The organism is Bartonella sp. AU16XJBT, from assembly GCF_028618665.1.
Classification (GTDB): domain Bacteria; phylum Pseudomonadota; class Alphaproteobacteria; order Rhizobiales; family Rhizobiaceae; genus Bartonella.
Map to the genome: position 1 here is coordinate 230,687 of NZ_JAQITF010000001.1, position 57,671 is coordinate 288,357.

The following is a 57,671-nucleotide window of genomic DNA, read 5'->3' on the forward strand; positions in this document are numbered from 1 at the left end:
GGCTGATTTGGACTTTGATGGGAATAAAGTGCATTTATCACTTTTGGCTAATCCCTCGCATCTTGAGATTGTTGATCCGGTTGTTATGGGAAAAGCACGTGCTAAACAAGATCAACTTGTGGGACCTACACACACTGATTCACTCCCATTAAGTGAGCGTTCAAAAGTGTTGCCATTGCTTATTCATGGTGATGCTGCTTTTGCAGGACAAGGCGTTATCCAAGAAACTTTTGGTCTTTCAGGTCTTAAAGGTTATCGTGTTGCAGGCTCACTTCATGTTATTATCAATAATCAGATTGGTTTTACAACAGCGCCACGTTTTTCACGTTCTTCGCCTTATCCATCTGATGTTGCAAAAATGATTGATGCTCCTATTTTCCATGTGAATGGTGATGATCCTGAAGCTGTTGTTTTTATTGCAAAAATAGCAATGGAGTTTCGTCAAATTTTCCATAAACCGGTGGTCATTGATATGTTTTGTTATCGCCGATATGGACATAATGAAGGCGATGAACCTTCCTTTACGCAGCCACTTATGTATAAAGCAATTCGTAGTCATAAAACAACACTTCAGCTTTATAGTGATCAATTGATAGCAGAAGGAATGGTTTCTTTAGAAGAGATTGAGCAACAAAAAAAGCTCTGGCGTGATAAACTTGAAGGTGAGTTTGAAGCAAGTGCTTCTTATAAGCCTAATAAGGCTGATTGGCTTGATGGAAGCTGGACGGGCATTAAAGCTTTTAGTCATACTGACGAGCAACATTCTAGAACAACGGGTGTTGAGTTAAAGACTTTAAAGGAAATTGGTCAGAAACTTGTCGAAGTTCCAGCAAATTTTAATGTTCATAAAACGATACAGCGTTTTTTAAACAATCGTGCTAAAATTTTTGAAACGGGTGAGGGGGTTGATTGGGCAACCGCTGAAGCTTTAGCTTTTGGTTCACTTTGTTTAGAAGGAGCGCCAGTTCGTCTTTCCGGTGAAGATGTTGAACGGGGAACTTTTTCACAACGTCATTCAGTTCTTTATGACCAAGAAAATGAAGCGCGTTATATTCCTTTGAATCATTTACAAAAGGGGCAAGCGCTTTATGAAGTTGTTAATTCTATGCTTTCTGAAGAGGCTGTTCTTGGTTTTGAATATGGATATTCTCTTGCTGAACCACGGGGATTAACACTTTGGGAAGCTCAATTTGGTGACTTCTCTAATGGTGCGCAGGTCATCTTTGATCAATTTATTTCATCCGCAGAGCGTAAATGGCTTCGTATGTCTGGTCTTGTGTGTTTATTGCCTCATGGTTTTGAAGGACAAGGACCGGAACATTCTTCTGCACGTCTAGAGCGGTTTCTTCAACTTTGTGCGGAAGATAATATGCAGGTTGCTAATTGTACAACCCCTGCAAATTATTTTCATATTTTGCGTCGACAAATTAAGCGTGATTTCCGTAAGCCTTTGATTTTAATGACACCAAAATCACTTTTGCGTCATAAGCGGGCTGTTTCTCTTCTCAGCGAAATGGGGCCAGAAACGAGTTTCAGTCGTGTGTTGCTTGATGATGCAGAATGTCTCAAAGATTCTATCGTTAAGTTGCAAAAAGATAATAAAATTCGCCGTGTCGTTCTTTGTACGGGTAAGGTTTATTACGACCTTTATGAAGAACGTGAAAAAAAGGGTATCGATGATGTTTATCTCCTTCGTGTTGAACAATTGTATCCTTTCCCTGCAAAAGTTTTGGTGAATGTGTTGTCGCGCTTTTTGCAGGCAGAAGTTTTTTGGTGCCAAGAAGAGCCAAAAAACATGGGGGCTTGGTCATTTATTGAGCCTTATTTGGAATGGGTTTTGACGCATATTAATGCGCAATATTCACGTGCTCGTTATGCTGGACGTTCGGCGAGTGCGTCACCGGCCTCTGGGTTAATGGTGAAACACCTTGAACAACTGACTGCGTTTCTTAAAGACGCGTTAGGTTCTTAATTTGTTACTACTCTGATGTATGGAAAAATATTATGACTACTGAAATCCGTGTTCCTACTTTGGGCGAATCGGTTACTGAAGCAACGGTTGGCAAATGGTTTAAAAAACTTGGCGAAGCTGTCGCTATGGATGAGCCTTTGGTTGAATTAGAAACTGATAAGGTAACCGTTGAAGTTCCTTCTCCTGTTGCTGGGAAATTATCTGAAATCATCGCAAAGGAAGGCGATACGGTTAAAGTCAATGCTCTTTTAGGAGCGGTGGAAGCTGGCAAAGCTGGTGTCTCCCAATTATTTTCGCCTTCTGCTACACCTGTTCCAGCGGCTTCATCTGAATCGGAGAAGTCTGCTTCGAGCAGTACCATGCCTCCCTCACCCTCAGCCGCAAAATTGATGGCTGAAAATAATGTTGCAAAAAGCGATATTTCAGGTTCTGGAAAACGTGGACAAATTCTTAAAGAAGATGTTCTTGGTGGATTAGAACAAAGGACAAGCACTCCTACACCTTCTTCCTCTGTGACGAGCTCTTCTGTAACTCCTGTTTCAGAAATGCGTGAAGAGCGGGTTCGTATGACGAAATTGCGTCAAACAATTGCGCGCCGTCTTAAAGATGCGCAAAATGTAGCAGCAATGTTAACCACATTTAATGAGGTTGATATGTCAGCGGTGATGGATTTGCGCAAGCGTTATAAGGATCTTTTTGAAAAGAAACATGGTGTTAAACTTGGTTTTATGGGATTTTTTACCAAAGCTGTTTGTCATGCATTAAAAGAACTTCCTGCTGTTAATGCCGAAATTGATGGAACAGATATTGTTTACAAAAACTATGTCAATGTTGGAATTGCTGTTGGAACGGATAAAGGACTTGTCGTTCCAGTGGTGCGTGAAGCAGATCAAATGTCATTGGCAGAGATTGAAAAAGAGATTGGCCGTTTGGGACGTCTTGCACGTGATGGAAAATTAGCCGTTTCTGATATGCAAGGCGGAACTTTTACCATTACCAATGGTGGTGTGTATGGGTCGTTGATGTCAACACCGATTTTGAATGCACCACAATCTGGTATTTTGGGAATGCATGCGATTAAAGAGCGAGCAATGGTTGTTGAGGGCCAAGTGGTAATCCGCCCTATGATGTATTTAGCGCTTTCTTATGATCACCGTATTGTGGATGGGCAAGAAGCTGTAACTTTCCTTGTGCGTGTTAAGGAGAGCTTAGAAGATCCAGAACGCCTTGTTCTTGATTTGTAAAATACAGTTTTCAGGATGAAAGGAGAAACGGATGTCTTATGATGTGGCTGTGATCGGAGCGGGTCCAGGTGGTTATGTAGCAGCAATAAAGGCGGCACAACTAGGGCTTAAAGTAGCGATTATTGAAAAGCGTACAACATTAGGGGGAACATGTCTCAATGTTGGTTGTATACCTTCTAAAGCGTTGTTGCACGCTTCAGAAGTGTTTGCTGAAACCCAGCATGGTTTTGAAACGCTTGGTATTTCTGTTGGCAAATCTAAGCTTAATCTTGAACAAATGATGGTTCATAAGAAAGCTGTGGTGACAGCCAATACAAGTGGCGTTTCTTTTTTGATGAAAAAAAATAAAGTTGATACTTTTTTGGGGACAGCCAAAATTTTGAGTGCGGGTCATGTGGAAGTTGTTGCCAGAGATGGTAGTCAGCAAACAATTGAAACAAAAAATATTATTATTGCTACGGGTTCAGAGAGTTCGGGCATTCCAGGGGTAAATGTTGAAATTGATGAAAAGACGATTGTTTCTTCGACGGGAGCCCTTTCACTTGAAAAAGTACCAGCGCGTATGATTGTGGTTGGTGCTGGTGTCATTGGTTCAGAACTTGGATCGGTTTGGAGCCGTTTAGGGGCTAAAGTGACCATTATTGAGTATCTTAATAAAGTTTTGGGCTCAATGGATGGTGAAGTTTCACGTCAATTTCAGAAATTAATGGAAAAACAAGGGATTCAATATAAAACGGGTGCAAAGGTAACAGCTGTCACAAAATCTGATTCAACAGCTCAGGTGAGCTTTGAATCTGTCAAAGGTGGCGAATCTGAAACCTTAGAGGCTGATGTTGTGCTTATTGCGACTGGGCGTTCTCCTTATACGCAAGGGCTTGGCTTAAGTGAGGCTGGTGTTCAGTTAGATGAACGCGGATTTATTGGAATTGATGCCCATTGGCAGACGAATATTCCAGGAATTTATGCGATTGGTGATGTCGTAAAAGGGCCAATGTTAGCACATAAAGCAGAAGAAGAAGGCGTTGCTGTGGCAGAAATTTTGGCAGGTCAAAAAGGGCATGTTAATTTTGATGTTATTCCTAGTGTTGTTTATACGCAGCCGGAAATTGCGAGTGTAGGAAAGACAGAAGAAGAACTGAAAGCAGCCGGTATTGAATATAATGTTGGCAAATTTCCTTTTATGGCTAATGGTCGTGCACGTGCGATGCAAAGGAGTGATGGGTTCGTTAAAATTCTTGCTGATAAAAAAACAGATCGGGTTTTGGGGGGGCATATTCTTGGATTTGCTGCTGGTGAAATGATCCACGAAATTGCAGTTTTAATGGAGTTTGGTGGTTCATCAGAAGATTTAGGCCGCTGTTGTCATGCGCACCCTACCTTATCAGAAGCAGTGCGTGAAGCAGCGTTGGCAACATTTGCTAAACCGCTTCATATTTAAAAATCTTTTAAAAAGTACATTTTAAAAGGCACAAGGCGCAGTAAATATTTGTGAAGCATGCAACCAAAATTTTAGAAAGAATGAAACCAATAGTATGAGGTGTTTCACTTAATTTGTTGTGTGCTTTTCAATAATTGTTGTTTTAGATTTCAGTTGTGCAGTTCTGATTGATTATCTTGTTGTGCACACTCTGTTTAGAGTGATGGTATTTAGTCGCATTTAGTCTATGTAAAGTTTTACATATGAGGTATTTTTATGCTGTTATAAAATATTCAAGATAGGATTTTCAGCCTATTTGCGTGCTTTGTTTTAAGAAAACAGCTCTCAAAACCCTCAAGTCTATTTTGCGAGAGTATGCTTGTGGACGGTATAATCGTAAAGTTTTTCGTGAAGTATATAAAACCCATTATGCACTATTATCTTTATGCTTAATAAAAGGTATAAGTCGGTACCATAAGTTATATTTACGAGCCTTCAATTATACAATTTTTGGTTATTTGAAAGCGTTTATAAGAGGTATTTTTTCTTTTCTTGCTCTTTTATTTACACGGACCTCTTCCGCTTGTGACATGTAAAAGAAATGGTTTTGATTAATTCAATATAAACAGATTTGAAGTGAGAGAATCCTAGGGTATTAGGGCCCTCATTCAACGTGCAAAACAATAAGTTATATTTACAGTTTGTTGGATATTCAGAGCAAAGTTTGCTTATAGCGTTCAATGGAGTGTAAAGCTAAGCGGAAGGTTTTCGATCAGAAGCTGGATTATTTACAGACTATTGTGTTTATAGAAACGATATGTTAATGATTATAAATCAATAGGTTATATATAACATGAATCTCGATGAGAAGAGAAGCCAAGGGGAATTTTCTTAAAGAAATAGGATTGTTTAATGATTGCTGCGGATTGAGGGTCTTTGTCCTTAAAAAGGAAGAAGCCGATCAAATATTTCACAAAATACCACTCTTTTAAAAAAAGAGCGGTATTTTTATATCTTTTGTTGAGACACTCTCTTTTTGATGACAATAGCAGATCATACAATGTGATTAAATCAGTTTTGCTTCTTTGTTCTTCTTGATCATTGTTTGCTGTGTCTTAAAAAGGTGATCTCGATTTCCTTTAAGGTTTTTAAGAAATCCCAATGTTGCCAAAATATAACCTATAGCTGAATTTTTCGGAAAAACATAATTTCATAAGAACATTAAGTTTGTTTTCATTTGACAGTTTTGTGATAATTTAAAAAATCAAACCTAATAAGGATAAATCTAAAATTGTAATTTTTTATCCTCTTCTTGTTCTCTTATAAAGGTGGAAAGCCCCATATGATCAAGATATTTGAGGAAAGGGTGGGGTGGTAATTCTTCTACGTTGACCATCGTTTTAACATCCCATTCGCCTGTGGCAATGAGAAGAGCAGTTGCGGCTGCTGGTACACCAGCTGTATAGGAAATACCTTGTGCTCCTGTTTCATGAAAAGCTTGTTTGTGATCGGCTACGTTATAGATAAAAATTTCTTTTGGTTTTCCATCTTTTTCGCCTTTGATCAGATCTCCGATACAGGTTTTTCCTGTGTAGTCTGGAGCAAGAGAGGAGGGGTCAGGTAAGACAGCTTTTACAACTTTTAAAGGGACGACTTCTTGTCCTTCTGCGGTTTTAATGGGCTGTTCGGATAAGAGACCAAGATTTTTCAAAACGGTAAAAACAGTGATATAACGATCACTAAATCCCATCCAGAAGCGGACATTTTGGACATCAAGATTTTTGGAAAGTGAATGAATTTCATCATGTCCTGTCATATAGGTTTTTTGTTTTCCGACAACGGGAAGATCCCATTCATGGCTGACTTCAAACATTTTATTGGAAGTCCATTTTTTATTTTGCCATGACCATACTTGTCCTGTAAATTCACGGAAATTAATTTCTGGATCAAAATTTGTAGCAAACCAACGCCCATGACTTCCAGCATTAATATCAATAATATCAATATCTGTGATTTTATCAAAATAACATTCATGTGCTAGCGCCGCATAGGCATTTACCACACCTGGATCAAAGCCTGCGCCTAAAATAGCAGTGATACCCGCTTGTTCACATTCTTGACGCCGAGGCCATTCATAATTGCCATACCAAGGGGGTGTTTCACAAATTTTAAGAGGATCTTCATGAATGGCAGTATCGATATAAGCGCATTTTGTTTTTATACAAGCTGAAAGAACAGACATATTAAGAAAAGCTGAACCAACATTAATGACAATTTCGCATTTGGTTTTTTGGATGAGCTTTACAGTTTCTTCTACATTCATGGCATTGAGCGAATGGCCTTTGAGAACACCTTGTTCTTTCATGGTGTTTTTTTCTTTAATAGAAGCAATAATGGCCTCACATTTTTTGAGTGTTCGTGAAGCAATATGAATTTCACCAAGAATATCGTTGTTTTGAGCACATTTGTGCGCAACAACTTGTGCAACACCTCCAGCACCAATAATGAGAACATTTTTTTTCATTGTAGGTTCATCTCCTTTTTAATACTGTTATATGACGTTTTTTGTGGTTATCTTTATGAAAGGCTTGTCCGATAGTCATTGTAGCTAAATTGGCGTTGCAGCGTTAATGTACCATCGCATTCTTTGAGAACAATAGCAGGCATTTTCACACCATTAAACCAGTTTTTCTTGACCATTGTATAACCTGCTGCATCTTGAAAAGACAGTCTATCCCCTATTTTAAGAGGTTTTTGAAATTGAAATGTTCCAAAAATATCGCCAGCAAGACATGATTTTCCGCAGATCATAATTTCGTGTTCTCCTTGATTGGGTTCTAATTTAGCATTTTCACGATAAATGAGAAGATCAAGCATATGGGCTTCAATTGAGCTATCAACGATGGCAAGATTCTTTTCGTTGTACAATGTGTCAAGAACGCTGACTTCTAGAGTGGTGCTTTTGGTGATGGCGGCTTCTCCTGGTTCTAGAAAAAGAGTGACACCATGGGTTTTGGAAAAACGCTTTAAGCGTTCTGCGAAAGCTTCTAGAGGATAATTTTCAGCCGTAAAATGAATTCCACCGCCAAGGCTTATCCAGTCTACAGCAGCAAAAAGCTCTGAAAACTTTTCTTCCATAATCCCAAGCATTTGGTTAAAAAGATTAAAGTCAGCATTTTCACAATTGTTATGGATCATCAAGCCATTGATGAGAGGCAAAACTTCTTTAATAGCACTTTGGTTTGTTTCTCCTAAGCGACTAAAAGGGCGGGAGGGATTAGCGAGATCAAAATTGGATGCACTTATTCTTGGATTTAATCTTAGACCTCGTTGAATGGTTTTTGTTGCATCAGAAAAGCGTTGAAGTTGTTGGATTGAGTTAAAGATAATTTTATCTGCATAACCACAAGCTTCATCAATTTCATGATCGGCCCAAGCAACCGAATAGGCATGGGTTTCTTTGCCAAATTTTTCTCTTCCTAAACGAAGTTCATAAAGGGATGATGAGGTGGTTCCATCCATGAATTCAGACATTAAATCAAAAACACTCCACGTGGCAAAACATTTCAAAGCGAGTAAAACTTTTGCTTCTGACATTTCTCGTAAACGAGAAATTGTTTGCATATTTTTGATGAGTTTCGATTTGTCTATAAGGTAGTAGGGGGTTTTTATCATCATTTATTCATTCTTTTTTGAAGGATCTTATTGCTAAGATTAGCGTTTAGTACAAAGAGTAACAGAATGTCTCAAGAAAAAAGAATCTTAAGAAAAGAATCTGTTTCTGTCTAGCAATAGAAAAGCTTTCTGTAACGGCTGTTGTTTATTGTTTTGAGTTTTGCGTATGAAAAAAAAATTATATTATGCTTTAGCTTTTGTATTTGTGAGTAGTTTTTTCCTTATAACAACTGCTCTTGTTCATTGGGGGCAAAATAGAGGTGATGCTAAAGCAAAACTGGTCTCTCAGACCTCTGTCCAAGAGAGTTTGGTGCCTTTGATTTTTACGGGGCGTAGAGAACTGAATGGTTTTAAGGGTTATCATCATTATCGGCGTGGTTATGTTAAGTATAAAGATAATTGGTGGTATCCTGAAGCGGCTTTTGTTACATCACCGCACTTAAGCACAAAAGGCGCATCATTAAAAGTTGTATCAGATGCTAACAGAGTGTTTTTAACTTCCTTCTCAGAAAAGCCAGAAAAAAAAGAGCCATGGATGCTTAAACAACATATTGAATCTTGTCGTGCCCGTTATCGCTCTTATAATAAAAATGATAATAGTTTTCAGCCTTTTCATGGGCCTCGTAAACAGTGTTTATCGCGCTTTTTTAAAGGATAGAAATGATTAAATAAAATTTCAATTGCTTCTTGTCGTGAGCGTTATTGTTCTTACAATAAAAAGAAAACTTGTGTGGTACGCTGCATTTCCATGCAAGGGTTGTTTTTTGAAAAATTTAAGTGCTTTTAAGTTTTATTAAATCTTATTATCATTAAGTGTAGAATGGGGGGTGAAAATATAAATTTTTGTTTTGTCAATGACAAAATATTAAGGGCAAGATGGAGCTGAAAAAATGACAACACGGGAAGCAATGTTGATATTGCTCATTTTGCTTCCCTTTTGTGGAAGTGCTGTTATTGGCTTTTTTCGTTCGACAGCAAAAAATAATGAAGCTTGGTTTGCTGGGGGGATTGCTCTCTTTAGTCTTCTTTTTACAACCATGCTTTATCCGGCAATTCGTGGCAATCACATTATCCGTTTAAATATTTCTTGGCTTCCAGAATGGGGGGGTGATTTGATCCTCCGGATGGATGGTCTGTCGTGGCTTTTTTGTTTGCTCATTACAGGAATAGGGCTGCTTGTCGTTGTTTATGCTCGTTATTATATGGATCCCGCGGATTCTGTACCACGATTTTTTTCTTTTTTTCTAGCCTTTATGGGCTCAATGACAGGGATTGTTTTATCAGGGAATCTCGTGTTTTTGGTTGTTTTCTGGGAACTCACCAGTATTTTCTCTTTTTTGTTGATTGGTTACTGGTATCATAATACGAGTGCGCGTGAAGGGGCGCGTATGGCTTTAACGATTACAGGCTTTGGTGGTTTTGCCCTTTTTATTGGGGTTTTATTGATTGGGTATATCGTTGGTAGTTTTGATCTGGATAAAATTTTGCAGTCTGGAGATGTGATCCGATCAAATTCGCTTTATTGTCCTGCCCTCATTTGTATTTTATTGGGCGGACTAACAAAAAGCGCACAGTTTCCTTTTCATTTTTGGTTGCCTAATGCGATGGCAGCTCCAACACCGGTATCAGCTTATCTGCATTCGGCAACGATGGTAAAAGCTGGGTTATTTTTGCTGGTTCGTTTATGGCCCGTGCTCTCTGGGACAGAGACTTGGTTTTGGTTGGTTGGCTTTTCAGGACTTTCAACACTTCTTCTTGGCGCTTATTTTTCTATGTTTCAGCAAGATTTAAAGGGATTATTGGCTTACTCAACGATTAGTCATCTTGGATTGATTACCACGCTTTTAAGCCTTGGGAGTCCCCTTGCATGTGTTGCAGCGATTTTTCATATGGCCAATCATGCTACTTTTAAAGCTTCTTTATTTATGGCCGCTGGCATTATTGATCACGAAACGGGAACTCGTGATATGCGTAAGCTGACAGGTCTTTATCGCTCTATGCCGATTACAGCGACTCTTGCTTTAGTCGCAAGTGCGGCGATGGCTGGTGTTCCTTTGCTCAATGGTTTTTTATCGAAAGAAATGTTTTTTGCTGAAGCTGTTGCAACGCATATGGAATCATGGCTTGATTGGATTGCTCCTTATGTAGCAACGCTTGCTAGCTTGTTTAGTGTAACCTATTCTATACGTTTTATTCATGGTGTTTTTTGGGGACCAAAATCTCATACATTACCTAAAATTCCCCATGAACCACCGCATTTTATGCGTTTACCCATGGAGCTTTTGGTGTTTATTTGTTTGGCCGTTGGTATTTTTCCTAATTTAACAATCGGGCCTATTTTAGATAATGCTGTTGTGTCTGTTTTAGGACCGATGACGATTTCTTATAACTTGGCTGTTTGGCATGGGGTTAATACGCCATTAATGATGAGTTTGGTGGCTTTATTAGGAGGCGGCTTGCTCTATGTTGTCGGGCGGCCTTATTTTTTATCTTGCGATGATGGTGCTCCCTTTTTTCGTCATTTGAAAGGACCGCGTATTTTTGAACGTATTCTTGTGATTATTTCTTGGAAATGGGCTCGTGCGGTGGAAGCTGTTTTGTCAACACGTCGTTTGCAAATCCAGTTGCACTGGATTTTTGCTGTTTGTTTTATTTTTGTTGGTCTTTTGCTTTGGCGTGATGGTTTAATTGCACCAGGAGGGTTATCGCTTTTTCCACTTGATATTCCTTTTCTCGCGCTTTGGCTGGTCGGTGGATTGTGCGCACTTTTAGTCGCTTGGCAAGCAAAGTTCCATCGTCTTGCATCACTCATGCTTTTGGGGGGAGCGGGTTTGATGACGTGTGCAACCTTTTTATGGTTTTCTGCGCCTGATTTGGCTATAACGCAATTGGTTGTTGAAGTGGTGACAGTTGTCTTATTATTGCTTGGTTTGCGTTGGTTGCCTAAGCGTGTGCATAATCCTGCTCTAACGTCTGTTCATTTTGGGGTGCGTTTACGTCGCGCCCGTGATTTCATCATAGCAATTATGGGAGGTTTTGGTGTTGCATGGCTCTCTTTTGCAATGATGACACGTCCTCAAGGGACAACAGTTTCTAATTTTTTTCTGAAAAATGCTTATTGGAGTGCTGGTGGTCGCAATGTTGTGAATGTATTGTTGGTTGATTTCCGTGGTTTTGATACGATGGGAGAAGTTGTGGTTTTGGGCGGTGTTTCTTTGACTGTTTTTGCTCTTTTACGTCGATTCCGTCCTGCTCCTGAAAGTATTGAGCCGCCATTTCAACAACGTGTTCAGGAAGCTTTTGATAAGGCACAGCCGGAACGAAATGTGGGGGATACAGTATTGAATTATCTCGCTATACCTTCTGTTATTATGGGATGGCTTTTTTCCGTTATTATTGCTTTTTCTTTTTATTTATTTGTGCGGGGACATGATCTTCCAGGTGGTGGGTTTGTTGGCGGTGTGACTTTAGCAATAGGCTTTATTTTGCAGTATCTTGCACGGGATATTCGTTGGGTGGAAAACCATTTAAGAGTTCTGCCTTTACGCTGGATGGGCTTTGGCTTATTGCTATCGGTTGTAACGGGAGCAGGGGCTTTGTTTGTTGGGTATCCTTTTTTAACATCATTTTTCCAATATATTCATGTGCCATTGATTGGAAAGGTTCCTGTAGCATCTGCTTTTTTGTTTGATTTTGGTGTGTTTTCTCTTGTGTTGGGAGCAACGATTCTCATTTTAATTGCACTTGCTCATCAATCAATACGCAGTTACCGAATCGGTAAAAAGCCTGCTTTAAAAGAGAAGGAAAATTAATGGAAATTATTCTTTCTTTGGCCATTGGTGTTCTTGTCGGATCTGGAATTTGGCTCATTTTGCGTCCCCGAACTTTTCAAGTCATTCTTGGTTTGTCTTTGATATCTTATGGTGTCAATCTTTTTATATTTGCAATGAGTAGACCGCGCAGTAATGCAGCGCCAATTGTGGATCCTACGATGGTGATCAATCCAGCGAATTATGTTGATCCTCTTCCACAGGCTTTGGTTTTAACTTCAATTGTGATCGGCTTTGCAACGACAGCTTTATTTTTGGTTATCTTATTGGTTTCACGCGGTTTAACGGGTTCAGATCACGTTGATGGACGTGAGGTACAGTGATGGAAGCTTGTGTGCATCATCTGCTTATTTTGCCGATTCTTTTGCCGTTAAGTACTGGAGCCCTTCTTCTTTTCTATGATGAACGGCGTTCAAAACTGAAATCACTCATAAGTGTTTTTTCTGCCGCATTGTTAGTTGTCGTTGCTGTTTTACTGGTTATGCGTGCTCTTGAAGTTGCACCAGCTGTGGATGTTTATCGGCTTGGTAATTGGCCTTCTCCTTTTGGTATTGTTTTGGTGCTTGATCGCTTAAGCGCTATGATGCTTTTGCTTTCTAGCTTATTGATCAGCGCGGCGTTGGTTTTTGCACGGGCACATTGGTATAAAGCGGGTCCTCATTTTCAGTCATTGATGCAATTTTTCATGGTTGGAATAAACGGCGCTTTTTTAACAGGTGATTTATTTAATTTATTTGTATTTTTTGAAGTGATGTTAACAGCTTCTTATGGCCTTGCGTTGCATGGTTCTGGTCCGTTACGTGTGCGCGCTGGGTTGCATTATGTCGTGGTTAATCTGGTTGCTTCGTTGTTTTTTCTCGTTGGTGCAGCGCTTATTTATGGAATCGTGGGCACCCTCAATATGGCTGATTTGGCTGTAAAAATACAATATATAGCTTCTAGCGATATGACTTTATTCGAAATAGGGGCTGCGCTTTTGGGAATTGCTTTCTTAATTAAAGCAGGGGCGTGGCCATTGAATTTTTGGTTAATGCCAACTTATAGTGCAGCAGTAGCCCCTGTTGGAGCTTCTTTTGCACTTTTAAGCAAGGTCGGTATTTATATTATTTTACGTTTAACATTGTTATGGTTTGGACCAGAAAGTGGACATTTTAGCCATTTTGGTCAAACGGTTTTGTTCTACGGTGGGCTTGCCACTATGGCTTTTGGTTTTATTGGGGTGTTGGCAAGCCAAGTCTTGGTACGTTTGGCAGCTTATAGTGTTTTGGTTTCTTCTGGGACATTGTTGACAGCAATCGGGATCGGCAATACAGCACTAATCGCAGGTGTACTCTTTTATATTGTTTCTTCAACTTTGGCACTGGGTGCTTTTTTTCTTGTTGTAGAATTGGTTGAACGCTGTCAAGATGTGGCTGCCAATGTTTTGACGGTTACAATGGAAGTCTATGGGGACGATGAAGAGGAGGAGGAAGATGAAGTAGGGACTTATTTACCGGTAACTTTGGCCATTCTTGGGGCTTGTTTTGGTCTTTGTGCACTTTTGATTATTGGTCTGCCCCCTTTTTCTGGTTTTGTTGCTAAATTTATGATGTTTGTCGCACTCTTAAACCATAGTAAAGAAAATATTTCTACCTCTCTACCCGTTTATCACGATTGGCTTTTTATAATTTTTGTCACTCTATCTGGTTTTGCTGCTTTGATTGCCATGACACGAACGGGCATTCGAACTTTTTGGGTTTCTCTTGAAGGGAGAATTCCACGGGTGCAGGTGATTGAATTTGCACCTGTTGCTGTTCTACTTGCTTTGTGTTTTCTGATTACAATTGTCGCTGGTCCTGTCAGTCGTTATATGTTTGAAACAGCGAAAGGCTTGTATGAACCTCAAAATTATATTGGTAGCGTTTTAGATGATTTTTCTCTTGAAAATAGGAGGATTCATCAGTGAAACATTGTTATTTTTTCCCTTTTTCTAGTGTGGCAATTATTTTTATGTGGCTGATCTTAAATGGCTTTAGTTTCGGTCAATTGCTTTTAGGCGTTATCATTGCTTTGTTTGGGGGGTGGGTGATGCGGCTTCTTGAGCCGGAAAAAATAACGATTAAAAGTTGGCGTGCCGTTTTTCAGCTGCTTTTTCGTGTGTTTATTGATTCTATCGTTTCAAATATTGCTGTGGCTTGTTTCATTTTAACCAAAAGATCTAAAAAACAGCAGTCTGGTTTTATTGTGGTGCCCATTTCGCTTGAAAGTCGCACGGCTTTAGCTGTTTTGGCATGTATTCTTTCTGCAACTCCAGGAACTGTTTGGATTGCCTATAATAGAAAGAATAGTGAACTTTTGCTTCATGTCTTAAATTTTAAAAATGGATATGATTACCAAAAATTGATCAAAAAACGCTATGAACAATTACTTTTGGAGATTTTCTCATGAGTATGGTGATCCTTTATTGGGGGCTTTATCTCTCGCAGTTTTTTTTAAGTTTGGCAATGATTCTCGCACTGTTTCGGTTGATTCGTGGTCCACGGGCGCAAGATCGGATTGTGGGATTGGATGCTCTTTATATAATCACTATTCTTTTGTTTCTTACATTCGACATCCGTTCAGGAACAACCATTTATTTTGTGGCAGCGCTCATTGTTGGCTTATTGGGTCCTGTATCAAGTATTGCGTTGGCAAAATTTCTTATGCGGGGGGAGATTATTGAATGAAGGATGATGTATCGCTTGTTGTTGCACTTGCTGTTACGGTTTTTTTGATATTAGGATCTGGTCTCACCTTGATTGGAACGATAGGGTTGGTGCGTCTTCCCACTTTTTATAAGCGTTTACATATGCTTTCGTTGAGTACAAGTTGGGGCGCTGGCAGTATTCTTATTGCGTCGTTTCTTTATTCAACTTTTGTAGATCATCATTTTGTTTTTCATGAATTTTTGTTGATGATTTTTTTACTTGTAACAACACCGGTCGCTTCAATGTTGGTATCACAAGCAGCGGCTTATCGGCACTATTCAGAAAATAAATTAGAAAAACCCCTGGCTCTTTTATCACGTCAAATGGAAAAACAAACATCTGCTTCCGATGAAATATCATGCAATACGAGCCAGAGCGATTTTTAAGATACAATGAGCTTTTTTATTCTGTTTTTTGTTCTTCTACACATTGAATAAGATTTTTTTCTTCTGGATCATTAATGAGATCAGAAAGTGTGGCTTCGTTTCCTTTTGTCCACCATATATAGGGACCTCCCATATATTTTACTCCAGAAGCACTTATGCTGCGGGAAGCGATGATACGCTGTCCTTTCCATGTGAAATCAACAAGCGAAATGTTACCAGCATTGAGATAGGTTACTTCAACGTGCTCTTTACTTGTACCTGTCTCACATTGATAGGCTGTAACTTCTGTTGTTGGTTCTGGATCATCTGGGACCTCAACAACTAAAGAGCCAGCAAAAGCATTGACTGAACCGAATAGCGGTAGGCTTAAAGCAGCAAAAAATCCTACAATAAAAGCAATTTTTTTCATGACGTTTCCTCAGTTATTTAAAATAATAACAGTGATTCATCCTTACAGAGGATGGGTTTTTTTTCTTCTGGGTCTTGTGTCAGATCATAAAGTGTTACTTCTTTATTTTTCTCCCACCAGATATAATGCTCCCCTACATATTTTGCTCCAGAAGCAGCAATAACATTCGCAGCAATAATACGATCGCCTTTCCATTTGAAATTGACCAATGAAATATCGTCAGCGTTGTGATAAGTTGCTTCAACGCGTTCTTTATTTGCTCCCATATCACATTGATAGGTTATGGTTTGTGTTTCTGGCTTACCTGACACTTCAATGACTAAAGCAGCAGCTAAGGTACTGCTGACATTGAAAAATAATAAAGAGGAAAAAAATCCTAAAATTTGTAGAGTTTTTTTCATAATGCTTCCCTATATGAAAAGTAATTTGACTTATGTGATGGTGTCTACGGCAGGATTCGAACCTGCGACCCCAGGATTCATACCACTTCGGTTTTCACCGCCAGCTTTACAAGCTGTTTGTGGTCTGGACTGTCTCTTCACCTTGAAGCTTGCGCCTTTTAGGTGCTGCCCGTTCAGTCTCTACACCTTCCTCTCATGCGAAAAGAGGCTTGGCTCGGGATTGGCATATAGTTTTGCCCATGAAGCTTTCCCCGAATTTGAGCAGATCCGCTTTGAGAATTTCTCCTCAAGGCGCCCAATTTCTTTAGGAATCCTGTGCTCTATCCTACTGAGCTACGCAGACATCATCATAACTATTCCTTTAATAGAAGTATAAAAACGAATCAATTATATTCAATATGAATTAACGAATTTCTGTTAATTTTTGTTCCAAAAAGGATAAAACTGCATCTGGTGGAACATTTTTTGCAATAAATGATTGGCCAAGTCCGCGTGTCAAAATAAAGGTCAAACTATTTTGTGAAACTTTTTTATCTTGAGTGATGAGAGTCATCAATGTTTCAGCATTTGGTAGACGTCCTGGAATATCCTTTAATTGCGTAGGTAAACCTACAGCTTTAAGGTGTGCTTCGATACGATGTATGAGGGTGGGAGCTACTAGATTTAGTTGTGCAGAGAATTGATGTGCGAGAATCATTCCAATTGCTACAGCTTCACCGTGAATTAAACGCTTTGAATCATAAGCTGTTGCTGTTTCAAGCATGTGTCCAAATGTATGACCAAGGTTTAAGAGGGCACGCTCTCCTATCTCATATTCGTCACGTGCGACTATGGCTGCTTTAAATTGGCATGAGCGAACAATGGCTTGTGTTCTTATCGCGCCATTAGAAAAAATTTCTTGTCCGTTTTTTTCAAGCCATTCAAAGAAATCAGGCTGGTTAATGAGTCCATATTTGACCATTTCCGCATAACCTGCGCGAAATTCACGTGGTGGTAGCGTATCAAGGACAGATGTATCAGCAATAACGCATTGCGGTTGATAAAAAGCACCAATAAGATTTTTACCATATCGGCTGTTGATGCCTGTTTTTCCACCAACAGAGGAATCAATTTGTGCAAGAAGCGTTGTGGGCATCTGAATGAAGTTCATCCCGCGGCGGATCATACTTGCTGCAAATCCTGCTAGATCTCCAATGACACCGCCACCAAAAGCAATAACACAGTCACCTCTTTCTAAGTGTGCAGCAAGAATTTGGTCGATGACAACTTGCAGGGTTGAAAATGATTTTGATTGTTCTCCTGCTTCTACAATGATAGGGACAGTATGGATTTTATTTTTTGTTAACTCTGCTTGTAATGGATCCAAATGGAGCGATGCAACATTTGTATCTGTAACAATTGCCAAGCGCGTTTGATGAAAATCTTTTTGCTTAAGAGAATGTTTAATCTGTAAAGCAGCTTGCGCAATAAGATCTGGACCAATGATGATATCGTAACAATGCTTGTCTAATTTAATGGTAACGGTTTTGGCTTGCATGCTTGTTCTTTCTATCGTTATCTTTTTGTATGAAGGTAGTACTGTAGAGATCGTATGACATTTTTTGCTACACTGTAGGGGCTTTCTTTATGACTGTTAATTGTTAAGTTTGCTTTTGCATAGAGAGGATAACGCTGTTCCATGAGTTTTTGCATTGTTTCTTTGGGATTTGCTGTTTGAAGAAGCGGTCGTGTTGGACGCTTGGAAACACGTTGCATAAGGATATCAAGATCTGCTTTGAGCCAGATAGATATTCCATTTTGATGAATAGCTTTTCGTATCTCTTGATTTATGTAAGCACCGCCACCTGTTGCTAAAACAAGAGGGCGTTTTTTTATGAGGTTGAGAATAACACGCTGTTCAAGGGAGCGAAATTCCGCTTCACCGTAGATTTTAAAGATTTCTGTGATAGACATTTGTGCTGCTTTTTCGATTTCTTGATCAGAATCATAAAAAGGTAAATCAAGCATGGTGGCAACACGTTTTCCAATGACTGATTTTCCTGCTCCCATAAGGCCAACGAACACAAGCGCTTGGTTATCGAGAGATGATAAGATTTGTCTTTTTATTTGTGACAGGGGGGGATGTTGGGGTCGATTACTTTTCATAGCTCATTTCGGCATTTATCTGCTTTAAAGTCAATTCCTGTTAATCTTTATAAGGTAGGATAAGAGATAGAGTATTTTGGAAAAGTTTATTATTTTATGCCAACATTAACCAAACTTTTGATGATTCTTTTCATTTTGTTTGCTATTCTTTTTAGTATAATGATCATTCTTGTCGTTTTTGTTGAACCCGTAACTGTGGATATGTCTGTTGATGTTCCTTTGGATTCGCTGACTCTTTCCTTGAGAATGAATCAATGAAAAGTAACATTGTGATAGAGCGTTTTCTTGAAATGATGAGTGCTGAGCGAGGCGCTTCTGCCCATACGCTTGCGGCTTATCAGCATGATTTACAGTGGGCGCAAGACGAATTGTCTTGGCATTCGGTTTCGCTTTTTTCAGCACAAAAGGAAGATTTAATCGGTCTTTTGTCACTCATGCATACATTTGGTTTTGCTGCAACTTCACAAGCGCGCCGTTTATCAACGTTGCGTCAATTCTATCAGTTTCTTTATGCAGAAGGATTAAGAGCAGATGATCCTTCTCATGATATTGATACCCCTCGCCAAGGACGCCCTTTGCCCAAAATTATCAGTGAAGATGCGGTGACAAAATTGCTTGATTTGGCGCAGTTGGAGGTTAATCAAGCAGATTATGGATCTAAGGATTATCTGCGCGCATTGCGTCTTCAGCTGTTGAGCGAAATGCTTTATGCAACAGGATTACGCATTAGTGAGTTGGTGAGTCTGCCTGTGCAGGCTGTTCGGGGGAAAGCATACAGTATTTTGGTTCGCGGTAAGGGAAAAAAAGAACGAATGGTGTTGTTATCAAAAAAAGCCTATCAAGTTCTTTTGCAGTGGTTGGATTTGCGTGATCAAGGGAAAGATGCGACAAGTCTTTATCTTTTTCCGGCGCATTCAGAAGCAGGCTATATTGCGCGTCAAGTTGTTGCACGGGAGTTGAAAAATCTTGCTAAAAGGGCTGGAATAAAAAGTGAAAGCTTTTCTCCCCATGTGTTGCGCCATGCTTTTGCTAGCCATCTTTTGCAAAATGGTGCTGATTTGCGTGCCGTTCAACATTTGTTAGGCCATTCTGATATTTCTACCACTCAGATTTATACCCATGTGTTGGAAGAAGGACTTTATCGTTTAGTCAATGAGCATCATCCACTTGCCGATGCGCAAAAGGCTCGTTAAAGAATGAGGTGATGTTTTGGAAAAAGACTTTATAAAGCAAATTATAAGTGTATAAGTGACACTGAATGAGTTGGTACAAATGTATAATTATCTTGATTTTGAAAAACCAGTTGCTGATCTTGATGGGAAAATTCTTGAATTAAAAAAAATTTCTCAAGAAAAAGGCAGTCTTGATATGAGTGACGAGATTGCGCGTCTTGAAACACGTTCAAAAACGGCATTGCACGATATTTATAAAAAATTGTCGCCGTGGCAAAAAACACAAGTCGCTCGTCATCCTGATCGTCCGCATTTTATGGACTATTCTAAACGCTTATTGAGTGATGTTACACCTTTGGCAGGAGATCGAAAGTTTGCCGAAGATGAGGCTATTCAAGCTGGGTTCGCACGCTTTAAGGGAGAAGCAGTTGCTTATATCGGCCAAGAGAAAGGTCATGATACGCAAACACGTTTGCGCTATAATTTTGGTTCTGCACGTCCAGAAGGATATCGTAAAGCTGTACGTATTATGGAAATGGCTGACCGCTTTGGTTTGCCACTCCTTACTTTCGTCGATACGGCAGGTGCTTATCCTGGTGTAAGCGCTGAAGAACGCGGGCAAGCAGAAGCAATTGCTCAATCAACAGCCGCAACTTTGCGCCTAAAGGTTCCTGTTGTATCTGTTGTTATTGGAGAAGGCGGTTCTGGGGGGGCGATAGCAATTGCGGCTGCCAATAAAGTTTATATGTTAGAACATGCGATTTACTCTGTTATTTCTCCAGAAGGAGCGGCTTCTATTTTATGGCGTGATCCAGCCCGTGCAAAAGATGCTGCAATGAATATGCGTATTACCGCTCAAGATTTGTATCGCTTAAAGATTATTGATGGCATTATTTCAGAGCCTTTAGGAGGAGCGCATCGTGGTAAAGAGATTGCCATTGATGCAACGGGGGAGATTATTTCAGAGGCTTTAAAAGCTATGGCTGGAAAAGATGGTGAAGTTCTTAAACAAGAGCGAAGGGAAAGGTACCTTCAAATTGGTCGGTCATTAGCATAAGTCATTTTTTATGAGGGGTGTTGGATTGGAGTTTCTTCGATGACATTTAACAGATTCCTTGCTGTGTGTGTGTTGTTTGTAATGGGAATATTAACGGCCTGCGAAGGAAGATTACCAGCTTCTATTCGTGCTAAAGTTGAGCAGCCTCTACCGCAAGAAATCCAGAATAGAATGGTTTTGTATGATATTGATCCCTATGCACCAATTGTGATGCGATTTTTCAAGGAAGAAAATGTTGCTGAAATTTGGAAGCAATCTCGTTCAGGTCCTTTTATCTTGGTTGCTCGCTATGGTATTTGTAAATGGTCTGGTAAGCTTGGACCTAAATATAAAGAAGGGGATCTTCAGACACCGGAGGGTTTTTATACGATTACTGCAAACCAAATGAATCCTTATTCAAAATATTATCTTTCTTTTAATATAGGATTTCCTAACCTTTATGATCAAGAAAATGGTCGTACAGGGAGCAATCTTATGGTGCATGGTTCTTGCTTTTCCGCTGGTTGTTATTCTATGAGTGATAAGAACATGGCTCAAATTTATGCGTTCGCACGGGATGCTTTTAAAGGAGGGCAAAGAGCATTTCAGTTGCAGGCTTTTCCTTTCCGCATGACTGATGATAATATGGCACGGCATAAGACTGACCCTCATTATCAATTTTGGGTTATGCTTAAGAAAGGTTATGATTTTTTTGAAGAAAATCGCCAACCTCCAACTGTTGAAGTTTATGGAAAACGTTACATTTTCAATCGCGATATTGATAAAACTTCAGTTTCCTTAATGCAGTGAGTGTTATTTTATCCTGCTACACTTTAAAACACCATCGCTTATGGGGGGGCGATACAGAACATGCAAAAACTTTATTCATGGGGTGCTTAAGGGAGTCGTCAATAGTTTTTAAAGTGCTGTGTTTTTTCATAGAGCTTTATGTCTATAAATCAGATGAAGTGGGAGGACCAAGAGGAATTCGCTCAGAGAAGTTGGATTGTTTGCAGATCACTATGGATGGCAGTCTTGGTTTTTTAGTGGAGAGCAAGTTAACATAAAATGTCTCTCTTTTTACTTTCAAAGGATTTTATTATTTTATTGCTGTAAAATGTTGTTTTATCGTGCTGGTCTATAAGATACATGCATACATCTAAAAATAGGATATTGCCTCTGTCTGATTTTAGTTTTTTGCCTAAACTTAAGAGGACTTTGTTTTAATCAGCTGGACGAATATAGGGTTTAGCAGAATATTTAAAACCAAGAATTTGTTCAATGGGGTTGTAAAATGAATCACATGAAGCGCTTCGCAGATGAAGCGTATGCCGAGAGAAAATAACCTGATTACAGATTGATGGACATTAAAAAATTTCATCATAACACTTTGATTTTATAATTATTCAGTTTGAATAGGAGCCTGAATGTCATAAGATCTTTTATCTGAAAATCTATTTATCTTGAATCAATCAAAATCATTCGCTTGCACGTTACAAGCGGGAAGCGCCGCATGGATAAAACTGTAACAATAAAAATGTCTCTAATGAATCGCCTCAAGTGCCAAGAGCTGTCATACATTGGGGCTGGCAAAATCTATGGTGGAGCTGTTTTGCTTCTTTAAAAGCGTAGTCTAATTCAATGGATTTAACATTATATCATTGAAGGGGAGAATTAAAACTTTATTCCTGGAATGATCAGAGGGTTTTCCAAGAGAGCTGTTTTGTCTGCAGTATCTATTGCTGGTTTATTAAAAAAAGCATTGAGAAGTTTTTGTATTGCTTCTTTTTCAACACCATCGGCAATGATGACAAAACGTGTTTGTTTTATTCCTTTTGGCCATGTTGGCAGTCTTATGGGGGGATGGAAAAATGTTTGTACACCATGCAATACAAGTGGGCGATAAGGATCATCACGCAAGGCGATAATTGCTTTGATACGGAGTAATTTTGTACCATAACGCTCTTGTAGAAGATCTAAAAAAGCTTCAATTGTGGCATAATCAACAAGATCCTCACAGTCTAGTGAAAAAGTACGAATGGTTTTATGGGGGGGATGATCATGTGGAGCTGTCATAAGATTTTGCTTAAGTTGTGTATTTTCTCCTTTTTCATTCCATAATGTGTTCTTTATTAATAGATTTGAGCAGAAATCTTCAGAATGGGCGTCAATAATTTGTGCTGTAGGATTCATTGTTTTGAGTGTGTTAATAAACTCATCTGAAAGCGTTGGAGCTGTAAGATCTGTTTTGGTGAGAATAATTTTATCAGCAAGGATTAATTGTTTATATATTTCAGGATAGCGCTCACATATGGAAAGAGTGCTTAATGTATCAAATGTTGCAAGAACAGCATTTATGGACAATGTTTGAATAAACAACGGATGGCTTAAAAGTATTTGTAAAATAGGGGCAGGATCAGCCACCCCTGTTGTTTCAATGATAATGTGATTGAGTTGTTTAATCTGTCCTGTTTGGACTCGATTGATTAAATCAATTAATGTATCGACGAGATCACTGCGTAAATTGCAGCATAAGCAACCATTGGCAAGCTCAATAATTCCTTCTGTGGCCTTTTCAACCAGTAGGTGGTCAATACTGATTTCGCCGAATTCATTGATGATAATAGCACACTCCGTTAAGAGAGGATCTTGTAGCATACGGTTGAGCAAAGTTGTTTTGCCAGAGCCTAAAAAACCAGTAATAAGCGTGAGAGGAATGCGCTTCATTTTCATCTTAATCATCAATCGTGGTTTTGTTTTAAAGAAACATATCTTATGACGTTAACTCCATTCATAATGGTGTCTGTGAGGGATTAAGGGTCAATTCCCAAATCTATTTTATCACCATTTTTACGCTTATAAAGGTAAGTGTGGGCACAATCATACACTTTCTCGGTGCCAATGTTATGATAATTCTTGGCACTTGAAAGACTTTATAGGAAGAGTTTTAATTTCTTGCTTTAATTATTTTATCTGTATGTTCTCATCCACCTTGTGACGTGCAAGAGACGGATTTTAATTGATTCAACAAATATAGATTTGAAATAAGTCAATCTTACGATATTTGTGGTTCTGACATAAGGTGCAAAATAATTAATTATCATTACAAATCAATTCATTATAATTAATCATAGATTATGGCTTACGGCTTTTTTATAGAATAGTTTGCGCGTCTTTTATATGGACTAGGGGGCTTTCTTAGTGGTTTTACCGTCATTTTAGGTGTCTGTGGCGTACGAATGAGGTGTACTGCTAAAGGATGAGAAAAAGAAGGTGGCGCAGTGATAAAAGGTGAGGTGAGAATAATATTTCCTTGATCATCATATGAATTTGCATGCATTTTTATGGCTTCAGGCGTGCATGTTTGTTGTTTCATATTGTTGGCTTGTGTTATGTTGCTTCCGTAAGGTTTTAATGTTGCTATTGTTAATTGGGGGCTTCCTTGATGCAAAAATCCTATTTCAAGAAGTTGTGCCGCTTTTTCTTCCCTTTCACTTATGTTGTTCGCGCCTAGAATGACAGCAATAATTGTACGTTTATTGCGGGTGGCTGAGGCAACAAGATTAAAACCAGAGGCGCAAATAAAGCCTGTTTTCATGCCGTCTATTCCATAAAAACGACCAATGAGGTTGTTTGAATTATGCTGGATTTTTCGGTTATTACCAAAATCAATGGCTGGAATAGAAAAATAATGAGCATATTGTGGAAATTCACGACGTATTTGGACGGCTAAAAGAGCAATATCGCGTGCGGTGGAATAGTTTTGAGGGTCTGGTAAACCGCTTGCATTTGCAAAATGGGTGCCAAACATGCCTAAACGTTTAGCTTCGTTATTCATTTTGCGTACAAAAGCTTTCTGTGAACCAGCAACGGCTTCACTCATGGCAATGGCCAAATCATTGGTCGATTTAACCATGGTGATACTTAAGGCTGTATCAAGTGTGAGAACAGAACCAGCTTTATAGCCGGAACGATACGAGGGAGCCTTTGCGGCATATTCGCTGAGGGTGATAGGTTTGTTGGGTGAAATTTCCCCTCGGCTCATTGCGCGAAAAATAACATAAGCGGTCATTAATTTTGTTAAGGAAGCTGGATACCAACGCTCAAAAGCTTGATTATGTTTTAAGATATGTCCCGTTGTAACATCAACGGAAATAAAAGGCTGCGCTAGAGCAACAGCGCTAGACAAACTCAAAACGAAAGAAAAAAATAAATTATAGAAGAGACGTTGCATTAATTTAAATCCCCCTCCTTTTTATTCGTTATTTGGAATTGTTTTAATGTAGCACACAAAGCTTTTGAGTCCAGGATAGAGAGGACAGATGGTTAATTACTGTATCAATTGTGTTTTAGGGATAAAACCAACACTCATCTTTATTTTCCCCTTGAATTTGGTTTGATGGCTTAAGAATCTCAAGAAATACTTTTTAAATAATGAAGATTGTAAAAAATTTCAGGTTCTTGAGGCAATTGCTGTTTTTTTAGGAAGGACAAGCTAGTATCATCATATATTTTGCCTACTATTCTATTCGTTAATATATTTGATTTATAATGATAATTTTCTGTTGTACATGTTGAATGAGTCCCCCAGAATATTGTCAGACTCTTTCATGCTAAATCTATGCCGGATTGAATCAATAAAAACTATCCGTTTGAACGTTACAAGCCAGGAAGCCTGCGTAGATAAAAACTGTACAATAAAAATGCTTCTTATGAAAACCGTCTTAAGTGTCAAGGACTATCGCAACTTGGGGATTGGCAAAGTGTCTAATGGTGCAGGCTTGCTTCTTCAAAAACATAAAAAAGGCTGTTCAACGACTTGACCATTATACCACTCATCGTCAACGTTGTGAAAAGGGCTGGGATGTATCAAGAGATGTCTCTTTAAGATACCCCCTTATATTGATATGGCTTATAAGAAGTGTTTGTGCCCTTTGCTTTAATAATTCTTGCTTACATATTAATTTGAGTTGTGACGATAGATAATTGGTTTTAATCAACTCAATATAAGAAGAAAAAATCATTTTTCTATATGGGTTGTGATTGCTCAATATCAAATATTATTTATCATTATAAATCAATATATTATATATGAAAAACAGCACGCTATTTATATTATTGATTGATGTTTTTTCTTTAAAGAAGTTGTTTGTTTTTCTCTTTATTTCATCCCTTAGCGAGCATTTTTAACACTGTTTGTGAATAAGTATAAAATCCTGCGGCTCATTTATGAACTTTCTTTAACAGGGGCACATGTTTCTTATACAAGACAGAACGCTCAAAACAAAATATTGTTGCGTTTCTCATTCACGTGCTCATTTTAAAGAAATATCTACCAATTTTCATATCTCTTTTAAGATATCGTTCTTAAGAGTTATAATCTTTATGTTTATGAAGAAAGATGTTGGCACTTATCATGCATTTATTTTCTATCAATGTTGTAGTTGTGAAGAAGAAAGCCAGCATTATCAAACACTTTTCCAGCCTATAATGTTACTGACAGCCCTTGGCCCTTGAGATGGTTGATAAGAGGCATGCCTTTCTTATACGGCTTTTTCCGCTTGTAATGTGTAAGCAAATGCTTTTGATTGATTCAACATGAAACAAATTTGAAATGAGAAAATCTTACGGTATTCAGAGTTCTCATTCAAGTTGAATAGTGATAAATTATCCTTATAAATCAAAATGCTGTATGTCATTTAACGATTTTAAAGAGAGGAAGAATTCCCTCTTAAAAAAATTCATACATTGTTCATTTTTGATAATGTAACATGGGTTTTATAATTTTGAATGGGAAAGTTTGTAATATCTCCCTTATATTTTTGTTTTATATGCTTCATTTAATATACAAAGTGATGTTTTTTATCAATCAAGGTTGTGCTTCATGATGTTTCAGTTTTTGAAGCTTTTGAACAGCAGATGGTGGCATAGGAGGAGGGGTAGGATCTTGAGCTGCTAAGAGGAGCAGTTCATCACACGCTTCTTCAGTTTTTTGGATCAGTTGATCTAGAAAGTCACGTTTGCTTAAACCAGCTTCTATTGGAGGAAGAATACGAACACGAATTGTTCCGGGATAACGGCGAAAATTATTGCGTGGCCAATATAATCCCGCATTGTGCGCAATAGGGACAACTTGAAGTCCTAATTCATTATAGAGCGCGACGATTCCTGATTTATAATCTGGTTCTTGACCGGGTTTTCGACGTGTTCCTTCGGGAAAAATTAAAATTTGGCGTCCTTGTTTTACTTTCTCTTTTGCTTTTTGTATAACCGTTTTTAAGGCTTTGATGGGCGTTGTACGGTTAATGGGGATAATTTGTGTTTTTGCCATATACCAGCCAAACAATGGAATCCACATCAATTCACGTTTTAAAATGAGAGTGGGATCGTCAAAATAGGGAACAAGGCTGAAAGTTTCCCATGCAGATTGATGCTTTGGAGCAATGATATAGGCCCCTTTGGGGAGATTTTCTAATCCTTCAATTTCATAACGTGTGCCCGCGATGTATTTTTGCAAAAAGAGTGTAACACGCGCCCATGTTTTAGGGACAATCCATGCCTTTTTGCGGGGCATTAAAAAATAAATGGGAGCGTAAAGAATCATTTGTATGAAAGTTGTTGTATAAAAAGCGAACGTAAAAAGAATAGAACGAAGGATAAGCACTATATTTTCCATTTTATATCTATAAAAAGACTTCGTATATAATATAATTCATAGGAGAAAACATCTTCTTTATGTTTTTTCAAGCATCTATTTTTTCGGTAACTCATTTTCCGATATTTAAAAACAGAAGGAAAGAGGTTAATGGAATTACAAAAAGATAAACTTTTTATTCCACGGATTTTATCTATTGCGGGAACAGATCCTTCTGGTGGCGCTGGAATGCAGGCGGATTTGAAGGTTTTTTCAGCTATGAAAACTTATGGTATGAGTGTGGTTACAGCTGTTGTTGCACAAAATACTCAAGGTGTGCGTTCTTTTCAGGCATTAGATGCTTCTTTTGTTGCGGATCAAATTGATTCTGTTTTTGAGGATATCCATGTTGATGCCGTTAAAATTGGTATGGTTGCAAATGCTCAGATTGCACAGACTATTGCAGAACGTCTTGCTTATCATAAGGCGCGTTTCATTGTTTTTGATCCGGTTATGGTGGCAAAAAGTGGTGATGTTCTTTTAAAGCCTGATACCATTGAAATTATGCGTGATGTTCTTGTACCGATGTCAACTTTGATTACACCAAATTTGCCTGAAGCTGCACTGTTATTGGGATGTGAAGTGCAATGGTCTTTAGAGACTATGTATCAATATGCTCCACGACTTTTAGCGCTAGGGTGTCCTGCAGTTTTATTGAAAGGGGGACATTTGAATGCGCTTACCAGAAATAGTACAGAAAATTACGATTGTTCTAGTCCAGATCTTTATTGCGATTGTGAAAATCTTGTTATGCTTGAAGCTTCTCGACTTTCAACCACTCATGATCACGGGACAGGGTGTACTATTTCTGCCGCCATTGCAGCTCTGTTACCTACACAGCCTTTGGACTGTGCTGTTAAACAAGCAAAAGATTATTTACATGGCGCTTTAATGGCTTCAAATGCTTTAAAAGTAGGGAAAGGTCGAGGGCCGCTTCACCATTTTTATGCATTGTGGAAAGATTGATACAACAATTGATTGTAAAAAATCTTCACTCTATGAATTTGTTTCGTCATTATATGTTGTTTGGGACTTAGGCTGATAAGTGTTGGCGCATTGTAGCTTAAAAGTTGTTTTTTATTGAAGAAGAATTAGAGAGAAAAAAGTTATATCTTGTTGCTTTTATATATTTTTTTACGATTAATGTATCCTATTCCAGAGTAAATTTTGAATGTAAAAAAGAAAGCAAGAGACTCTGAAAGTCAAGATTTGATGGCAAAAAGGGTAAAGGAATTTTGAAAGGCTTTTTACAAAGCGATATTGAAGCTTGTTGATTCCATTATATTCGTTATTGTTTATATTTATTGGTGGCAAAAGAAGGTTAGCCAAAATCATTATTAAAATTATGGAAGACATCCCTCTTAATATTTATGCCGAGCCTTTTCCATGCTGAAAATAATAAATTCTCTTCATTGATGAGCAAAAAAAGTTCGTCACTAAATGATCATGTGTTTATTGGAATAAACTTTAAATTCACCAAAGTTTATAAAACCCAATTTTTTATAAATGCCAATTCCCTCGTGTGAGGCTTACATACCAATAACATGACATTTCTTTCTTTTTAAATGCTCAATAGCAATTTTTGTCATGAATGTCCCAAACCCTCTTTTTTGAAAATCTGGATTGGTGACAATATCATAGACTCCACCAATTTCATCCGCTTTAATACAAAAACATATGGCTACAGGATTGTTATTTATATAACCAACGAACAGATCTATATTAGGATCTTTTTTATAACAGCTTCCTATTGTTTTATAAAATATGATCGCTTCTTCATCAAAAGGCTCGAATACTGACGCCATAACATTTCCGTAATCTATAAAATCTTGAAGTGATTCAACTTCCTTTATTTTGAAGTTATCCGGTGTAGAACTAATATGTGAATCTATATCTTGCGCTAAAGCCGCCATTCCTACCTTTGTTTCAACATGCTCTAAACCAATGATTAAGAGAACTTCATCAACTTTGTAATGAGACGAATGAGGTCCAACCCACCAAGCTAAAGGTCGTTTCTGTGTATTAAAGGAATCAATTATAGACTTTGCTTGGTCTACAGATATCGTTTCTTGTAAATTTTTAGCAGAGATAACGTTGAATGTGTCTGAAGCAAATGTTGAATTAACAGAAGAGACTCCATTTGAAAAATCAATAACCTGCATTTGAGGACACAATTTTGGTAAAAAACGTACCTTTGAGAAAAAATTATTCTCTAATGATAAGTTAATTTTTGATTTGTTTAACATTTGTTTTCCTTATCATTATTCATTGAGCTTTTAATACTGGGGCTGTAAAAAAATCTGTTAGCTCAAAGGTAATTCCAAATTCTTTTACATAAGCTGATATAACCTGAAAGGTCGCAAAAGATCTGCTGCTAATACTAAAAAATTATTCTCGGGATGGTAAGAAACTCTTGATCAATGCTTTTTGGAAAAATGCTACTGGCAAAGCTAAAGTTATTGTTGCTAAACAACGTCATAAACCAATGGGAAGTGTCATCTCACTTTTCAAGCTTTAGCGGTCTAGCAGATCACACAGATTTCCTAGAAAATCCCGCCTGAGATAGAAATTGTTATCTGATGATCTAAGATCCAAATCTAATAGATGCTTTACAAGAAATTACGAATCTTAAAAAACTTTGAAATGCCCCTGAAGCTTTTTTAGAGAATCTTTTAAAAATGATTTGAAAAAAACGAATCGATATAGAATCTAATGCCAAAATAGAGAAAATCGACCGGCAATGTAGTTTGACAGTAGGTCTTACATTAAGTGGGAAGAGGTGGGATTAGGTAGGAATACTTGATAATTTATTGTTTTTATGTATAAAATCTAGCTTTAAATACGCGTTTTGTCAAAATGAATTTTGACACCTAAAATGGCTCAAAAGAGCGAAAATCGGAATTTGAGTGTGAAAATAAGAAAAGGCTTTGAAAGACCTTTGAAGACCCTTTGAGAACCCCTTAAAAATCATGTGAAACAAAATAAATTGGTAGAAAACCTAGTGGCAAAATATACAAAACCTGCTGGCAAGCTACAAAATCAAAATTCAATGGAGCGGGCGATGGGATTCGAACCCACGACCCCAACCTTGGCAAGGTTGTGCTCTACCCCTGAGCTACACCCGCTCACCGATTCGACATATATGTTGTTTGTATGGCGTAGGCTTCTACGAATTGCAACAAAAAAATATCATTTTAGTTTGATTTATTTTGTCTCTGTTTCGATAAAATGAAATAAAGATTGATTTTAGAAAATTCTTCAGTAATAAATTATTCCTTTTTTAATTTTTGCGTGGATAGGGGTGGAATATCATGTTGAAGAAAGTAAATATATTAGGGGTTGTCATTGCAGCGGTTTTTCTCATGAACAGTGTTGCAAAAGCTGACGATCAAGTTAAACACGTTAAAGTTGCTTTAACACAAATTATGGTCCATCCTGCTGCGGATGCTGTTCGTAAAGGTGTGGAAGATGTTCTTGCAGAAAATGGTTATAAGCAAGGTGAAAACTTTCAACTGACCTTTCTATCAGCGCAGGGCAATATTTCAACAGCAACGCAAATTGCACGTAAATTTGTTGGTGATAAACCTGATGTTATTGTGGCGATTACCACGCCTTCAGCACAAACAATGCTTGCGGCAACCAAAACAATTCCTATCGTCTTTGCAGCGATTTCTGATCCTATCGGAGCTAAAATCGTTTCTTCGCTTACCAAGCCTGGTGGTAATGTGACGGGGAGTTCTGATCGTATAGATGTTGCAGAAAGTGTTAAACTTTTGCACGAAGTAAAACCAGATTTAAAAAAAATTGGTTATCTTTATAATGCTTCTGAAGCAAATTCTGTTTCAACACTTAAAGTGTTAAAGGATGCGGCAAAAAAAGCTGGAATTGAAATCATTCCTTCATCGGCACCAAAGCCTTCAGATGTTCAGGCAGCAACACGGGCTTTAATCGGTAAGGTAGATATCATTTTTATTCCCGCTGATAATACAGTTCTTTCTGTTTTAGAGGGTGCTGTAAAGGTCACGCAGGAAGCAAATGTTCCTGTGTTTACTGTTGATGCTAATTCTATTGGACGCGGCCCTTTTATGACGCAAGGTGTGAATTTCTATGATGTAGGGGGCGATGCTGGGAAGTTGGTTGTGCGTATTCTAAAGGGTGAAAAGCCTGGTGATATTGATGTTGTGCAGGCGGCTAATAATGACATTCGAATTGATCTGAAAGCAGCAGAAAAAGCGGGGATTGTTATTCCGCAGGCGGTTATTGATCGTGCAACAAAAGTGCTTCAATGACTTTTGTTGATAGGATGTTGATACAATAAAAACCGTTAAGTTTTCATGGGGATTGTCTTTACATGAATATATTTGCCTTTTCTGGCGCTGTGGAATTAGGCCTTATTTATGCGTTTGTGGCTATAGGAGTTTATCTCTCATTTCGCGTTTTAGACTTTCCTGATTTAACAGTTGATGGCTCGTTTCTTCTTGGGTCCTGTGTCTGTGGCGTCTTGATTCTTTTAGGTTTTAATGCATGGACAGCTATGGCATGCGCTTTTTGTGCAGGTATGGCTGCTGGCTTATTAACAGCCATGTTGAATTTGCGTTTTGGCATTTTGAATCTTTTGGCTTCTATTTTAACAATGTCAGCGCTCTATACGGTTAACCTTCGTATTATGGGAATTATGGGAGGGTCTAATGTTAATTTAGCGCTTGCTGATACAGCCTTAACACCTTTTTATAATCTGTTTGGGTTGTCCGATATCTTTGTGCGCCCTCTTTTTGTTGGTGCTGTATTGCTGGTTGTGGCATTTTTTATTTGGCGCTTTTTGGAAAGTGAAATTGGTCTCGCTATGCGCGCAATGGGAGCTAATCCACGCATGGCGGCGGCGCAAGGTGTTCATACATCGGCATTGATTTATTTTGGTATGGGGCTTTCTAATGCCTGTGTTGCACTTGGTGGTTCTCTTTATATTCAAACTGCAATTGCGACGGATATTACCGGTGGAATTGGTACAATTGTTTTCGGATTGGCCGCCGTGATTATTGGAGAAACTCTCTTTCGTACGCGCAATATTTTCTGGATTATAATCAGCTGTATTGTGGGGTCTGTGCTTTATCGTGTGGCGGTGCAATTTGCATTCGAGGCTAATGGAATTGGTATTGATACGTCGACAGATCTTCAGTTGATTACTTCGCTGTTGGTAGCGTTAACTCTTATTGTGCCACGTTATTGGAGGAGGCGTAAACGTGATTGAGTTTTTTCATGTTGGGGTTACATTTAAACCGCAAACGCCTTTGGAAAAACAGGCTTTAATTGATATTAACCTCAAAATTGATCAAGGTAGCTTTGTTACGGTTATCGGCTCAAATGGTGCGGGTAAATCAACGTTGCTCAGTATTTTGGCGGGGGCAACGCTTCCCTCGACAGGAAAAGTGGTTATCAATGGACAAAATGTTTCCAGGCAATCAGTTAGCGAACGCGCTGGAAGGGTTGCTTGTGTTTTTCAAGATTCGTTAAAGGGAAGTTGTGGTTCTTTAACAATTGAAGAAAATTTGGCTCTTGCTGCTCTTCGGGGAAATCGTCGTAGTTTGCGTTCAGCTTTAAACCAGGAAAAAAGGCAATTTTTTCGAGAGAAAATTGCTCAATTAGGCATTGGTCTTGAAGCATATATTCACAATCCTATGGATAGTTTATCCGGTGGACAACGCCAAGCCGTTTGTCTTGTGATGGCAACGTTAGCCCATGCAGATGTTTTATTACTTGACGAACATACCTCAGCACTTGATCCTGGAATGGCTGATTTTGTGATGCGGTTGACTGAAAAAATCGTTGAAGAGAAAAAATTAACGACTATTATGGTAACCCATTCTATGCGTCAGGCTCTTGACTATGGCGATCGCACATTGATGTTGCATGGTGGAAAAGTGATTTTGGATGTCTGTCATGAAGAGCGTAAGGGCTTGGATGTCAATGATTTAATTGGTATGTTTCAGAAAGTGCGCGGGGAAGTTCTTGATGATGATGAAATGTTAATGGATTAATAGTGTGGCTCAGAAAAAAGCACATGAGGTTGATCAGTTTCTAACGCGTTTCTCACGTGCTTTTTCTATTATTCTCATTTATGGGCCAGATCGTGGTCTTATTTGTGAACGTGCTCTACGTTTTGCGAAGCTTACAAAGGTCGCAATAGAAGATCCATTTTCGACAATTCGTTTGGATGCTGCTGAAATTGATAAAGATCCCGCATGTTTGGAAAATGAAGCGCGTACTTTCTCGCTTTTTGGGGGAGACCGTTTAATATGGGTCTCTAATGCTGCTAACCAAAAAGGTTTTCTTGCGGCCTTGAAGCTTTTAATTGAGAAGCCACCAGAGAAAAGTTTTATTCTCATTGAGGCAGGGGATTTAAAAAAAGGAACAGGGTTGCGCAATGTTATTGAAACAGCAGCAAATGCAATGGCTTTGCCTTGTTTTGCCGATGATATACGTTCTCTTGACGGTTTGATTGATGAGGTTTTAGGGCAGTTTAAGAAGACTCTTTCTTTGGATGCACGTAGATGGTTGCATGAAAGTTTAGGGGTAGATCGTCTTGTATCACGCGGCGAATTAGAGAAGCTTTGTCTTTATGCTTCAAATGTTCATATTACTCTTGAAGATGTGAAAACTGTTGTAAGCGATGTAAGTGCTCTTTCTCAAGATGAAATTATTGATGCTCTTTTATTGGGCGATATATCAGGCTTTGAAGTGCATTTTAACCGACATGCAGCATTGCAGGGAGCACTTTTTTTTATTTTGAGTACAGCACAAAGGCATTTCCAGCAATTACAGCTCTTGCGTTATCAGGTAGAGGTTGAAGGAAAATCGCCTTTTACGGTGGTTTCTCAAGCGCGTCCTCCCATTTTTTTTCAACGGAAAAAAACCGTTGAACAAGCTTTAAAATATTGGAGTCTAGAACAGATTTCTTACGCAATGGAAAGAATTCAGAGTGCTGTTTTAGACAGCCGTAAAAATCCGCTTTTGGGTGAAGCTATCATTCGTCAAGCTTTGTTAGGACTCACAATTATTGCACGACGCCAAATGGCAGCTTAACATTTTAAAATATTATGATTTTTTATTTTAAGTACAGTACAGAGGTATTTTCAGCAATTACAGCTCTGACGTTACCAGGTAGAGGTTGAAGGGAAATCAGCTTTTACGGTGGTTTCTCAAGCGCGTCTACTCATTTTTTCAACGGAAAAAAAATTATTGAACAAGCTTTAAAATATTGGAACTTAGAACAGATTTCTTACGCAATGGAAAGAATTCAGACTGCTGTTTTAGACAGTCGTAAAAAGGCATGTGGAGAAGAAGTTTTTATTGTGAGGTGCAAAAGACATGATTTTGATTAAATTCAACATAAGAAGATTTAAAATAAAATAATTCTGCGGTATTTTAAGGGATCTTTTTCAATATAATAAATAATGTCATTATCTTTATGAATCAATGCGTTGTATGCAGTTAAGCAATGAAGTGGGAATTTTAAGTTTGGTGTTACATTTTTCGTATGTTTTATAGATAAAAATGATCTGTTGTTTATTTACGCAGGGTAAACTGTATTATTCTCTCGTTGTAGTTTTTTAATATTTTGCGCATAACTCTTAGACGAACAAACAGAAAAATTATGATTGTTACAGCTGTCTTTGTTGCTGTTTGCAAAGAATCTTTAAAGGTGAAAGATGCCCCCTATTCAATTTGAAAGAATAGCGCTCATAGGGATTGGTCTGATTGGATCTTCTTTAGCACGCGTGATTAAAAAGAAAAATCTTTCAGCTCAGGTTTCTATTGCAACGCGTCGTCAAGAAACTTTGGGAAGAGCGCGCGAATTGGAACTTGGAGATTTTTATACAACGAATAATGCAGAGGCTGTTGAAGGGGCTGATCTCGTTATTATTTCTGTTCCTGTTGGAGCGAGTGCAGAGGTAGCAAAAGACATTCATGATCATCTAAAGTCGGGGGCGATTGTGAGTGATGTTGGTTCTACAAAAGAGTTGGTTATTGCAGAAATGGCACCTTTATTGCCAAAAACGGTTCATTTTATTCCGGGACATCCTATTGCTGGAACGGAATATTCGGGGCCGGATGCTGGTTTTGCTGATTTATTTATCAATCGCTGGTGTATTTTAACACCTTTTGCAGAGAGTGACGCAGCGGCTGTAGCACGATTGACAGCGTTTTGGGAAGCTTGTGGAGCGCGGGTCGAAAAGATGGAGCCTAAGCATCATGATCTTGTTTTAGCGATTGTTTCGCATTTGCCACATTTGATTGCGTATAATACTGTTGGGACAGCGAGTGATTTAGAAAAAGTAACAAATTCAGAAGTTATTGCTTATTCTGCTTCCGGTTTTCGTGATTTTACGCGTTTGGCATCTTCTGATCCCGTTATGTGGCGAGATATTTGTTTGCATAATAAAGAGGCTATTTTAGAAATGCTGAGTCGTTTTAGTGAAGGGCTTGCTTTTTTAGAACGGGCAATTCGTTTGGGTGATGGTGAAACGCTGTTTAATTTTTTTACGCGTACGCGTGCTGTGCGCCGTAATATCATTGCGGCGGGACAGGAAATTGATGCCCCTGATTTTGGGCGTCATAGTGTTTCTAAAGAGGGAATGTAAAATAAGAGATTTTTGGATTTTGCGCTGTTGTTTTTCTTATTTTTATCATGCCCCTTCAGACATCTGTTCTTTTAAATTGTTTGTTATGATGAAGATATGGCGCTGTTCTTAGTCGTTTGTGCGACGATAACTGGTGCTGCTTACCTTTATCTCCCATCCTGTGCTCTAAAATAATTTTTGTACCCCCATGAGGGGTGCTTTGTTGTTTTGGTTAGAAAGTATGCATAAATGAGAGCGAAAAGAGATATGCTTTAAGTTCAATTTATTTCATCAATGGACATGCTATTAAAAGGATCACGACGGTCAGAAGAAAGAAATCATTTTTTGAAAGATAAAGGCTTTGTTCAATAATCTTTCGTATTGCTGATGGTAAAGATCTATAAAACTCTTCCATAGTATTACTCTTCACATTATCAAGCCAAGAATTATATTCTTATCAATTTGATTTTCACGAATATCACCTAAGAGATTTGCGAAGAATTTTCCAGGGAGAGGGATTTTTATGAGTGCCTGTAAATCAATGCAAATCGGGGGCTATTATGGGTGTTGTTTTGCAAAGTGTTCTATAAAAAGCAGGGGGCATTCTCCAATCGATAGCCAATATATTTTTCATTTTATGATGTTGTTTTCTTCATAAAGTTTGTAATTTTGCTGTCAATTGTAAACGAATATTCAAATCTCATGTAGCAACATGTTTGAGAAAAATATTATGATGATTCAGTGTATTCGTTTTTTTAGTTTTTGTATGTCGGTTTGGAGCGGGAATATTCTATTTGTTTGATTTATCTTTTGAAGCGGGAAAACAACTTTATTTGAGAATAATATAAAAGGCGTAAATGTAAAAACTCATTTCTGTTTATTCTCTTTTAATTTAAGCGTTAAAACATGAAAAAGAACTCATGGAAATATTCTGCCTCAGATTTTATTTTTTTGTATTTTTAATGGGGAGGCGGCTCTCATGTAAAATAAAACGCTTCAAACAGAATACACTTGATTGGTAAAGTTTGTTGGCTTTTCAGTTTTTGGATAGGGTGAGTCTTGACGACATGGATTATTGCCCTTTATACTGAAAAATGTTTGTTTTTAACGTTTTGATGGTTTTTATAAAGCATGAGATAACTGAAAAAAGAGTGTTACCAGAAAGTATTGAGGTTTGTTAAGAAATATCTTTTGGTATAGCTATCGTGTTTTGGGTGACGCAATAAGTCATTATTGGCGTGATAATGGAAGTGCTTTCGCAAGCCATGTTGCGCTATCGGGTCTTTTGGCATTTTTCCCTTTTTTTATTTTTGGAACATCTTTTGCTCGTTTTCTCGGGGCTTTTACCTATACACCGCAAAAAATTAAAGCGCTCATACAGTTATTGCCTGATGTCATTGCTGAACCTTTATCGCAGGAAATTGTCAATGTTTTAACCCTCCATCAAGGAGGTGTGTTGACGCTTTCTGTTATTGGAGCGGCTTATTTTGCTTCCAATGGAATAGAAGCTTTGCGTACGGCTTTAAATAAAGCTTACCGTGTGACGGATCAACGGAGTTTGTTGTTTTGTCGTTTTCAAAGTTTGTTTTTTGTGATCCTTGGCGCTTTTGGTCTTGTTGTGATGAGCTTTTTATTGATTTTATCGCCCTTGCTGATCAAAATTATGCAAAATAATTCTTTTTTTATGAATGAATATATTGGGATCATTCGTTTATGGCGTTATACAATTGCAGTCGTTATTTTGTTTATCAGTCTTTTGATTGTTCATAAATGGCTTCCAGCAGGACAGCGGAAATTTATAGATATTTTACCAGGAATCGTGGTAACTATATTTGTATGGTTTATGGCTTCTCTTGCTTTTGCGCAATATTTAACGATGTTTGATTATATTTCAACCTATGCGGGGTTAGCGTCTATTATGGTTGCCATAATTTTTCTTTACATCTTAAGCGCAATTTTTATTTTAGGAGGTGAAATAAACGCTGCAATAATGTTTTATCGTAATTATTGGCAATCTCCTCGATGAATGAAAAAACTTGTAGATCGCATGAAAGTCAAAAGATGGGACAAGAAATAAGACCAGCCATTACTTTATTGGTTGATGCAGATGCCTGTCCTGTAAAAGCTGAAATTTATCGTGTTATGAATCGTTATCAGCTTAAAACATTTATTGTCGCAAACCGTTTTCTTTCTCTTCCCCACGAAGAACTCATTGAAAGAATTGTCGTTTCTGATGGGCTTGATAGTGCTGATGATTGGATTGTAGAACATGTCCATGAGGCGAGTATCGTTATTACCAGTGATATCCCTTTAGCAGCACGGGTTGTACGGTCTGGAGGTCTTTGTCTTTCGCCAACGGGGCGTATTTTTGATGACAATTCAATCGGTGAGGCCTTAGTTATGCGTAATTTGATGGAAAATTTGCGAGAGCAGGGGCATGTTACAGGAGGACCACGTCCTTTTTGTGGTAAAGATCGTTCTGCTTTTTTATCAGCATTGGATTTGGTAATTCAACGTTTTAAAAGGCGTGGTTATTAGGTTATTGTCCTTCTTTCATGACAGCTTTTATAAGTGCTTTGGCATCATCATTGGCCCATGGCGCTGCGCCATTATAGGAAGCAATGAGATAACCATTTTTATCAATGAGAAATGTGATGGGGAGTCCTAAAGCAAGTCCTTGTTTTCTCATGTCGTTAAAGATATTCATGGTTTCATCGCGATAGTAAACTAAGTTATCCGCATGAATATCTTGCAAAAATCGCTGAATTTTTTCAGGAGAAGCGGCTTTATCGACATTAATTGCTATGACGTCGAAGTTTTCTCCACCCAATTCGCGTTTTAATTGCGCCAGTTCAGGCATTTCTATGCGGCAGGGCATGCACCAGATAGCCCATAGATTGATGAGTATCGGTTTTCCGTTAAATTCAGTGAGTGTGTGGTCTTTTCCTTGAATATCCTTAAAAGAGAGCGTGTTCATATCTAAAGGTGTATCAATAAATCGCATGTGAGCAAAAAAGCCTGTTGCGGCTTTTTGGATTGTCATCATTTTTTTGTCTGGTATTTTTTCGGTATTTTCTTTTGAAATAAAGTTAGAAGAAAAAAAGGCACTCTTGTCATGATGATTTTTTATTGCGTATAAACTGATACCAATTAAGATAATGGCAACAAAAAAGGATGCTATGAAGATTTGCCACTTTTTGTTTTTCTTCTTTGAGCTATTAATATTTTGAGGAATCATGATTTTTATCCTTTTTATCGGTGTTTTTAGAATATGACAGATGAGACGTTAAAGAACCAAATGTGGGGAGGAAGGTTTATCGCAGGACCTGCTGCTGTTGTGGAAGAAATTAACGCCTCAATTGAGGTTGATCAAAAACTCTATCGGCAAGATATTGAAGGTTCGCTCTCTCATGCTGCGATGTTAGCGCAAACGAAGATTATTTTACAGTCTGATTATGAAAAAATTTCTCATGGTTTAAAAATTATTTTACAAGAAATTGAAGAAGGAACATTTGTTTTTTCACGCAATCTTGAAGATATTCATATGAATATTGAAGCACGACTAAGCGCGTTAATTGGTCCTGTTGCTGGGCGTTTGCATACGGCGCGTTCACGCAATGATCAAGTGGCTGTTGATTTTCGGTTGTGGGTACGTGAGACATTGCAGAAAATAGCACAAGCTTTAAAAGAGTTGATAAAGCAATTGCTTGCTCTTGCAGAACAACATGTCAATACCTTTATGCCAGGCTTTACGCATTTACAATTGGCTCAACCTGTAACATTGGGTCATTACATGATGGCTTATGTTGAGATGTTTGGTCGAGATTTATCGCGGATGCGTGATGCTATTGAGCGAATGAATGAATCGCCTTTGGGGGCTGCGGCTTTGGCAGGAACAAGTTTTCCGATTGATCGCTTTATGACAGCACAAGCATTAGGTTTTCGCGAACCTACGCGCAATTCGATTGATAGTGTTTCTGATCGTGATTTTGCATTGGAATTTTTAAGTGCTGGCGCTCTTTGTGCGATGCATCTTTCACGTTTAGCAGAAGAAATAATCCTTTGGTCAAGTGAACAGTTTCGTTTTATTCGTTTGTCAGATGCTTTTTCAATGGGTTCGTCTATTATGCCACAAAAGAGAAATCCTGATGCGGCAGAGTTAGTCCGGGCGAAAGCAGGTCGATTGAATGGGGCGCTTATGGGATTGTTAACGGTGATGAAAGGATTACCGCTTGCTTATTCAAAGGATATGCAAGAAGATAAAGAATATGTGTTTGATGGGGCTTTGAGTTTGGAATTATCATTAGCAGCAATGACAGGGATGATTGCTGATTTGGAAGTGAATAAAAAAGCCATGAAACAAGCAGCGGATTTAGGGTATGCAACAGCTACGGATTTTGCTGATTGGCTTGTTCGCGAACTAGGGATTCCTTTTCGTGAGGCACATCATATGACAGGGCAAGCTGTGGCATTGGCAGAAAGAAAACAGTGTCGTCTTCAGGATCTATCATTAGGGGAACTTCAAGCAATTTGTCCTGATATCAATGCGACGCTTTTTGATGTTTTGACTGTTGAAAAGTCTGTTGAAAGTCGCAAAAGCTTTGGGGGAACAGCTCCTTCAGAGGTTCTTCGGCAAATTGCATATTGGAAAAAGCGTCTTGTGAGCGCTTGAGTGATTGTATTTTAAAGGTAATAAAGAGATCGAGATAAGGAAAGAGGACAGATGAAAATTATAGTAAAGGGGTTGATGATTGTCCTTTTGGGGGGCGTGGGTGTCGTTGGCTGTGGGCGTAAAGGGTCATTGGAGGCACCTCCTCTTACAAGTGTGGAAAAGTCTATGCAGGGAACATCTGCTGCTAAAAGTGAAGATGATCAACCTTTTATTCTTGATCGTTTGATAAAGTAGGAGGAAAGTATGAATTTTTTCCCCTACCATCAAGGTATGCTTTATGCTGAGGGTTGTTCGCTTACTGATCTTGCGCAGGAGGTGGGGACACCTTTTTATTGTTATTCGGCCAATTCATTAGTCACACGTTTTAAGGATTATCAAAAGGCATTTCAAGGGATGCCTAGTCTGATTGCTTATGCGGTTAAAGCTAATTCTAATCAAGCAATTTTACGGCTTTTAGCGGCAAATGGGGCGGGAGCTGATGTGGTTTCAGAAGGTGAATTACGGCGAGCCCTTGCTGTTGGTATTCCGGCGCATCGTATTGTTTATTCTGGTGTTGGTAAAACCGTGAGAGAGATAGATTTTGCCCTTTCTCAGAATATTTATTGTTTTAATGTTGAATCAGAGCCGGAACTTGAACAGTTGTCGCAACGTGCTGTTGCGCTGTCAAAGATGGCGCGTGTTTCATTGCGCATTAATCCAGATGTTGATGCAAAGACTCATAAGAAAATTACAACCGGAAAATCTGAAAATAAGTTTGGTATTCCATTGTTGTTGGCAAGAGAGGCTTATAAAAAAGCTGCTTCTTTACCTGGATTGCAGGTTTGCGGTATCGATATGCATATTGGCAGTCAAATTTGTGATTTAAAGCCGTTTGAAGAGGCTTTTCTTCTTATTGCAGATTGTGTGCGTCAATTGTGGAGCGATGGTTATGCAATAACGCATATAGATATTGGCGGCGGGCTTGGTATTGCCTATGGTTGTGAACAATATACTGTACCCTCTCCTTTTGAGTATGCTGCGCTGGTAAAGAAGCATATTGCTCCTTTAGGGATTGATATCGTTGTGGAGCCGGGGCGGAGCATCGTGGGGCAAGCTGGTGTGTTGGTAACCTCTGTTCTCTATTTAAAAAAGGGACAAGGGCGGAATTTTGTTATTGTGGATGCGGCGATGAATGATCTGATGCGTCCAACGATTTATGATGCTTGGCAGAATGTTGTCCTTGTGAAACAAGCAGCAAAAGACGCTCCCCTTATTCGTGCAGATATTGTGGGTTCCGTTTGTGAAACCGGTGATTATTTAGCATTAGATCGTTGTTTACCGATTTTGGCTCCCGGTGATCTTTTGGCAATTACGCAAGCTGGGGCTTATGGTGCTGTGATGGCGAGTACTTATAATAGTCGACTTTTGATCCCTGAGGTTCTCGTTCAAGATACGCGTTATGCGGTTATCCGCCCGCGTCTTGATTATGCGCAATTGATGGAATGTGATCATATTCCTGATTGGGTTGAGCATTCTTAAATGTTTTTGGTCTTATTTTTACTAAACTTTGATGAAACAATTTATTTTCTGGAAATTGTCTTGTATGGGTTTTATGATCTTAATACACCGCGGTAAAAGGGGAAGAATGCTTGTTCGTGAAAAATAAAAACATCAAAGGCTTTGCAATGAAGCTTTTGTGTGTGCGCATTTTGGTGTGGGGGATCCTTTCATTTGAACGGATATGGGTACGGTTGTTGCCATTGTTCCTTGTTCTCAGTCTCTTTTGTTCGTTTAGCTGGTTGGGGCTCTTTGGCGTTTTAGGCTATTGGTTCCATTTGTTCTTACTTGGGGTTTTGCTTGTTTGTGCTGGGGTGAGTTTATTTTTTCTTATTGGTTTTCGGTTTCCCACAATGCGGGAAGTGGATCAACGTCTTGAGCGCGTTAATGATCTTAAACACCAACCTTTGAATATTCAGACAGATCATTTATGTTCTGAAAATGAGGAGGATTTTAGTGCTGTTATTTGGCGTGAGCATCAACGTCGAATGGCAAAACAATTAGTCCATTTAAAAACTGGATTTATCTCTCTTAATAGTGCGGCTTATGATCCTTTGGCTTTGAGAGCTTTGTGTGTTCTCCTTTTTGTGTGTGCTTTTAGCTTTTCTTTTGGTTCACGAGGGGGGCGTTTGGCTGATGCTTTTGATTTTCGTCCTGTTGTTGATGAAAAATTCATGCGGATTGATGCTTGGGTAACACCCCCTGCTTATACCGGTATGGCACCGATTTATTTGACAAAAGATGAGAAGACACAACTGGAAATTCCTGAAGGGAGTGATGTGGTGGTGCGTGTTGTCAATGGGGCTGGTGTTACAGTCAAAGCAAAAACTGTAGAAGAAGGGCAAAACGTTTTGTTTTCAGAGAAAAATGAAAATCCAATCGTTCATTTTGAAACTCATTTAAAGCATTCAATGGATTTGTTTGTATCATCACGTCGTAAAAAACAGCAGTGGCATTTGCAGATGATTAAGGATGCGTTTCCAACAATTGATTGGCTGGAAAAACCAGGGCGAATTTTAACGGGGTCGTTAGAGTTACGGTATATGTTGGATGATGATTATGGTGTGACAAAGGCTTTTGTTGAAATAGAGCCTCTTTTTCAGAATAAAAATGCTTCTTCTCTTTATAAAGCACCGGAAATAAAGCTTCTTCTTCCACGGGGAGGAAAAGGTAAAATGCGGACAGTATACGATGTATCAGCACATCCATGGGCGGGTTCGCAAGTCAAAATTACTTTGGTGGCAGAAGATGGCGCAGGGCAGAAAGGGCGTAGCAAAACTTTTGTTATGATATTACCGCAGCGTATTTTCTCAAATCCTGTTGCGCGTGCTGTCAGTGAATTACGACGTTTACTTGCTCTTGATGTGTCTGCGAGAGAGCGTGTATTGGATATGCTTTCTGCTTTGTTTGTGCGTCCAGAAAAGGGGCTTCAAAATGCAGCGCATTTTCTCGTTCTACAAAGTGCGTGGACAAGGCTTTCTTTGGCACAAACAGAAGAGGATTTGCGCGGTGTGGTGGACTATTTATGGCAGATTGCTTTAGGTATTGAAGGGTATCAGCTTGAATCCGTGCAGAAAAATTTAAAACAGGCACAAGCTGCTTTACGTGATGCACTGCGATATGGTGCTCCAGCGGCGGAAATCGAACGGCTTATGGCTGATTTACGTCAAGCTATGGATGCGTATATTCAAGCTTTGGCTGAAAAAGCACCAGATGGTCAAGTTTCTAAAAATTCTAAAAGCTTAAAAAGTCCCAATCTTTCTGAAGATACATTACAAGAAAAGCTGAATCTCATTGAGGAAATGGCTAAGACGGGCTCTTCTCTAGCAGCCGAACAGCTCTTGGCGGAAATTGAACAGACGCTTGACCATTTGCATGTGCAAAAAGGCAATCAAAATGAGGGAGAAAAAAGTCAATCTGCACAAATGAAAGAAAAGATGGACCAACTTGGAGATTTAATGCGTCGTCAGCAAGAAATTCTCAATGAAACACATCAGTTAGAGATGGAACAAAAACGTGGGGAAAATGTACCGGAAAAACAAAAAAAATCTTTAAAAAAACGCCAAGCTGAATTGCAGTCTGAATTATCAACATTAGAAAAAGAATTATCAGAACAGGGATTTGAAACAGGTGAGGCATTGAAAAGGGCAGAAGAAAAAATGAATTCTGCAAAAGATGCTCTTGATCATGGAAATCATCAAGCATCGATACAAAATCAGTCTGATGCTTTGGAATCTTTGCGGCAGGGTGCCCAAAGTGTTTTGAAAAAAATGCGTGAAACACTCAAAGAAACAGGAAATGATCAAGACGCTGATTCTGGTCAGAAAGATCCGTTAGGACGTCCACTTTCTTCAAAAACAGGTGAAGGACAAGAAGGTAAGGCACTTCCACAAGAAAGTGATCAAATGCGTACACGGCAAATTTTGGATGAAATTCGCAAACGCCTTGGTAAGGAACATATTCCAGAAGCAGAAAAAAACTATCTTGAAAGGTTGCTTCATTTTAATTAACCAATTGTTGGTTTTTTTCTTAATTGATGTCAGAAACAGCGTATGAAAAACCTCTATGGAGTTCACCTCAAAAGAGAATGATTAAAACGCTTGTAACGCAATAATCATCCTGTTGCGCTGCTTTTTTTGATCATTTAAGTTTAAAATGTGAAATATTAAAATGTTCGCTATTGCGGAGAAAGAGTAGAAGTCCATATAGGTTTAGTATATGAAAATCTGTAATATTTGAAATTTATTTCTACATGGTATGTTGAGTTGGATATCGTCACACTGAAAGATTTTTATGCTTCTGCACTTGGACTGCGCGTGCAAAAGACGCTGTGTGACCAATTGAATTTGTGGTGGCCTGATCTTGCGGATAAACGGGTTATGGGGTTGGGGTACACGCTTCCCTATCTTTCTGCATTGCGTGAACGTGCCCAACAATGTTTTGCTTTTATGCCAGCTAGACAAGGTGCTTCGTCTTGGCCTTGTGTTGAGCAAGTTGCTACAGCGCTTGTTTTTGAAGAAGATTTGCCGCTTCCTGATGCATCAGTTGATTGTATTTTATTGGTCCATGCATTAGAATATACAGAGAATTCATTTGAAACGTTGAATGAAATATGGCGGGTTTTAGCCCCCAATGGTCACTTGATTGTTATTGTTCCTAATCGCTCTGGTTTTTGGGCGCGCAATACGACCACGCCCTTTGGTTATGGCGAACCCTATACTCGGCAACAGATTACTCGTTTGTTTGAAAAAACAAATTTCGTTTCTGAACCAATAGAAGAAATTGTCCATTATATGCCCTCTACAGGTTATGTGTCGCGATTGTTCTCATTTTTTTATGAGCCATTTGCACGCTATCTTTTTCCTTATTTTGGTGGACTCTTAATCTGTCAGGCACAAAAACGTGTTTATCAGGGCGTGCTCGTACAGCGGCGTCAGTCGCGACGTGTTTTTATTCCTGCTTTATCTCCACAGACAAGAAATATTTTAATTTATAAAGATCATTAATCATTTTGTCATTGGCATAAGAACCGCAAATGTATGAGGCTTCTCTCATCTCAAATTATTCTCATATTGAATCAAACAAAATTATTTGCTTGTATGTCACAAGCAGGGAGAACCTGTGTGGATAAAAATTGGACAAGAAAGGACATGCTTCTTATGGACTTCTCCCAAGGGCTTGTAGGGCTGTCCAACATTTTAGAGCAGGCTCAAATGTGTGATGGTGCTGGCTTACTCTTTTGTTAAGCATAAAGATGGTGGGGCTCAATGGTTTTCTTTATTGTTGGGATAAACATATCATATAATTCATTATTCTGTCTCTTAAGAGGAGATAAGTAAAGGATGGCGCAAAAATATAAGAAATATCTCTCAATTTAGGCGAGTAAATGTGAGATAAAGCAGTGCGTAAAGCGGTATCTTTAAAAAACAATCATAAATATCAATATGCTAAAGAAGATGGTTACGATAAAGAATGTTGCTAAAAGATAGTACAATTATTTGTATGCGAAATATATTTAAAATTTTAAAGAGAGCAAAAACATATGAAGCAGAAGTTGCCAAGTGTATCGTGAAAAGCATTTCTTGTGCGGGTTTTGTGTTAGAATATTTTTATGATTGTTTTTTTGTATTGTGTCATAAGAGTGCTGATAAAGGAAAGTTCTATACGGGACCACCCAAATTGCATGTGAGCGTTTTTTTTCATCTCGCTTTTGTTTTAATGCAAAGAAGAGTGAGAATATTAAAATTATTTTTGAAACGATTCATATCAAATTAGAGGTTTAAACGATAACCATTTTGATCTGTCATAAGAATTTGTGCATTGGAGGGATCATTTTCGATTTTTTGTCGTAAACGATAGATATGGGTTTCTAAAGTATGGGTGACAACGTTTTCATTATAACCCCAAACTTGTTCTAATAATGTTTCACGGCTGACATTTTTATCATTCGCATAATAGAGGCATTTGAGAATTGCTGCTTCTTTTTCTGTGAGATAGATTTTATTGTTGCATTGATCAAGAAGGAGTTTTTGTCTTAATTTAAAAGTATAGGGTCCGATATGCAAGATTGCGTCTTCGTTTTGTTCATATTGGCGTAACTGTGCTCGAATTCGCGCTAATAACACCGCAAAGCGAAAGGGTTTTGTCACATAATCATTGGCGCCTGTTTCAAGATCTAAAATGGTATCGCAGTCTGTATCATTATTCGTTATCATGATAATGGGGGCACGAAATCCTTGGGTGCGTAATTGTTTAACGGCTTTGCGACCATCAAGATCAGGAAGTTCAAGTCCCAAAATAGCAAGATCAATATTTTCTTCTTGGACTATTTTCATTCCCCCTTCAGCTGTTTTTGTTTGGAAAATTTCAAATTCTTGATGCATTTGCAATTGTTCTACCAAAATGGGGCGCAGATCATCATCTTCAACGATTAAAAGAGCATAGTTGTTCATGTTTTTCCTTATAGGCATGTTAATACACTGATTGGTAAAGAGTAGTTTCATGAAAAATGAGCTTTCATGCAAGAAAAATTAAAAGAGGAAAATTAAAAAAGAGAGTTTCTAAAAACTGAACTTTTATGATTTCTGTGATTGCTTGCTAAAAAATGTAGCGTTGTGCGCAGAATATTTATACATTGATTGGAAGCGTTGTTTTATACTCTGGGGTGTGTTTTTTCCATTGGCGACTACCATCTTTATACTTATATTATAGAGCAACAAACTGACACCATCATATACTTTTCTCTAAAATGTTGATACCCTTGGTATTTGAGACTCTTTATAAGAGGCATGTTTTTGATTCACGCAGGCTTTTCTGTTTTTAACGTGCAAAAGCCATGATTTTGATTGATTCAACATGGAACAGGTTTGAAATGAGAGAAATTCTATGGTCTGAAGGGGCTCTCATCCAACGTGCAAAATAATAAACACTCTTTATAAATCAATATGATATAAATCAAAATGATGCGTTTTTAGTGTGAAGAGAACTGTGTAATTCTAGCATATAGGCACTGTTGAGGAGAATTTCATGGTTATTTTTATTGTTTTTTATCTACGTTCAGATTTATTTTTTCATCGCATTTGTATGCAAAATGGTCGATATCGTGCTTGTGGTGTTGTTCATTATAATCGCTGAGTAAGCCTTCCCTTGAGCTATGCTGAAAAGATGTATCATGAACAGGGTGTTTGTGCAATTTTAGGAGAAATTGTATTGATAAAGGATGCAGAATAAAAAATAACAAGGAAAAATATATTAGTGTGAGAACACGCTGAGGGATGCGTTGTGCTTGTTCTTCTGCGTTATGAGGGACTTTTCCTATGCGTTAATGAATAAAAAATTATTGTTTTAAGATTAAAGGATTTCTTTTTTAAGATTGCCCATCAAACAGACTTCTTTCCATTCATCTTCTGTCACCGGTTGTACTGATAAGCGGCTGGCATTGACCAGCACCATATTTGCCAGTTTGGGATTGGCTTTAATTTGTTTTAATGAAACAGGTGTTGGCATGTCACAAAGTGCACGGATATCCACACACTCCCAGCGAGGATCAGAGCTTGTAGAATCAGGGTGTGCTTCAGCACATATTTCAACAATGCCTACAATTTCTAAACCTTTATTTGAGTGATAAAAAAAACCTTTATCGCCATATTTCATGGCGCGCATATTATTACGGGCTTGATAATTACGGACACCATCCCATTGTTCGCCATCAGCACCTTTTTTCTTTTGCATCTCCCATGACCATTTATGGGGTTCAGATTTAAAAAGCCAATAAGCCATGTGTTCACCTTTTTCATAGACTGTTATGCATTCATTATGTCCATTTTTTTATAAGCATCTTTGTAACATCATCAATGATGATTTTTAAAGTGGAATAAAGAACGGGCATTATCTATTTTTTGTTTCAAAATAATTTGTAATAGAGGAATATGATCCAATTGATAATATTGCATTTTTCTTATCTTTTAGCAGAAAAATACATCAATGTATCAGAGAATAGACTTACTGAGCTATTTAGAGGCTTAATCATCTTTTCGGTTATGGTTTGAAATGCAGTCATGAGAGACGCATTACATTAGAAAAACTTAGCAGGAAAATTAGTTCTGAAAAGTTACTCCAATGGTCGTGAAACAAATAGATGATTAAAGGTGAAGATGGCAAAGGAGGGCTTCATATTATGCTTTGATGGGGTAGGGTTCGTCTTATGATGCCATAAAATACTGTCATTTGAAGTATGGTGATATAAGGTCGTCTTCTTGAAAAGAAATGTTTTTAGAATGTGTGGTGAATATTTAAATTTGCGTATTGCGCTTTGGGTGCAGTGAATTGTTGTGAAATAAGAAGCAGATAAAATCGTTTGTGGGTGGGAGATTGATTCAATAACAATCTGGATTATTTACAGACCGGAATGAGTGAAAATCTTCGTTTTTTGAAAGGTGAGGGAAATCAATTTTCTTATGCTTTTGTTCCACGGCGTCCCATTCCGATCAAGGGCATGGCTTTTTCATCTAATGGCCAGCGGGAGCGAGGAGCAATATCAAGAGAGCTTGTTTCTCCTTGTGCGAACTTTTGTGCACCGGCAAAAGCAATCATTGCTGCATTATCGGTACACAAGGAAAGAGGAGGGGCTATAAATCCAAAACCATGTTGATGGGCAAGTTCTTGCAATGTAGAGCGAAGTGCTTGGTTTGCGGCAACGCCGCCTGCAACAACTAAAGCAGGAGAATGCTTTCCTTGATCATGAGAGAGAGGATATTGGTTGGTGAAGTGTTGTAGAGCCAAATGAACACGATCACGCACTGTATCGGTCACGGCGGCTTGAAAACTTGCTGCAATGTCAGCAACATCATTTTCTGTAAGAGGCGCTATGGCTGTTGCGGCTTGTCGCACAGCCGTTTTAAGACCTGAAAAAGAAAAATCTAATCGTTTTTCACCTTTTAAAGGTCGTGGAAGAGGGATACGATTTTTATCACCCAATAAAGCTGCTTTTTCAAGTGCTGGCCCACCAGGATAAGGAAGACCTAAAAGTTTGGCAGTTTTATCAAAGGCTTCTCCTAATGCATCATCAATGGTAGTACCTAAACGTTGATAGTTGCCTATTCCATGAACAAGGATTGTTTGTGTATGCCCCCCTGAAACTAAAAGTAACAAATAAGGAAACTTGACATTGTGCGTTAACACAGCTGTTAAAGCATGTCCCTCTAAGTGATTGACGGCAATAAATGGTTTTCCAGTGGCAAGAGAGAGTGCTTTTGCGCTCATAACGCCTACCAATAGCCCTCCTATCAAACCGGGGCCACTGGTGGCTGCAATGCCATCAATATCTTTTAATGTTGTGTTTGCTTCTGTGAGGGCTTGCAGAATTAAATGATCAAGAATTTCAACATGGGCACGAGCAGCAATTTCAGGAACAACACCGCCGTAAGGTGCATGATGATCAATTTGACTCCAAACAATATTGGAAAGAATTCGGCTGCTTGATTCATTGTTGTATTCAATGACAGCCGCTGCCGTTTCATCACAACTTGTTTCTATTCCCAACAGACGCATTTTAAACAAAACCTTATTTTGAAGCTTCTTTCCTGCGTGCGTACCATGAACAGAAAAAGATGCAAAGTATTTCTATTTAAGAATTGGGTTTTCTATGAGAGAATGATTTTCTTTGAATTTTATGGCATTGTTGATTAAAAAATGAAGCTGTATTTTTGAGTATAAAATTCAGATGTGTTTTTAAAAACTTGTCTATTAAAGTGTGTCATTGTAAATATTATTGAGAAAAATGCGATTTAGAAAATTTCTATAAAGTTATACTCTTTGTAAAAAGTGTATAATGCAAACCAAGATATTTGAGAAAAGCTTCATTTTTAAAACTTTTTTCATTTTATTATTTTATCATTAAAAAAAGTGTGCACAAAAAGTGACAGAGATGGTCGATTCTTCAAAACCAAAAGTTAAATCACATTATGCTGGTACGCGCCGTAAGAAGCCAGTCATTGAACATGAAGCTGTTTCCCATGATTCAGAGGAAAAAATACACAATTCTGTAGAAGCTCATGCACGAGAAAAACAGAATATGCAAGGCCAGGATAAAAATACTTCTCGTACGGTTTGGCTTTTGTTGCCCCTTTCAGGGATTTTAGGGGGCATCATTGCTTTGGGAATTTTTGTGGGGCTTCAATGGGCAGGTTTGTTTTCTTCTGTGGAAAATTCTGCTGGAGGGAAAAAGGTTCTGCAGATTGCTGAAGCAGCAAAAAGCCAAGGTGAAGAAACAAGAGAACAATTGGAGCGGATGATTCAAGAGATCGATGCATTAAAAACAGAGTTTTCTTCTTTTTCATCACAACAGTTTAAAACAATGAAAAACGATGAACTCTTGCAAAAAGAAAGCAGAAAAGCTTTTGCGATTTTAGAAGAAAAAGTAAAAGCTCTTGAAGAGGCTGTACAAACTTTTGTTGGAGAGTCAAAAGAGATAGAAACGGCTTTGTCTGTCGGGCAGAGCAATGCAAATGATCTTGCTTCGTTAAAAAAACAGTTAGAATCACTACAGGAAGAAATTACTGTTAAAAATAGTGAGAAAAAAGAAATAAATACGGCACTTTTTACAGCGATCAGTTCGTTAAAAAATGCTGTAGAGCGGGGAGGATCTTATAACAATGAATTAAAGCTATTACAGCAGTTATCGCCCTCGATTGATGGACTTGATGTGTTGCAAAAGACAGCTACTGTAGGTCTTCCAAGTTCAGCACAACTTTCAGTTGATTTTGCTCATGTTGCCGATGCAATCGTTGGTACGCAAAATATTGTTGCGTCAGATGCTGGTTTTTTTGACCGAATTTTAGCGTGGATAAAAGGGCTTGTTGTTTCTCGACCAATTGGAAATGTTGAAGGGATGACGCTGGGGGCTATTGTAGCGCGCATGGAAGTTGCTATTCAAGCCGGTGATCACGAAAAGGCTTTGAGCGAATGGCAATCATTACCCCAAAGTGCAAAAGATGTTTCAAAGGATTTTGTTCAGAAGCTTGAAAGGCACATTGCTATCCAACAATTGCTGCAGCAATTGTTGTTGTCTGTGCCACAAGGGGCTTTTAAGGCAACAAAGATGTAAATAGGCTCTAGATGATACGTGTTTTTATTTATACTTTTGTTGTTTGTATTATTGGGTTAGCTTTTGTGTGGGTTGCTAATCACAATGGTATTTTTGTCCTTACATTTTTGCACTTCAGATTTTCTGCTTCATTGCTTACAGTGTTAAGTGTGCTTACTTTGCTGTTTGTAGCGCTAGTGCTTTTATGGTGGTTATTGTCTTTCTTTTTTTCCATACCGAGTGCTCTTTCCAATTATTTTTATAAACGCCATCGAAAGCGCGGTTATGAAGCTCTCTCAAAGGGGATTCTTGCAACTTTTGCTGGTGATGGTATGGTTGCGCAAAAAATGGAAGCACGGGTTGCTAAATATCTTGCAGGAAAACAAGAACCGTTGGTAAAACTCTTAAAAGCACAAACTTTGTCATTACAAAATAACTCCGTTCGCGCCATTAGTCTTTTTGAGGAGATGAGAAAGGAAGATCCAACAAAATTGGTTGGACTTTACGGTTTATTTCGTGAAGCGATGAAGAGTAAAGCTTATGAGGCAGCACAACAATACGCAGAAGAAGCGCTAACTTTATCGCCGGCACTTTTATGGGCGCATCAGGCGGTGCTTGATCGGTTGGGTGCTGAGGGTAAATGGGATAAGGCACTTACTGTTTTTGAAAGAGCGCAAAAAGCTCTCCCGCGTTCTGTTCGTTCGACTCCAGAGCGGCAGCATATCGAGGTTTTACTGTTAAGTGGGCAGGCTCTTCATCTTTTTGATACACATCCTGTACAAGCACGTGAAGCCATTTTGAAAGCCCATAAATTGGCGCCTGATTTTGTTCCAATAACAATTATAGCGGCTGATATTCTTTATAAATTAAATGAAACGCGTAAAGCGGATAAAATGATTATAGCGGCTTGGCAGAAGGAACCTCATCCTGATTTGGGGACACTTTATATTGAAAGAGAAGAAGGAGCCATTGGACGATTGAGAAGGGCTAAGACACTTGCTTCTTATAATAAAGATGCATTTGAGTCTGCTTTCCTTATTGCTAAAGCTGCTTTGAATGCTGGTGAAACGACATTAGCAAGAGAGCAGGCACAAAAAGCATTGCAGTATCATCCACGGGAAAGTGTTTATTTATTGTTGGCAGATATTGAAGAGGCTAAGGGAAACAATCAAGGCGCTGTGCGTCAATGGCTTTCCCTAGCACTTCGTGCTGAACGTGATCCTGTATGGATGTGTGAGGGGTCCATTTTTTCTTCTTGGTCAGCTGTTTCTCCAATCAGTGGACGTTTGGGCTGTTTTGAATGGAAAGCGCCTCCCCGTGTCCCTTCTCTTACATTAGAGGCAGTCAATATTGTGCCAAAAAAGCAAGAGAAAGAGGACGTTGTGGAAGAAAGTGAGGGTGTTGAAGATAAGAAGCTTGAAAAATTAACGCCTATAGACGATTCTTTTTTGCATAATACGCAGGTGGAGAAACAAGATATCAAAGAACAAGATGCGAAAACATTCAGCCAAATTCATTTAAACGTTGATGATCCAGGGGTTAAAACAGAAGAAGAAGGAACGTCTTTATCAAGGAAAAAATTTCGTTTATTTTAAATTGCGTCAATAGGATAATTTGAGTGTTTTCTCAGAAGAAACAATGAATGCAGAAGAAAAAACTTATCGTTAATCTTGTCCGATAAAATTATTCTCTTATGCTTAAAAAAATGAAGTTTTGCTTGGTTGCAGAGGTGATTGGGTAGGAAATGTTTTTAAATCAGAGATGTCTTGATAAAAAGCAAAAAAATAGCAAACCAAGGATTGCTGTCGTTATTCATCGGCGGTCTACCTATACTGGTCGCTTGGGGAAATTTTTACAACAAAATGGTTTTGTTCTTGATGTTTATCGTCCTATTTTTGGACAAAAACTCCCTGATACATTAGAGCACTATGTCGGTGTTGTTATTTTAGGGGGACCGATGAGTGTGAATGACAGCGAAGCTTATATTGGTGAGGAAATTGATTGGATTTCGTTATCGTTAAAGGAAAATAAGCCTTTTTTGGGTATTTGTCTTGGAGCACAAATGTTAGCGCGAAATTTAGGGGGGCGTGTTGGTACAAGAAGTGATGGGACTGTTGAAGTGGGCTGGTATCCACTAGAAGTGACCCCACAAGGAAAGGAATTAATGAATTGGCCAGAAATGGTCTATCATTTTCATGATGAGGGTATTTATGATTTACCAAAAGAGGCAATGCTTTTGGCAACAGGGCATACATATCCTACGCAAGCGTTCCGTTATGGAAACAATGCATGGGGTTTGCAATTTCATGCTGAATTTACACGCGCTATGATGCGACGTTTGTTGGTGCGTTCGGCACATAAATTAACCGAAAAAGGCGCTCAACCTGCTTGTGCACATTTAAAAGGGCGTTTAATCTATGATCGAGCTTTAAGCCAATGGTTTGAAGGTGCATTACGGCAGATCTTTTGTACACCGACCGCACTTGTGTGAGTGTGCACTTATTCTTGAATGGGGGCACGACCTTCACGTAAAACAGAATGTCATTTGGTTGCATAGTTACGGGCTTGTTTTAAAGAGACATTTCTCAAAGCACACCCAAGCACATTTTACGGCGCTGACTTATGAATAGTATAACGATAAAGCTCCCATGGATAATATAAAATCTATAGAGCATTGCCATCTTTACGCTTGTGAAGGAGTAAGCCGGTATCATCATACTATTACTATTTGCCAGCCCCCAATATTGCGACATCCCTTCAGTCATTGAGACGGTTCATAAGAGGCGTTTTTTCCTTTCTTGTACAGTTTACCCATATGTTCGCTCCGCTTTTGACGTGCAAGCAAATGGTTTTGATTGATTGAACATAAATTGGATTTGAAATGAGAAAATCTTACGATATTCGAGACTTTTATTTAATATGCAAAACAGGTATTTATCATTATAAATCAAAACTTTGACATTGTTATCTTGTTTTACAGTAAAATAGTGTCGTTTAAGGTGAAAGAGAGAATACTCATGTAAAACTTTACATATAAGATGTTTTTTGTTAAAGAGTTTTCTTAAGGGGATCTTGCTTCTTGAGATCATGAGATGCTGTATTTTAGGACGATGAATTGTGGACACCATGAAGTGGTCAAAAAATAAAGCCCTATAGATTAAGAAGCTGGATTGTTTATAGATTGGTGAATGTTAAGAATCTTTGTCCTTTTTAGGGTGGGGTGAAAATCAAAAGATAAAGAAAGTTTTAAAGTTGTCTACATCCTCTCAAATACCATCATCACAAAAAAGTTTTTCTTTGCGCTATTTATTTTGTGGACTGTTTTGTCTTGCTCTGATCCTTATTTATAGCGCTTTCTGGTTTTTTTTTCACGTAAAATAGAGAACTATGTCTCTGATATATCCGCAAAAGCATCTTCCGATAATATGGCGGCAGTGTGTGAGAATGTGCGTAAGGACGGTTATCCTTTACGTATCGGTGTGGTTTGTGACAAGTTTCAATTTTCTTGGCCTTTATATGGGGTTTCTTTATCGACGGGGCGTTTGACGGCTGGTGCACCAATTTATGCGCCGCATTTAGTTGAGTTTAATGTTGATTCTCCTGCATCAATTGTTTTTTCTGATAAAACTTCCATAGTATCCCGTTGGCGCAATTTGGTGATTGAAACAGAACCTTATTGGAAAACAGGTCAGACATTGAAGTTTATCGCTGAAGGGCTTGAATTTTCTCCTCTTTCCTCTTCGTTTGAGGATCAAAAGCTTCAAGAAGCAGCGGGATCACAGACGGCAGATAAAAAGACAACACAACAAAGTGTTGAAGATCAGACATCTTTGCAAGATACTCCTGATGTGGCTGTTCAGAAGTTAAAGCCAAAAGATATCTCTCAAAAAATAACGGCAGAATTTTTACGTCTTGATCTTAAGCGTGAAAAGAATCATTTCTCAGGAAATATGACTTTTGACGGTTTTGATGTTTCTCCAATTTTTATCTCTTCTTTTGTTGAAGTTCCAAAAATTGATGGCAATTTGAAATGGATTTTAAATGATGTTTCTCTTCTGGCTGAAAATGAAGGAAAAAATTGGAAACAGCATCTCTATGGGAAAAGTGGCATTTTAAAGCATGGTGAATTGGCTTTTCATACAGGTGGTGGGATGCATATCAGTGGACCTTTTTCTTTTGATGATGAAGGATATTTGACAGCAACATTTGAACTTGTTTGTATACAGCACATGAAGTTTCTTGAGACTTTGCAACACTTGTTTCCTGAAGAAGCGGATAATTTTCAAGCGTTATTTTTTATTTTGAGTACACTTCCTAAAAATGCAGATGGCGCTCCCGTTCTTTCCTTGACTGTTAGCCATGGCTGGGTAAAACTGGGATTTTTAGAGCTTGGTCGTCTTGATCCACTTTAGGTTTGAGAAGAAATTGGCAAGAGCGTCTGTATGGCAAGATATTGATTGATAAAAAGTGTTCACTGTTTTGCATGTTGAATGATAATCTTGAATGATTCTCTCATCTCAATTCTGTTTATATTGAATCAAACAAAACTGTCCTTTTGCACTTCACAAATGGAAAAGCCATGCGGATCACTTGTCAAGAAAGGACTAAAAATACCTCTTATGAATCGTCTCAATGATTCAAGGGTTATCGGCAACATTAGGGACTGGCAAATAACAATGGTGTGATGGTGCTGGCTTACTCCTTCACGAGCGTAAAGAGGGTGGTTGCTTAATGGACATTATACCATTCACGGGGGCCGTTGGCGCAAAATGGACTTGGGTGCGCTTTGAGAGATGTCTCTTTAAAACAAGCCCGTAAATATGCAACGCAGTATATTTGGGGTGCTTTGTTTTACGTGAAAGCTGTGATCCTCTTAAAAAATGTGATAAACAAAAGCGTGAGGGAATAAGAAATCCCCATTATTTTAAAGACATTGCTCTAGAGACTTTTGAAATCCGTAAAGCTAAATTAAAAAATGAAGGTAGCGATGGAACAAGTTTATCGCTTTAAAATTTCACGTTCTGCCTAAATTAGGTTGTCTAGCTGTTTCAGAGATTACACAAACAAATACATGTAATATCCCCGTTCCAGTTTAGCATATAAAAGCTGAGACAGCTCGTAAAACACTGAACCGTTTTAATATTTATCTCAAATATGCTGCTGCATTAGGACTGAATGTTGATTTGCAAGCAACAGAAAAAGCACGCGCTCTCTTGGGAAAAAGCCAACTTCTAAAGAAAGATGAATTGATTTTTCACATAGGTAGTAGGTTGCGTATTCATAAGCCTTTTTTATGATAGAGCGAGCATATTGCGTATCTCTGTGTGGCTAATCTCTGAAATAGGTAAACAGCCTAGTTGGAGGAGAATATGAAGTCATAAAAGGGAAAATCAATGTCCATTTTTATAGTTATTTTTAATTTGATTGTATGTTTTTCAAAACTATTTACAGCCATGTCTTTTAAATAATGGATGATACATACGCTTTTGTTTTTTCTGTTCTTTAATGGGGGCATGCCCTCCACGTAAAACAAAGCATCCCAAACAAAATATACTGCGTTGCATATTTACGGGCTTGTTTTAAAGAGACATCTCTCAAAGTGCACCCAAGTCCATTTTGCGCCAACGCGCCCCCGTGAATGGTATAATGTCCATTGAGCACCATCCTCTTTACGCTTGTGAAGGAGTAAGCCGACACCATCACACTATTACTACTTGCCAGCCCCTAATGTTGCGATAAGCCTTTGAGATAGTTCATAAGAGGCATTTTTAGTCCTTCCTTGATAAGTGATCTACTCTTGATTAAGTGATCTACATGGCTTTCTCATTCCCAACATGCAAGGGGGAGGATTTTGATTGATTCAATCTAAATAGATTTGAAATGAGAAAAACTTAAAATACTGTGTTTCTCCTTCAATATGCAAAATGATAAAGTTATGATTGTAAATCAAGGCATTATATTTTTATGATGAAGGATATTGAATAGCAGAATTTTAATTTTTTTGGTTCAATCCATAGGGATTCTTGAAACCGTGCTGCGTTTATTGTCTGCGCAAGCTTAATAATCTTTAAGCGTTATTTTAGGGATTGCTTTATCTAAAAATGCGGGTTGGTGTCCCCGTTCTTCCCTTGTTGATTATAGCTTGCCAGCAGATT

At 38.4% G+C, this 57,671-nt stretch carries 43 protein-coding genes, 1 tRNA gene and 3 pseudogenes (1 of these 47 cut by a window edge); 32 read left to right on the top strand and 15 right to left on the bottom strand.

Annotated elements, in window-relative coordinates; genetic code table 11:
* The 3 genes in view from PVV66_RS00810 to lpdA are tightly spaced (at most 32 nt apart) and all read left to right on the top strand, a layout consistent with a single transcriptional unit that may run on beyond the window.
* A protein-coding gene (locus PVV66_RS00810; protein WP_273717398.1) for a 2-oxoglutarate dehydrogenase E1 component crosses the window boundary here: on the top strand, positions 1-1,972 show its 3' portion. The gene continues 1,028 nt to the left of window position 1, outside the view; only the last 1,972 of its 3,000 coding nucleotides appear in the window; its start codon lies beyond the left edge, outside the window; it ends in the stop codon at positions 1,970-1,972.
* Between the two features lie 32 nt (positions 1,973-2,004).
* On the top strand, positions 2,005-3,216 hold the full coding sequence (gene odhB / locus PVV66_RS00815) for a 2-oxoglutarate dehydrogenase complex dihydrolipoyllysine-residue succinyltransferase (RefSeq protein ID WP_273717397.1): 1,212 nt from the start codon (positions 2,005-2,007) through the stop codon (positions 3,214-3,216).
* Between the two features lie 31 nt (positions 3,217-3,247).
* The gene (lpdA, locus tag PVV66_RS00820) at positions 3,248-4,654 is read left to right on the top strand and encodes a dihydrolipoyl dehydrogenase (protein ID WP_273717396.1); all 1,407 of its coding nucleotides are present in this window, start codon (positions 3,248-3,250) and stop codon (positions 4,652-4,654) included.
* 1,264 nt (positions 4,655-5,918) lie between these two features.
* On the opposite strand, the gene PVV66_RS00825 is transcribed toward lpdA, so the two are convergent.
* Both PVV66_RS00825 and PVV66_RS00830 read right to left on the bottom strand, forming a co-directional pair.
* The gene (locus tag PVV66_RS00825) at positions 5,919-7,157 is read right to left on the bottom strand and encodes a saccharopine dehydrogenase family protein (protein WP_273717395.1); all 1,239 of its coding nucleotides are present in this window, start codon (positions 7,155-7,157) and stop codon (positions 5,919-5,921) included.
* Between the two features lie 53 nt (positions 7,158-7,210).
* Entirely contained in the window at positions 7,211-8,308 is a 1,098-nt protein-coding gene (locus PVV66_RS00830) for a carboxynorspermidine decarboxylase (protein ID WP_273717539.1), read from the bottom strand.
* Between the two features lie 160 nt (positions 8,309-8,468).
* Here PVV66_RS00830 and PVV66_RS00835 point away from each other — a divergent pair, with 160 nt between their 5' ends.
* From PVV66_RS00835 to mnhG, 7 genes are all read left to right on the top strand, one after another.
* The gene (locus PVV66_RS00835; RefSeq protein ID WP_273717394.1) at positions 8,469-8,966 is read left to right on the top strand and encodes a BA14K family protein; all 498 of its coding nucleotides are present in this window, start codon (positions 8,469-8,471) and stop codon (positions 8,964-8,966) included.
* Positions 8,967-9,198: 232 nt separating this feature from the next.
* Entirely contained in the window at positions 9,199-12,120 is a 2,922-nt protein-coding gene (locus tag PVV66_RS00840) for a monovalent cation/H+ antiporter subunit A (protein ID WP_273717393.1), read from the top strand.
* Positions 12,120-12,461, top strand: coding sequence for a Na+/H+ antiporter subunit C (locus PVV66_RS00845; RefSeq protein ID WP_012232609.1), 342 nt, complete (start codon positions 12,120-12,122; stop codon positions 12,459-12,461). Before PVV66_RS00840 ends, PVV66_RS00845 begins: the two co-directional genes overlap by 1 nt.
* Positions 12,461-14,083: a monovalent cation/H+ antiporter subunit D gene (locus tag PVV66_RS00850; RefSeq protein ID WP_273717392.1), complete on the top strand. Its 1,623-nt coding sequence runs from the start codon at positions 12,461-12,463 to the stop codon at positions 14,081-14,083. Before PVV66_RS00845 ends, PVV66_RS00850 begins: the two co-directional genes overlap by 1 nt.
* Positions 14,080-14,565 (top strand): Na+/H+ antiporter subunit E, encoded by a 486-nt coding sequence (locus PVV66_RS00855; RefSeq protein ID WP_273717391.1) that lies wholly within the window; start codon positions 14,080-14,082, stop codon positions 14,563-14,565. The genes PVV66_RS00850 and PVV66_RS00855 overlap by 4 nt, the downstream gene beginning before the upstream one ends.
* Positions 14,562-14,843: a K+/H+ antiporter subunit F gene (locus PVV66_RS00860; RefSeq protein ID WP_120121498.1), complete on the top strand. Its 282-nt coding sequence runs from the start codon at positions 14,562-14,564 to the stop codon at positions 14,841-14,843. Before PVV66_RS00855 ends, PVV66_RS00860 begins: the two co-directional genes overlap by 4 nt.
* Positions 14,840-15,250 carry a monovalent cation/H(+) antiporter subunit G gene (mnhG, locus tag PVV66_RS00865; protein WP_273717390.1) on the top strand — a complete coding sequence of 137 codons (411 nt, stop codon included), beginning with the start codon at positions 14,840-14,842 and terminating at the stop codon, positions 15,248-15,250. Before PVV66_RS00860 ends, mnhG begins: the two co-directional genes overlap by 4 nt.
* Before the next feature lie 16 nt (positions 15,251-15,266).
* Here mnhG and PVV66_RS00870 read toward each other — a convergent pair whose 3' ends face one another.
* From PVV66_RS00870 to PVV66_RS00885, 4 genes and pseudogenes are all read right to left on the bottom strand, one after another.
* A complete protein-coding gene (locus tag PVV66_RS00870) occupies positions 15,267-15,659 on the bottom strand; it encodes an MliC family protein (RefSeq protein WP_273717389.1) in 393 nt (130 codons plus the stop codon).
* A gap of 17 nt (positions 15,660-15,676) precedes the next feature.
* A complete protein-coding gene (locus PVV66_RS00875; RefSeq protein ID WP_273717388.1) occupies positions 15,677-16,060 on the bottom strand; it encodes an MliC family protein in 384 nt (127 codons plus the stop codon).
* A 403-nt stretch (positions 16,061-16,463) separates the two neighbouring features.
* A complete protein-coding gene (gene aroB / locus PVV66_RS00880; RefSeq protein WP_273717387.1) occupies positions 16,464-17,597 on the bottom strand; it encodes a 3-dehydroquinate synthase in 1,134 nt (377 codons plus the stop codon).
* A pseudogene (locus PVV66_RS00885) lies at positions 17,572-18,205 on the bottom strand (shikimate kinase). The gene aroB and the pseudogene PVV66_RS00885 overlap by 26 nt, the downstream one beginning before the upstream one ends.
* A gap of 254 nt (positions 18,206-18,459) precedes the next feature.
* Between PVV66_RS00885 and PVV66_RS00890 the strand changes: the two are divergent.
* The 3 genes from PVV66_RS00890 to PVV66_RS00900 all read left to right on the top strand — a co-directional run bounded on the left by PVV66_RS00890 (position 18,460) and on the right by PVV66_RS00900 (position 21,223).
* Positions 18,460-19,398 carry a site-specific tyrosine recombinase XerD gene (locus PVV66_RS00890; protein ID WP_273717385.1) on the top strand — a complete coding sequence of 313 codons (939 nt, stop codon included), beginning with the start codon at positions 18,460-18,462 and terminating at the stop codon, positions 19,396-19,398.
* 79 nt (positions 19,399-19,477) lie between these two features.
* A complete protein-coding gene (locus PVV66_RS00895) occupies positions 19,478-20,434 on the top strand; it encodes an acetyl-CoA carboxylase carboxyltransferase subunit alpha (RefSeq protein WP_273717384.1) in 957 nt (318 codons plus the stop codon).
* Between the two features lie 39 nt (positions 20,435-20,473).
* The gene (locus PVV66_RS00900) at positions 20,474-21,223 is read left to right on the top strand and encodes a murein L,D-transpeptidase family protein (protein ID WP_273717383.1); all 750 of its coding nucleotides are present in this window, start codon (positions 20,474-20,476) and stop codon (positions 21,221-21,223) included.
* 864 nt (positions 21,224-22,087) lie between these two features.
* Here PVV66_RS00900 and PVV66_RS00905 read toward each other — a convergent pair.
* From PVV66_RS00905 to PVV66_RS00915, 3 genes are all read right to left on the bottom strand, one after another.
* Complete coding sequence (locus PVV66_RS00905) at positions 22,088-23,146, bottom strand: GTP-binding protein (RefSeq protein ID WP_273717538.1); 1,059 nt, start codon at positions 23,144-23,146, stop codon at positions 22,088-22,090.
* A 409-nt stretch (positions 23,147-23,555) separates the two neighbouring features.
* Complete coding sequence (locus PVV66_RS00910; RefSeq protein WP_273717382.1) at positions 23,556-24,647, bottom strand: D-alanyl-D-alanine carboxypeptidase family protein; 1,092 nt, start codon at positions 24,645-24,647, stop codon at positions 23,556-23,558.
* A gap of 1,635 nt (positions 24,648-26,282) precedes the next feature.
* The gene (locus PVV66_RS00915) at positions 26,283-27,089 is read right to left on the bottom strand and encodes a 1-acyl-sn-glycerol-3-phosphate acyltransferase (protein WP_273717381.1); all 807 of its coding nucleotides are present in this window, start codon (positions 27,087-27,089) and stop codon (positions 26,283-26,285) included.
* Positions 27,090-27,218: 129 nt separating this feature from the next.
* On the opposite strand from PVV66_RS00915, the gene thiD reads away from it, so the two are divergent.
* A complete protein-coding gene (gene thiD, locus PVV66_RS00920; protein WP_273717380.1) occupies positions 27,219-28,073 on the top strand; it encodes a bifunctional hydroxymethylpyrimidine kinase/phosphomethylpyrimidine kinase in 855 nt (284 codons plus the stop codon).
* A 563-nt stretch (positions 28,074-28,636) separates the two neighbouring features.
* On the opposite strand, the gene PVV66_RS00925 is transcribed toward thiD, so the two are convergent.
* Together PVV66_RS00925 and PVV66_RS00930 are read right to left on the bottom strand one after the other, a co-directional pair.
* Complete coding sequence (locus PVV66_RS00925; RefSeq protein ID WP_273717379.1) at positions 28,637-29,353, bottom strand: GNAT family N-acetyltransferase; 717 nt, start codon at positions 29,351-29,353, stop codon at positions 28,637-28,639.
* 804 nt (positions 29,354-30,157) lie between these two features.
* Positions 30,158-30,232, bottom strand: a tRNA-Gly gene (locus PVV66_RS00930).
* Between the two features lie 186 nt (positions 30,233-30,418).
* Between PVV66_RS00930 and PVV66_RS00935 the strand changes: the two genes are divergently transcribed.
* The 8 genes and pseudogenes from PVV66_RS00935 (at position 30,419) to PVV66_RS00970 (ending at position 38,263) form a co-directional block, all read left to right on the top strand.
* Complete coding sequence (locus tag PVV66_RS00935; protein ID WP_273717378.1) at positions 30,419-31,396, top strand: ABC transporter substrate-binding protein; 978 nt, start codon at positions 30,419-30,421, stop codon at positions 31,394-31,396.
* Between the two features lie 62 nt (positions 31,397-31,458).
* Positions 31,459-32,355, top strand: coding sequence for an ABC transporter permease (locus PVV66_RS00940; protein ID WP_273717377.1), 897 nt, complete (start codon positions 31,459-31,461; stop codon positions 32,353-32,355).
* Positions 32,348-33,142 (top strand): ABC transporter ATP-binding protein, encoded by a 795-nt coding sequence (locus PVV66_RS00945; RefSeq protein ID WP_273717376.1) that lies wholly within the window; start codon positions 32,348-32,350, stop codon positions 33,140-33,142. The genes PVV66_RS00940 and PVV66_RS00945 overlap by 8 nt, the downstream gene beginning before the upstream one ends.
* A gap of 4 nt (positions 33,143-33,146) precedes the next feature.
* Complete coding sequence (gene holA, locus PVV66_RS00950; RefSeq protein ID WP_273717375.1) at positions 33,147-34,187, top strand: DNA polymerase III subunit delta; 1,041 nt, start codon at positions 33,147-33,149, stop codon at positions 34,185-34,187.
* Positions 34,188-34,235: 48 nt separating this feature from the next.
* Positions 34,236-34,486: pseudogene (locus tag PVV66_RS00955) on the top strand (hypothetical protein); the annotation flags it as partial.
* 327 nt (positions 34,487-34,813) lie between these two features.
* Positions 34,814-35,746, top strand: coding sequence for a prephenate/arogenate dehydrogenase family protein (locus PVV66_RS00960; protein ID WP_273717374.1), 933 nt, complete (start codon positions 34,814-34,816; stop codon positions 35,744-35,746).
* A gap of 1,153 nt (positions 35,747-36,899) precedes the next feature.
* Positions 36,900-37,751 (top strand): YihY/virulence factor BrkB family protein, encoded by an 852-nt coding sequence (locus PVV66_RS00965; RefSeq protein WP_273717373.1) that lies wholly within the window; start codon positions 36,900-36,902, stop codon positions 37,749-37,751.
* 35 nt (positions 37,752-37,786) lie between these two features.
* A complete protein-coding gene (locus PVV66_RS00970; protein WP_273717537.1) occupies positions 37,787-38,263 on the top strand; it encodes a YaiI/YqxD family protein in 477 nt (158 codons plus the stop codon).
* A gap of 1 nt (position 38,264) precedes the next feature.
* On the opposite strand, the gene PVV66_RS00975 is transcribed toward PVV66_RS00970, so the two are convergent.
* Entirely contained in the window at positions 38,265-38,963 is a 699-nt protein-coding gene (locus PVV66_RS00975) for a TlpA disulfide reductase family protein (protein WP_273717372.1), read from the bottom strand.
* A gap of 33 nt (positions 38,964-38,996) precedes the next feature.
* On the opposite strand from PVV66_RS00975, the gene argH reads away from it, so the two are divergent.
* From argH to PVV66_RS01000, 5 genes are all read left to right on the top strand, one after another.
* Positions 38,997-40,397, top strand: coding sequence for an argininosuccinate lyase (argH, locus tag PVV66_RS00980; protein WP_273717371.1), 1,401 nt, complete (start codon positions 38,997-38,999; stop codon positions 40,395-40,397).
* 51 nt (positions 40,398-40,448) lie between these two features.
* Complete coding sequence (locus PVV66_RS00985; RefSeq protein ID WP_273717370.1) at positions 40,449-40,631, top strand: hypothetical protein; 183 nt, start codon at positions 40,449-40,451, stop codon at positions 40,629-40,631.
* A 9-nt stretch (positions 40,632-40,640) separates the two neighbouring features.
* Positions 40,641-41,915 carry a diaminopimelate decarboxylase gene (lysA, locus tag PVV66_RS00990; protein WP_273717369.1) on the top strand — a complete coding sequence of 425 codons (1,275 nt, stop codon included), beginning with the start codon at positions 40,641-40,643 and terminating at the stop codon, positions 41,913-41,915.
* Positions 41,916-42,031: 116 nt separating this feature from the next.
* Positions 42,032-44,443 carry a TIGR02302 family protein gene (locus tag PVV66_RS00995; protein WP_273717368.1) on the top strand — a complete coding sequence of 804 codons (2,412 nt, stop codon included), beginning with the start codon at positions 42,032-42,034 and terminating at the stop codon, positions 44,441-44,443.
* 225 nt (positions 44,444-44,668) lie between these two features.
* Positions 44,669-45,439: a class I SAM-dependent methyltransferase gene (locus PVV66_RS01000; RefSeq protein ID WP_273717367.1), complete on the top strand. Its 771-nt coding sequence runs from the start codon at positions 44,669-44,671 to the stop codon at positions 45,437-45,439.
* Between the two features lie 765 nt (positions 45,440-46,204).
* Here the strand turns inward: PVV66_RS01000 and PVV66_RS01005 are convergent.
* From PVV66_RS01005 to tsaD, 3 genes are all read right to left on the bottom strand, one after another.
* Positions 46,205-46,885, bottom strand: coding sequence for a response regulator transcription factor (locus tag PVV66_RS01005; protein ID WP_273717366.1), 681 nt, complete (start codon positions 46,883-46,885; stop codon positions 46,205-46,207).
* A gap of 898 nt (positions 46,886-47,783) precedes the next feature.
* The gene (locus PVV66_RS01010) at positions 47,784-48,212 is read right to left on the bottom strand and encodes an EVE domain-containing protein (RefSeq protein ID WP_273717365.1); all 429 of its coding nucleotides are present in this window, start codon (positions 48,210-48,212) and stop codon (positions 47,784-47,786) included.
* Positions 48,213-48,887: 675 nt separating this feature from the next.
* Positions 48,888-49,982: a tRNA (adenosine(37)-N6)-threonylcarbamoyltransferase complex transferase subunit TsaD gene (gene tsaD / locus PVV66_RS01015; protein ID WP_273717364.1), complete on the bottom strand. Its 1,095-nt coding sequence runs from the start codon at positions 49,980-49,982 to the stop codon at positions 48,888-48,890.
* A 376-nt stretch (positions 49,983-50,358) separates the two neighbouring features.
* Between tsaD and PVV66_RS01020 the strand changes: the two genes are divergently transcribed.
* The 5 genes and pseudogenes from PVV66_RS01020 to PVV66_RS01040 form a co-directional block, all read left to right on the top strand.
* Positions 50,359-51,537 (top strand): COG4223 family protein, encoded by a 1,179-nt coding sequence (locus tag PVV66_RS01020; protein WP_273717363.1) that lies wholly within the window; start codon positions 50,359-50,361, stop codon positions 51,535-51,537.
* Between the two features lie 11 nt (positions 51,538-51,548).
* Positions 51,549-53,111 (top strand): heme biosynthesis protein HemY, encoded by a 1,563-nt coding sequence (locus PVV66_RS01025; protein ID WP_273717362.1) that lies wholly within the window; start codon positions 51,549-51,551, stop codon positions 53,109-53,111.
* Positions 53,112-53,260: 149 nt separating this feature from the next.
* The gene (locus PVV66_RS01030; protein ID WP_273717361.1) at positions 53,261-54,007 is read left to right on the top strand and encodes a glutamine amidotransferase; all 747 of its coding nucleotides are present in this window, start codon (positions 53,261-53,263) and stop codon (positions 54,005-54,007) included.
* Between the two features lie 934 nt (positions 54,008-54,941).
* Positions 54,942-55,928 (top strand): DUF2125 domain-containing protein, encoded by a 987-nt coding sequence (locus PVV66_RS01035; protein ID WP_273717360.1) that lies wholly within the window; start codon positions 54,942-54,944, stop codon positions 55,926-55,928.
* 198 nt (positions 55,929-56,126) lie between these two features.
* Positions 56,127-56,744: pseudogene (locus PVV66_RS01040) on the top strand (integrase); the annotation flags it as partial.
* Positions 56,745-57,671 lie beyond the last annotated feature (927 nt).

Excerpts from the sequence above, each read along its gene's own strand:
- odhB (WP_273717397.1), top strand. The coding sequence starts at position 2,005 with ATGACTACTGAAATCCGTGTTCCTACTTTGGGCGAATCGGTTACTGAA.
- lpdA (WP_273717396.1), top strand. The coding sequence starts at position 3,248 with ATGTCTTATGATGTGGCTGTGATCGGAGCGGGTCCAGGTGGTTATGTA.
- PVV66_RS00825 (WP_273717395.1), bottom strand. The coding sequence starts at position 7,157 with ATGAAAAAAAATGTTCTCATTATTGGTGCTGGAGGTGTTGCACAAGTT.
- PVV66_RS00830 (WP_273717539.1), bottom strand. The coding sequence starts at position 8,308 with ATGATAAAAACCCCCTACTACCTTATAGACAAATCGAAACTCATCAAA.
- PVV66_RS00840 (WP_273717393.1), top strand. The coding sequence starts at position 9,199 with ATGACAACACGGGAAGCAATGTTGATATTGCTCATTTTGCTTCCCTTT.
- PVV66_RS00845 (WP_012232609.1), top strand. The coding sequence starts at position 12,120 with ATGGAAATTATTCTTTCTTTGGCCATTGGTGTTCTTGTCGGATCTGGA.
- PVV66_RS00850 (WP_273717392.1), top strand. The coding sequence starts at position 12,461 with ATGGAAGCTTGTGTGCATCATCTGCTTATTTTGCCGATTCTTTTGCCG.
- PVV66_RS00860 (WP_120121498.1), top strand. The coding sequence starts at position 14,562 with ATGAGTATGGTGATCCTTTATTGGGGGCTTTATCTCTCGCAGTTTTTT.
- mnhG (WP_273717390.1), top strand. The coding sequence starts at position 14,840 with ATGAAGGATGATGTATCGCTTGTTGTTGCACTTGCTGTTACGGTTTTT.
- PVV66_RS00870 (WP_273717389.1), bottom strand. The coding sequence starts at position 15,659 with ATGAAAAAAATTGCTTTTATTGTAGGATTTTTTGCTGCTTTAAGCCTA.
- PVV66_RS00875 (WP_273717388.1), bottom strand. The coding sequence starts at position 16,060 with ATGAAAAAAACTCTACAAATTTTAGGATTTTTTTCCTCTTTATTATTT.
- aroB (WP_273717387.1), bottom strand. The coding sequence starts at position 17,597 with ATGCAAGCCAAAACCGTTACCATTAAATTAGACAAGCATTGTTACGAT.
- PVV66_RS00890 (WP_273717385.1), top strand. The coding sequence starts at position 18,460 with ATGAAAAGTAACATTGTGATAGAGCGTTTTCTTGAAATGATGAGTGCT.
- PVV66_RS00895 (WP_273717384.1), top strand. The coding sequence starts at position 19,478 with ATGTATAATTATCTTGATTTTGAAAAACCAGTTGCTGATCTTGATGGG.
- PVV66_RS00900 (WP_273717383.1), top strand. The coding sequence starts at position 20,474 with ATGACATTTAACAGATTCCTTGCTGTGTGTGTGTTGTTTGTAATGGGA.
- PVV66_RS00905 (WP_273717538.1), bottom strand. The coding sequence starts at position 23,146 with ATGAAAATGAAGCGCATTCCTCTCACGCTTATTACTGGTTTTTTAGGC.
- PVV66_RS00910 (WP_273717382.1), bottom strand. The coding sequence starts at position 24,647 with ATGCAACGTCTCTTCTATAATTTATTTTTTTCTTTCGTTTTGAGTTTG.
- PVV66_RS00915 (WP_273717381.1), bottom strand. The coding sequence starts at position 27,089 with ATGGAAAATATAGTGCTTATCCTTCGTTCTATTCTTTTTACGTTCGCT.
- thiD (WP_273717380.1), top strand. The coding sequence starts at position 27,219 with ATGGAATTACAAAAAGATAAACTTTTTATTCCACGGATTTTATCTATT.
- PVV66_RS00925 (WP_273717379.1), bottom strand. The coding sequence starts at position 29,353 with ATGTTAAACAAATCAAAAATTAACTTATCATTAGAGAATAATTTTTTC.
- PVV66_RS00935 (WP_273717378.1), top strand. The coding sequence starts at position 30,419 with ATGTTGAAGAAAGTAAATATATTAGGGGTTGTCATTGCAGCGGTTTTT.
- PVV66_RS00940 (WP_273717377.1), top strand. The coding sequence starts at position 31,459 with ATGAATATATTTGCCTTTTCTGGCGCTGTGGAATTAGGCCTTATTTAT.
- PVV66_RS00960 (WP_273717374.1), top strand. The coding sequence starts at position 34,814 with ATGCCCCCTATTCAATTTGAAAGAATAGCGCTCATAGGGATTGGTCTG.
- PVV66_RS00970 (WP_273717537.1), top strand. The coding sequence starts at position 37,787 with ATGGGACAAGAAATAAGACCAGCCATTACTTTATTGGTTGATGCAGAT.
- PVV66_RS00975 (WP_273717372.1), bottom strand. The coding sequence starts at position 38,963 with ATGATTCCTCAAAATATTAATAGCTCAAAGAAGAAAAACAAAAAGTGG.
- argH (WP_273717371.1), top strand. The coding sequence starts at position 38,997 with ATGACAGATGAGACGTTAAAGAACCAAATGTGGGGAGGAAGGTTTATC.
- PVV66_RS00985 (WP_273717370.1), top strand. The coding sequence starts at position 40,449 with ATGAAAATTATAGTAAAGGGGTTGATGATTGTCCTTTTGGGGGGCGTG.
- lysA (WP_273717369.1), top strand. The coding sequence starts at position 40,641 with ATGAATTTTTTCCCCTACCATCAAGGTATGCTTTATGCTGAGGGTTGT.
- PVV66_RS01005 (WP_273717366.1), bottom strand. The coding sequence starts at position 46,885 with ATGAACAACTATGCTCTTTTAATCGTTGAAGATGATGATCTGCGCCCC.
- PVV66_RS01010 (WP_273717365.1), bottom strand. The coding sequence starts at position 48,212 with ATGGCTTATTGGCTTTTTAAATCTGAACCCCATAAATGGTCATGGGAG.
- tsaD (WP_273717364.1), bottom strand. The coding sequence starts at position 49,982 with ATGCGTCTGTTGGGAATAGAAACAAGTTGTGATGAAACGGCAGCGGCT.
- PVV66_RS01020 (WP_273717363.1), top strand. The coding sequence starts at position 50,359 with ATGGTCGATTCTTCAAAACCAAAAGTTAAATCACATTATGCTGGTACG.
- PVV66_RS01025 (WP_273717362.1), top strand. The coding sequence starts at position 51,549 with ATGATACGTGTTTTTATTTATACTTTTGTTGTTTGTATTATTGGGTTA.
- PVV66_RS01030 (WP_273717361.1), top strand. The coding sequence starts at position 53,261 with ATGTTTTTAAATCAGAGATGTCTTGATAAAAAGCAAAAAAATAGCAAA.
- PVV66_RS01035 (WP_273717360.1), top strand. The coding sequence starts at position 54,942 with ATGGCGGCAGTGTGTGAGAATGTGCGTAAGGACGGTTATCCTTTACGT.